The 56488-nt window shown below is 71.7% G+C and carries 49 protein-coding genes (1 of these 49 cut by a window edge); 33 read left to right on the top strand and 16 right to left on the bottom strand.

Going from position 1 to position 56488, the window contains the following annotated elements:
- Window positions 1-553: the 3' portion of a cysteine hydrolase family protein gene (locus HNR40_RS29975; protein WP_184967163.1), read on the top strand. The gene continues 59 nt to the left of window position 1, outside the view; only the last 553 of its 612 coding nucleotides appear in the window; its start codon lies beyond the left edge, outside the window; its stop codon occupies window positions 551-553.
- Window positions 554-558: 5 nt separating this feature from the next.
- The gene (locus tag HNR40_RS29970) at window positions 559-1353 is read left to right on the top strand and encodes an SDR family NAD(P)-dependent oxidoreductase (protein ID WP_184967161.1); all 795 of its coding nucleotides are present in this window, start codon (window positions 559-561) and stop codon (window positions 1351-1353) included.
- Window positions 1354-1358: 5 nt separating this feature from the next.
- Here HNR40_RS29970 and HNR40_RS29965 read toward each other — a convergent pair whose 3' ends face one another.
- Window positions 1359-2504 carry a serine hydrolase domain-containing protein gene (locus HNR40_RS29965; RefSeq protein WP_184967159.1) on the bottom strand — a complete coding sequence of 382 codons (1146 nt, stop codon included), beginning with the start codon at window positions 2502-2504 and terminating at the stop codon, window positions 1359-1361.
- 29 nt (window positions 2505-2533) lie between these two features.
- On the opposite strand from HNR40_RS29965, the gene HNR40_RS29960 reads away from it, so the two are divergent.
- Window positions 2534-3418 carry a cyclase family protein gene (locus tag HNR40_RS29960; protein WP_184967157.1) on the top strand — a complete coding sequence of 295 codons (885 nt, stop codon included), beginning with the start codon at window positions 2534-2536 and terminating at the stop codon, window positions 3416-3418.
- Here HNR40_RS29960 and HNR40_RS29955 read toward each other — a convergent pair.
- Window positions 3415-4545 (bottom strand): cytochrome P450, encoded by a 1131-nt coding sequence (locus tag HNR40_RS29955; RefSeq protein WP_184967155.1) that lies wholly within the window; start codon window positions 4543-4545, stop codon window positions 3415-3417. The two genes, HNR40_RS29960 and HNR40_RS29955, sit on opposite strands and share 4 nt — an antisense overlap.
- A gap of 77 nt (window positions 4546-4622) precedes the next feature.
- Between HNR40_RS29955 and HNR40_RS29950 the strand changes: the two genes are divergently transcribed.
- Window positions 4623-5213, top strand: coding sequence for a TetR/AcrR family transcriptional regulator (locus HNR40_RS29950; protein WP_246509584.1), 591 nt, complete (start codon window positions 4623-4625; stop codon window positions 5211-5213).
- Here the strand turns inward: HNR40_RS29950 and HNR40_RS29945 are convergent.
- A complete protein-coding gene (locus tag HNR40_RS29945) occupies window positions 5198-6760 on the bottom strand; it encodes an AMP-binding protein (protein ID WP_184967151.1) in 1563 nt (520 codons plus the stop codon). The genes HNR40_RS29950 and HNR40_RS29945 overlap by 16 nt on opposite strands.
- Before the next feature lie 36 nt (window positions 6761-6796).
- Window positions 6797-7852: an LLM class flavin-dependent oxidoreductase gene (locus HNR40_RS29940; protein ID WP_184967149.1), complete on the bottom strand. Its 1056-nt coding sequence runs from the start codon at window positions 7850-7852 to the stop codon at window positions 6797-6799.
- Window positions 7853-7919: 67 nt separating this feature from the next.
- On the opposite strand from HNR40_RS29940, the gene HNR40_RS29935 reads away from it, so the two are divergent.
- The 4 genes from HNR40_RS29935 (at window position 7920) to HNR40_RS29920 (ending at window position 12729) form a co-directional block, all read left to right on the top strand.
- Window positions 7920-8840 carry a carbon-nitrogen hydrolase family protein gene (locus tag HNR40_RS29935; RefSeq protein ID WP_184967147.1) on the top strand — a complete coding sequence of 307 codons (921 nt, stop codon included), beginning with the start codon at window positions 7920-7922 and terminating at the stop codon, window positions 8838-8840.
- 4 nt (window positions 8841-8844) lie between these two features.
- Window positions 8845-9801 carry a LysR family transcriptional regulator gene (locus HNR40_RS29930; RefSeq protein ID WP_184967145.1) on the top strand — a complete coding sequence of 319 codons (957 nt, stop codon included), beginning with the start codon at window positions 8845-8847 and terminating at the stop codon, window positions 9799-9801.
- The gene (locus HNR40_RS29925) at window positions 9761-10975 is read left to right on the top strand and encodes an alpha/beta fold hydrolase (protein WP_312896557.1); all 1215 of its coding nucleotides are present in this window, start codon (window positions 9761-9763) and stop codon (window positions 10973-10975) included. Before HNR40_RS29930 ends, HNR40_RS29925 begins: the two co-directional genes overlap by 41 nt.
- A gap of 62 nt (window positions 10976-11037) precedes the next feature.
- A complete protein-coding gene (locus HNR40_RS29920; RefSeq protein WP_184967143.1) occupies window positions 11038-12729 on the top strand; it encodes a glycosyltransferase family protein in 1692 nt (563 codons plus the stop codon).
- Here HNR40_RS29920 and HNR40_RS29915 read toward each other — a convergent pair.
- The 3 genes from HNR40_RS29915 to HNR40_RS29905 all read right to left on the bottom strand — a co-directional run bounded on the left by HNR40_RS29915 (window position 12726) and on the right by HNR40_RS29905 (window position 16551).
- Window positions 12726-14210: an ATP-binding protein gene (locus HNR40_RS29915; protein WP_184967141.1), complete on the bottom strand. Its 1485-nt coding sequence runs from the start codon at window positions 14208-14210 to the stop codon at window positions 12726-12728. The genes HNR40_RS29920 and HNR40_RS29915 overlap by 4 nt on opposite strands.
- Window positions 14207-15856, bottom strand: a complete 1650-nt coding sequence (locus HNR40_RS29910; protein ID WP_184967139.1) for an NAD(P)/FAD-dependent oxidoreductase — start codon at window positions 15854-15856, stop codon at window positions 14207-14209. Before HNR40_RS29910 ends, HNR40_RS29915 begins: the two co-directional genes overlap by 4 nt.
- A gap of 68 nt (window positions 15857-15924) precedes the next feature.
- Window positions 15925-16551, bottom strand: a complete 627-nt coding sequence (locus HNR40_RS29905) for an NAD(P)-dependent oxidoreductase (RefSeq protein ID WP_184967138.1) — start codon at window positions 16549-16551, stop codon at window positions 15925-15927.
- A 56-nt stretch (window positions 16552-16607) separates the two neighbouring features.
- Here HNR40_RS29905 and HNR40_RS29900 point away from each other — a divergent pair, with 56 nt between their 5' ends.
- Entirely contained in the window at window positions 16608-17210 is a 603-nt protein-coding gene (locus HNR40_RS29900) for a TetR/AcrR family transcriptional regulator (protein WP_184967136.1), read from the top strand.
- Here HNR40_RS29900 and HNR40_RS29895 read toward each other — a convergent pair.
- Window positions 17200-17874: a ThuA domain-containing protein gene (locus HNR40_RS29895; protein ID WP_184967134.1), complete on the bottom strand. Its 675-nt coding sequence runs from the start codon at window positions 17872-17874 to the stop codon at window positions 17200-17202. The genes HNR40_RS29900 and HNR40_RS29895 overlap by 11 nt on opposite strands.
- An 88-nt stretch (window positions 17875-17962) precedes the next feature.
- Here HNR40_RS29895 and HNR40_RS29890 point away from each other — a divergent pair, with 88 nt between their 5' ends.
- The 3 genes from HNR40_RS29890 to HNR40_RS29880 are packed head-to-tail and all read left to right on the top strand — an operon-like array spanning window position 17963 to window position 20461.
- A complete protein-coding gene (locus HNR40_RS29890) occupies window positions 17963-18826 on the top strand; it encodes an NAD-dependent epimerase/dehydratase family protein (RefSeq protein WP_184967132.1) in 864 nt (287 codons plus the stop codon).
- Window positions 18826-19680, top strand: a complete 855-nt coding sequence (locus tag HNR40_RS29885; protein WP_184967362.1) for an RNA polymerase sigma-70 factor — start codon at window positions 18826-18828, stop codon at window positions 19678-19680. The genes HNR40_RS29890 and HNR40_RS29885 overlap by 1 nt, the downstream gene beginning before the upstream one ends.
- A 19-nt stretch (window positions 19681-19699) precedes the next feature.
- Window positions 19700-20461: an SDR family NAD(P)-dependent oxidoreductase gene (locus tag HNR40_RS29880; protein WP_184967130.1), complete on the top strand. Its 762-nt coding sequence runs from the start codon at window positions 19700-19702 to the stop codon at window positions 20459-20461.
- 1 nt (window position 20462) lies between these two features.
- On the opposite strand, the gene HNR40_RS29875 is transcribed toward HNR40_RS29880, so the two are convergent.
- A complete protein-coding gene (locus HNR40_RS29875; protein WP_184967129.1) occupies window positions 20463-21086 on the bottom strand; it encodes a MerR family transcriptional regulator in 624 nt (207 codons plus the stop codon).
- A gap of 16 nt (window positions 21087-21102) precedes the next feature.
- Window positions 21103-21942, bottom strand: a complete 840-nt coding sequence (locus HNR40_RS29870; RefSeq protein WP_184967128.1) for a LysR family transcriptional regulator — start codon at window positions 21940-21942, stop codon at window positions 21103-21105.
- 255 nt (window positions 21943-22197) lie between these two features.
- On the opposite strand from HNR40_RS29870, the gene HNR40_RS29865 reads away from it, so the two are divergent.
- From HNR40_RS29865 to HNR40_RS29855, 3 genes are read left to right on the top strand one after another with little or no spacing between them, the layout of a single operon-like run.
- A complete protein-coding gene (locus HNR40_RS29865) occupies window positions 22198-23229 on the top strand; it encodes a beta-ketoacyl-[acyl-carrier-protein] synthase family protein (protein WP_184967360.1) in 1032 nt (343 codons plus the stop codon).
- Window positions 23230-23268: 39 nt separating this feature from the next.
- On the top strand, window positions 23269-23799 hold the full coding sequence (locus HNR40_RS29860) for an RNA polymerase sigma factor (RefSeq protein WP_184967127.1): 531 nt from the start codon (window positions 23269-23271) through the stop codon (window positions 23797-23799).
- Window positions 23796-24638, top strand: coding sequence for a hypothetical protein (locus HNR40_RS29855; RefSeq protein ID WP_184967126.1), 843 nt, complete (start codon window positions 23796-23798; stop codon window positions 24636-24638). Before HNR40_RS29860 ends, HNR40_RS29855 begins: the two co-directional genes overlap by 4 nt.
- Here the strand turns inward: HNR40_RS29855 and HNR40_RS29850 are convergent.
- Complete coding sequence (locus HNR40_RS29850; RefSeq protein ID WP_184967125.1) at window positions 24628-25569, bottom strand: N-acetylglucosamine kinase; 942 nt, start codon at window positions 25567-25569, stop codon at window positions 24628-24630. The two genes, HNR40_RS29855 and HNR40_RS29850, sit on opposite strands and share 11 nt — an antisense overlap.
- Before the next feature lie 79 nt (window positions 25570-25648).
- On the opposite strand from HNR40_RS29850, the gene HNR40_RS29845 reads away from it, so the two are divergent.
- The 13 genes from HNR40_RS29845 (at window position 25649) to HNR40_RS29785 (ending at window position 45298) form a co-directional block, all read left to right on the top strand.
- A complete protein-coding gene (locus HNR40_RS29845; protein WP_184967124.1) occupies window positions 25649-26518 on the top strand; it encodes a MurR/RpiR family transcriptional regulator in 870 nt (289 codons plus the stop codon).
- Window positions 26519-27253: a sugar isomerase domain-containing protein gene (locus tag HNR40_RS29840; protein WP_184967123.1), complete on the top strand. Its 735-nt coding sequence runs from the start codon at window positions 26519-26521 to the stop codon at window positions 27251-27253.
- 12 nt (window positions 27254-27265) lie between these two features.
- Entirely contained in the window at window positions 27266-28639 is a 1374-nt protein-coding gene (gene ngcE / locus HNR40_RS29835; protein ID WP_184967121.1) for an N-acetylglucosamine/diacetylchitobiose ABC transporter substrate-binding protein, read from the top strand.
- Window position 28640: 1 nt separating this feature from the next.
- Window positions 28641-29579 carry a carbohydrate ABC transporter permease gene (locus tag HNR40_RS29830; RefSeq protein ID WP_184967119.1) on the top strand — a complete coding sequence of 313 codons (939 nt, stop codon included), beginning with the start codon at window positions 28641-28643 and terminating at the stop codon, window positions 29577-29579.
- Window positions 29579-30496, top strand: coding sequence for a carbohydrate ABC transporter permease (locus tag HNR40_RS29825; protein WP_184967117.1), 918 nt, complete (start codon window positions 29579-29581; stop codon window positions 30494-30496). Before HNR40_RS29830 ends, HNR40_RS29825 begins: the two co-directional genes overlap by 1 nt.
- A 17-nt stretch (window positions 30497-30513) precedes the next feature.
- Window positions 30514-31071 (top strand): GNAT family N-acetyltransferase, encoded by a 558-nt coding sequence (locus HNR40_RS29820; protein WP_184967115.1) that lies wholly within the window; start codon window positions 30514-30516, stop codon window positions 31069-31071.
- Window positions 31068-31943 (top strand): SseB family protein, encoded by an 876-nt coding sequence (locus HNR40_RS29815; RefSeq protein WP_184967113.1) that lies wholly within the window; start codon window positions 31068-31070, stop codon window positions 31941-31943. The genes HNR40_RS29820 and HNR40_RS29815 overlap by 4 nt, the downstream gene beginning before the upstream one ends.
- Entirely contained in the window at window positions 31940-32323 is a 384-nt protein-coding gene (locus HNR40_RS29810) for a UCP033725 family protein (RefSeq protein ID WP_184967111.1), read from the top strand. Before HNR40_RS29815 ends, HNR40_RS29810 begins: the two co-directional genes overlap by 4 nt.
- An 88-nt stretch (window positions 32324-32411) precedes the next feature.
- Window positions 32412-32816 (top strand): YbaB/EbfC family nucleoid-associated protein, encoded by a 405-nt coding sequence (locus HNR40_RS29805; RefSeq protein ID WP_184967109.1) that lies wholly within the window; start codon window positions 32412-32414, stop codon window positions 32814-32816.
- Window positions 32813-33163 carry a hypothetical protein gene (locus tag HNR40_RS29800; protein WP_184967107.1) on the top strand — a complete coding sequence of 117 codons (351 nt, stop codon included), beginning with the start codon at window positions 32813-32815 and terminating at the stop codon, window positions 33161-33163. Before HNR40_RS29805 ends, HNR40_RS29800 begins: the two co-directional genes overlap by 4 nt.
- A gap of 27 nt (window positions 33164-33190) precedes the next feature.
- Window positions 33191-44218 carry a WXG100-like domain-containing protein gene (locus HNR40_RS29795; RefSeq protein ID WP_184967105.1) on the top strand — a complete coding sequence of 3676 codons (11028 nt, stop codon included), beginning with the start codon at window positions 33191-33193 and terminating at the stop codon, window positions 44216-44218.
- 23 nt (window positions 44219-44241) lie between these two features.
- Entirely contained in the window at window positions 44242-44769 is a 528-nt protein-coding gene (locus tag HNR40_RS29790; RefSeq protein WP_184967103.1) for a hypothetical protein, read from the top strand.
- The gene (locus tag HNR40_RS29785; RefSeq protein WP_184967101.1) at window positions 44762-45298 is read left to right on the top strand and encodes a hypothetical protein; all 537 of its coding nucleotides are present in this window, start codon (window positions 44762-44764) and stop codon (window positions 45296-45298) included. Before HNR40_RS29790 ends, HNR40_RS29785 begins: the two co-directional genes overlap by 8 nt.
- Window positions 45299-45306: 8 nt before the next feature.
- On the opposite strand, the gene metE is transcribed toward HNR40_RS29785, so the two are convergent.
- Window positions 45307-47451, bottom strand: a complete 2145-nt coding sequence (gene metE / locus HNR40_RS29780; protein ID WP_184967099.1) for a 5-methyltetrahydropteroyltriglutamate--homocysteine S-methyltransferase — start codon at window positions 47449-47451, stop codon at window positions 45307-45309.
- An 84-nt stretch (window positions 47452-47535) separates the two neighbouring features.
- On the opposite strand from metE, the gene HNR40_RS29775 reads away from it, so the two are divergent.
- A complete protein-coding gene (locus HNR40_RS29775; RefSeq protein ID WP_246509645.1) occupies window positions 47536-48366 on the top strand; it encodes a LysR family transcriptional regulator in 831 nt (276 codons plus the stop codon).
- Here the strand turns inward: HNR40_RS29775 and HNR40_RS29770 are convergent.
- Together HNR40_RS29770 and HNR40_RS29765 are read right to left on the bottom strand one after the other, a co-directional pair.
- The gene (locus HNR40_RS29770) at window positions 48308-49036 is read right to left on the bottom strand and encodes a DNA alkylation repair protein (RefSeq protein WP_184967095.1); all 729 of its coding nucleotides are present in this window, start codon (window positions 49034-49036) and stop codon (window positions 48308-48310) included. The genes HNR40_RS29775 and HNR40_RS29770 overlap by 59 nt on opposite strands.
- Entirely contained in the window at window positions 49033-49710 is a 678-nt protein-coding gene (locus HNR40_RS29765) for a TetR/AcrR family transcriptional regulator (protein ID WP_221340958.1), read from the bottom strand. The genes HNR40_RS29770 and HNR40_RS29765 overlap by 4 nt, the downstream gene beginning before the upstream one ends.
- A 346-nt stretch (window positions 49711-50056) precedes the next feature.
- On the opposite strand from HNR40_RS29765, the gene HNR40_RS29760 reads away from it, so the two are divergent.
- Genes HNR40_RS29760 through HNR40_RS29745 form a run of 4 tightly spaced genes read left to right on the top strand, consistent with a single transcriptional unit; the run spans window position 50057 to window position 54761 of the window.
- Window positions 50057-51208 (top strand): acetyl-CoA C-acetyltransferase, encoded by a 1152-nt coding sequence (locus HNR40_RS29760; RefSeq protein ID WP_184967091.1) that lies wholly within the window; start codon window positions 50057-50059, stop codon window positions 51206-51208.
- 15 nt (window positions 51209-51223) lie between these two features.
- Entirely contained in the window at window positions 51224-52522 is a 1299-nt protein-coding gene (locus tag HNR40_RS29755) for an alkaline phosphatase D family protein (RefSeq protein ID WP_184967088.1), read from the top strand.
- A 45-nt stretch (window positions 52523-52567) separates the two neighbouring features.
- Window positions 52568-54085, top strand: coding sequence for a glycoside hydrolase family 3 protein (locus HNR40_RS29750; RefSeq protein ID WP_184967085.1), 1518 nt, complete (start codon window positions 52568-52570; stop codon window positions 54083-54085).
- A gap of 4 nt (window positions 54086-54089) precedes the next feature.
- On the top strand, window positions 54090-54761 hold the full coding sequence (locus HNR40_RS29745; RefSeq protein WP_184967083.1) for a pentapeptide repeat-containing protein: 672 nt from the start codon (window positions 54090-54092) through the stop codon (window positions 54759-54761).
- On the opposite strand, the gene HNR40_RS29740 is transcribed toward HNR40_RS29745, so the two are convergent.
- Together HNR40_RS29740 and HNR40_RS29735 are read right to left on the bottom strand one after the other, a co-directional pair.
- Window positions 54748-55776: an NAD(P)H-dependent flavin oxidoreductase gene (locus tag HNR40_RS29740; RefSeq protein WP_184967081.1), complete on the bottom strand. Its 1029-nt coding sequence runs from the start codon at window positions 55774-55776 to the stop codon at window positions 54748-54750. The genes HNR40_RS29745 and HNR40_RS29740 overlap by 14 nt on opposite strands.
- Window positions 55773-56474 (bottom strand): CoA-transferase subunit beta, encoded by a 702-nt coding sequence (locus HNR40_RS29735; protein ID WP_376773527.1) that lies wholly within the window; start codon window positions 56472-56474, stop codon window positions 55773-55775. The genes HNR40_RS29740 and HNR40_RS29735 overlap by 4 nt, the downstream gene beginning before the upstream one ends.
- Window positions 56475-56488 lie beyond the last annotated feature (14 nt).

Below are 56488 nucleotides of genomic sequence, written 5' to 3'. Positions count from 1 at the left end.
GAAATTTCCGGAACTGGTCGCCGCCTGCGACAAACACGACGTCGTCGCGAACACCACGGCCGTCCTGGACGCCGCACGGGCCGCCGGGATACCCGTCATCCACTGCACCGCCGCCTTCCGCGCCGACCGGGCCGGCTCGCACACCGACAACTGCCCGTTCATCGCCGGACTGCTCCGCGACCCCGGGCACATGCTGGAGGGCACCGCGGCCGTGGAGGTGCTCGACGGGCTGATGGCCCCCGGCGACCTGGAGAACCGGCGCCACCACGGCTTCTCGCCGTTCACCGGCACCTCGCTGGACACGACGCTGCGCTCCCTCGGCGTCACCACCGTCGTGGCGACAGGGGTCTCGCTCAACCTCGGCATCCCCGGCCTGGCCCTGGAGGCGGTCAACCTCGGCTACCGGGTGAGCGTGGTCAGGGACGCGGTGGCGGGGGTGCCGGACGACTATGCGGCGGCCGTACTGAAGCACACACTGGGACTGCTGGCCACCCGCGTGAGCGCCGCGGACCTCGTCGCGGCGTGGGGCGGTGCTCCTGAGCGGAAGAGGTGAGGGAGATGGAAGGACTGCGGCTGGATGGGCGGCGGGCGGTGGTGACCGGCGGGGCCGGGGCCATCGGGGCCGCCATCTGCGCGGATCTCGTGTCGCTCGGCGCGCACGTGGTCGTGGCCGACGTCCAGCAGGAGACGGCGGACAAGGTGGCGGCCGAACTGGCGCACACGTTCCCGTGGGTCGTGGACTCCGGAGGGACCGCCTGGTCGGAGGGGCCAGGACGGGCGGAGGCGCGCCGGGTGGACCTGGCCGACGCCAACTCCGTCGCCGAGTTCTGCGAGGGCGTCGGGGCGGTGGACATCCTCGTGCACAACGCGGGGGTGTCGATCGTGGAGCCGTTCGTCGACAGCGACCCGGCCGCCTGGGACCTCATGTGGCTGGTCAACCTGCGCGCGCCCATGCTGCTCACCAAGCTGCTGCTGCCGGGGATGCTGGAGCGCGAGTGGGGTCGGCTGGTGTTCGTCTCCTCGGACGGCGCGCGGGCCGGCTCCGGCGGCGAGGGCGCTTACGCGGCCACCAAGGCGGGCCTGTTCGGCCTGGCCAAGACGCTGGCCAGGGAGGCGGCGCGGGGCAACGTCACCTCCAACGTGGTCTGCCCAGGGCCGACGGACACCCCGATGCTGCGCCGGGTGGCGGAGGAGAAGCCCGGCCTGGTCGAGAAGATCGCCAAGAGCATCCCGCTCCGCCGCCTCGGCGAACCGGCCGACGTGGCCGGGCTGGTCACCTACCTGTGCACCGATCGGGCCGCCTACATCACCGGGCAGACGCTGTCGGTGAGCGGCGGCATCACCATGCAGTGAGCCCGTCAGAGGGAGGCGTAGACGGCTTCGGTCAGGCGGTACGCGCGCAGGCTGCCCGTCATGCTGCCGGCCAGGCGGTTCATGACGTAGGCCAGGGCCAGGCCGCGCGCCGGGTCGCCGAGGCCCAGGGAGCCGCCCAGGCCGCCGTGGCCGAACGCCTCCACCGCCTTGGGCGGGGTGAGGAAGGTCGTCGAGGGGCGGGAGAAGCCGAGGCCGAACGAGCTGTCCATGAGCAGGACCCGGTCCGGCCCTTCCACGCGGCGGCGCAGCGCGTCCTTGAGGCGGTCCTGGGGGAGGAGGTCGCCGGCGATCAGGGTGCGGTAGAAGCCGGCCAATCCCTTCGCGGTGGTGACCACGCCAGCCCCGGGCCAGCCGGCGCGCAGGACGACGGGGTGGTTGGCGCCGCCTTTGAGCAGGTTCATGCCGGGGTTGCCGAGGGCGCGGTTCATGAGGCTGTCCGGGTCAAGGGCTGCCTGGGACGCGGGGGTGTCGGGGGGCATCGCGGGGGCGGGAGCCGTACCGGAGGCGGCGGGAGCCGTACCGGATGGGGGGCGGGTGGTGAGACGGGCGGCGCGGTCGATCACGTCGTCAGGGGCGCCCACCCAGAGGTCCAGGGCGTGCGGGCCGGCGATCTCCGAGGCCACCAGCGAGCCGATCGAACGGCCGGTGACCCGGCGCACCACCTCGCCGACCAGGAAACCGTAGGTCAGCGCGTGGTAGCCGTGGGCGGTGCCGGGCTGCCAGATGGGGCGCTGGCCCGCGAGGCGGGCGGCGATGGCGGGCAGATCCTCGAACGACTCGACGGGCACCGGATCCTCGATCACCGGCAGCCCCGCCTGGTGAGTGAGCAGATGCTCCACGGTCGTCTCCGGCGTGGCGAACTCCGGCCAGAAGCGGGTGACGGGCGCGGTGACGTCGTCGATCACGCTCAGCGCGACGGCGGCGGTCAGCGCTTTCGTGCAGGAGTAGGCGAAGACGGGCGTGTCCGCCTCCCACGCGCGGCCCGTGTGCCGGTCGGCGGCGCCGCCCCACAGGTCCACGACGAGTTCGCCGTCCAGGTAGACGGCGAAGGCCGCCCCAAGTTCCTCGCCGTCGGCGAACTGCCGCTCGAACACCTCGCGCACCCGCGAGAACCGGGGATCGCAGTGCATCAGACCTCCGCATGAAAGGAAGCGCTTACTTGGTTTCCGAGCCTAACAACTGGGGCCGCTTCGGCCCAGACGATCAGCGCGGCACTCTCAACCTCCTGAACGGCCCCGCCGTCCTGAGCGCGCTGCGCGCCGCCGTCACCGGCCAGGTGGTCAGCCTGGCCGCCCCGATCGGACGCCGCGGCCCCCACCTGCGCGGCAGGCCGCTGCCGCAGCACTACATGTCCATCGACGGCGCCGACTTCGCCGCCGGCGCCCGGCCGGTCGGCGCCGGCCTGCGGATGGCCGACGACGCGCTTATCGTCTCCGCGCACGGCACCACCACCCACATGGACGCGCTGTGCCACATGTGGTCGGGCGACGAACTGTACAACGGGCACCCGGCCGCCGAAGTCCGCTCCTACGGGGCCAAGAAGTGCGGGATCGACCAGGTGGGCGGGGTGGTGGCGAAGGGCGTGCTCTTCGACGTGCCGCGCCACCTGGGGGTGGAGCACCTGCTCGCCGGGCACCGGATCACGCCGGAGGAACTGGCCGCCGTCGCGGACGTCTCGCCCGGTGACGTGGCGGTGATCCGTACCGGGTGGCCGCTGGTGTGGGGGCGCTCGCCCGACGAGTACTGGTCGGGGCAGCCCGGCCTGTCCGCCGACGCGGGGCGGTGGCTGGCCGCGCGCGACGTGGCCGTCGTGGCCTGCGACAACGCGGCTATCGGCGGGCTGAACGAGCACCAGCGCGCCGACGAGGAGCTGGAGGACGATCTCCACCTGATCCTGCTGCACCGCCACGGCATCCACCTCGTCGAGATGCTCTGGCTGGAGGAGCTCGCGGCGGCCGGCCGTACCGACTTCGTGTTCGTCGCGGCGCCGCTGCGGCTGGAGGGGGGCACCGCGAGCCCGCTCAACCCGCTCGCGATCCTCTAGTCCCAGGTCACGGGGATGCTGACCGCGCCGAACACCACCGCGTCCGTCCGCAGCACGACCTGCTCAGACGGTACGGCCAGCCGCAGCGTGGGCCGGCGCGCGAACAGCTCCCGGTAGGCGACGGCCATCTCCATCCGGGCGAGGTTGTGGCCGAGGCACAGGTGGGCGCCGTGGCCGAAGCCGAGGTTCTCGCGCGCCTCGGGGCGGGCGAGGTCGAGGTGCTCCGGGCCGGTGAACACCTCGGGGTCGCGGTTGGCGGCGGGCAGGCTGACGGTCACCGTCTCGCCCGCCCGGACCACGACCCCGTCGAGCTCCACGTCCTCCAGCGCGACCCGGTTGGGCGCGCCCAGGTGCAGGATCGACAGGTAGCGCAGCAGTTCCTCGACGGCCGGGTCCATCAGGTCCGGATCGGCGGCCAGTGCGGCGAGCTGGTCAGGATGCTCCAGCAGCGCGAGCACGCCGAGCGAGATCATGTGCGCGGTCGTCTCGTGCCCGGCGGTCAGCAGGCCGAGGCCGATGTTGGCGAGCTCCTCGTGGGTGAGGCCGCTGCCGTTCTCGATCAGCTCGGCCAGCACGCCGTCCTCCGGCCCGCGCTCGACCAGCTCGCGCATGTAGGCGGCCAGCCGGATCATGGCGGCCCCGGCGGACTCCGGCTCGTAGGCGGCGACGATCGCGGTCTCGGCCTCGAAGAACTCGTGGTCGGCGTACGGCACGCCGAGGACCTCGCAGATCACCCGGGACGGCAGCGGAAGCGCGTAGTCGCGGACCAGGTCGGCCGGGTCGTCCATGGCGTCCAGGAGCTCGCGGGCGATCTCGGTGACCCGGGGCTCGAGCCTCCTGAGGTTGCGGGCGCTGAACCAGGTGTGCAGGTGGCGCCGGTAGCGGGTGTGCTCGGGCGCGTCCATGGCGGAGAACCAGCCGGGCGCGGCCGGCTCGCGGGGCCCGTTGACCCGCACCGGCCTGAACATCGGGCGCCGGAGCTCCTGCCGGGCGCTGAAACGCGGGTCGGCCAGCACCTGCCTGACCGTGGCGTGCCGGGTGACCAGCCAGCCGGGGTGGCCGTCGTAGGACGCCACGCGGGTGAGGGGCAGCTCGGGGCGGTTCGTGAACGTCTTCGGGAATTCCATAATTTTGAGAGTAGACTTCTATTTCAAAGTTGACCACCATTTTGTAGGAGACGTCGTGGAGCGGCAGAATGGGGATCATGAGCGGGCTGCGCGAGCGCAAGAAGGCCAGGACGAAGGCCCTGATCCAGAAGGAGGCCCTACGCCTGTTCCGCGAGCAGGGGTATGCGGCCACCACGATCGAGCAGGTCGCCGAGGCCGCCGAGGTCGCGCCCAGCACGGTCTTCCGCTACTTCGCCACCAAGGAAGACCTGGTGCTGCTCGACCAGTTCCCGCCGTTCGTGGAGGCGCTGGACGCGCTGCCCGGCGACCTGCACCCGGTCGAGGCCATGCGCCTGGCCATGCGGGCCATCTTCGCGGCGCAGAGCGAGGAGGAGGTCGCCGAAGGGCTCGAACGCGAGAAGCTCATGCTGACCGTGCCCGAGTTGTGGACGGCGAGCCTGGAGAACGTCAGCGGGGCGATCAGGACCATCCAGGAGATGCTGGCGCGCCGGTCCGGCCGTCCGGCGGACGATCCGGAGATGCGCAACATCACCGGTGCGATCGTCGGCGTCGTCGTGAGCGTCTGGTTCGACTGGGCCAAGGACCCGGACATGGACGGCCCTGCCGAGCTCGACCGGGCTCTGGCCCACCTCGCCGCCGGCCTCCCGCTGGACTACACGCCGGGGTAGTTGCCGCCGCCGTAGCGCTCGTCGAGGGCGTCGTAGTCGGGCGTGAACCCCTTCTTCGGGATCTCCTCGGCGAAGACCACCTCGCGCGGCTTCTTGTAGCTGGCCAGCGTGGACCTGACGTGTTCGATCAGCTCCTCCGCGGTGGCCGTCTTCCCGGGCCGGGTCACCACGACCGCCTTGACGGCCTGGTGCCAGCGCTCGTCGGGCGTCCCGATGACGGCGGCGTCGGCCACGGTGGGGTGCGCCTTGAGCGCCCGCTCGACCTCGGCGGGGTAGACGTTCTCGGCGCCCGACTTGATCATCCGGAGTTTGGGGCCGACGAAGGTGATGGTGCCGTCGGGTTCGCGGCGGCCGAGGTCGCCGGTGTGGTGCCACCCGTAGGCGGACTTAGCGGCATTTAGCTCGGGTCGGGCGAAATATCCGGAAAAGAGGCTCTTGCCGCGAGCGCAGATCTCGCCCACCTCGCCCGGCGGCAGCTCCGTACCATCAGGAGCCAGGATGCGGACCTGGACCAGCGGCGAGGGACGGCCCGCGAAACCCGCCGCGCCCGGCGCCAGGCCCAGGAAGGTGAGCATGCCGCCCACCTCCGTCTGCCCGTACCCGCCCATCTTGGAGCGGCACCACGGCGAGTCGTCCACGGTGGTCATCTCGTCCCACTCGGCCGAGTGAGAGATGAAGCGCAGCGAGGACAGGTCGTACTTGCCGCCCGCGTTGGCCGCCACCACGGCGTCGATCATCTGCCCGAACAGGAACGCCTGCGTCACCTTCTCCGCGTCGACCAGCCGGCACAGCTCCTCGGCGTCGAACGCGGGCATGATCACGTTCGTGCCGCCGATCTGCAACGTGGCCAGGCAGAACATCATCGTGCCCACGTGGAAGAGCGGCCCGTTGTCCAGGAAGGTGAAGCCGGGCTCCATCTGGCGGACCACGAGCAGGGACGTGCTGTGCGCCACCAGCGCGGCGCTGCTCAGCAACGCGGCGTTCGGCCGTCCGTCGAACGCGGCGGTGTACAGGGCCAGCACCGGCGCGGTGTCCTCGACCGGCGGGAAGTCGTGGAGTTCCCCCGAGGCCAGGAACTCCTCGTACTCCTCGCCCGCCCGCACCCAGGACACGGGCCGATCGACGGCCGCCAGCCCAGCATCCGGCGCGAGCCCGGCGCTGGTCTCGGAGCGCTCTCGCTGCCCGGTGCCCGGCGCCAGCGCGGCGGTGGTGTCGGAGTGCTCCCACACCACGACCTTCGGCGAGAGGTCGGACAGGACGAAGCGCAGCTCGTCGGCCGACTGCCGCCAGTTGGCCGGGCAGAAGACGGCACCCAGGCGGGAGCAGGCCAGCAGCAGTTCCAGGATGGCGTGCGAGTTCTGTCCCAGCCACAGCACCCGGTCCCCTGCCGCCACCCCGCGCCCGGCCAGGGCACTGGCCAGCCGGGACACCCGCGCGTCCAGGTGCGGGTAGGTGAGGCGCAGTTCGCCGTCGACCACCGCGGTGGTCTCGGGGCGGCTGCGCGCGTGCTCGGACAGGACGTCGGAGAGGGTCAGGTTGTGGATCATCGCGCCTCCTGGTGGGGGGTGAGGCTTCCTGAAATATCAGCGGAAGGCGGGCATGACCTCGGCGGCGAAGAACCGCATCACCTGCTTCATCTCCTCCAGCGGCAACGGCCGGGTGCTGCCGAAGTCGCACAGCAGGTTCGAGAAGCCGGCGTCGCGCAGCAGCGTGACCTGCTCGATCACCCGCGCCGGGTCGCCGATCACCTCCAGCTGCTCCCAGCGGAAGTCGTTGGAGACCTCGCCGCCCTTGAGGTAGCGGTCCTGGTAGTACTCGAAGCCCTGGGCGGCCTTGCCGGTCTTGGGGTCGATCGGCGCGCTCTTCTCGTTGAAGATGCGCGAGCGGTCGAAGGCGGCCTCGAAGCGCGCCTGGTCGGCGCGGGCCTGCTCGACCGTCGGCGCGACGTAGACGCTGCGCGCCACCACCAGGTCGGCGTCCCCGGCGTGACCCGCCTGGCGGGCGGTCTCGCGCCAGCGCTCGGCCGCGCTCGCGACCTTCCTGAACGTCGCCGCCGGGTCGGCCAGGATGGGCAGCCCGCGTTCGGCGTACATGGTGACGGTCTCGGGGGAGACGGCGGCCACGTGGATGGGCGGGTGCGGGGTCTGGAGCGGCCGGGGGGTGAGCGTGACCTCGGCCCCGGTCTTGTAGAACTTGCCCTCGTGCCGGAACTCGGGGGAGGTCCAGAGGCCGAGCACGACCTCCAGCGCCTCGTTGAAGCGGTCGCGCGCCTCGGCCAGGTCGATGCCGAAGCCCTCGAACTCGAAGCTCTGGTAGCCGCGCCCGATGCCCAGGTCGAGCCGGCCGCCGGACAGCACGTCCACGAGCGCGGCCTCCTCGGCCACGTGGATCGGGTTGTGCAGGGGCAGCACGACGATGCCGGTGCCGAGCCGGATCCGCGTGGTGCGGGCGGCGGCGTGGGCGAGCAGGGTGAACAGGTTCGGCACGACGCCGTAGTCGCGGAAGTGGTGCTCGGCCAGCCGTACCCCGTCGAAGCCCAGTTCTTCGGCCAGTTCGATGAGCTCCAGGTGATAGTCGTAGACGTCCTTGAAGCTCTGGCCGTCGAACCGGTGGAAAAGGTGGAAGGTCGAGAACTTCATGCGTCAGCCCCTCACGGTGAACCAAGCGCTCGCTTGGGTAGCGTATCAGGAGCTATAGGATCACGCCATGCGAATCGCCGCCGCCCAGGCCCGCTGCCCCTGGCTCGACCCCCAGGCCGGCACCGCCAAGGTCCTCGACGTTCTCAAGCAGGCACGGGCCGGTGAGGTCGAGCTGGTCGCCTTCCCCGAGACGTTCCTGTCCGGCTATCCGTTCTGGGTGGACAAGACCAACGGCTCGCAGTTCGGCAACGCCGACCAGAAGCGGGCCTACGCCTACTATCTGGACGCCGCCGTCGAACTGCGGGGACCCGAGCTGGCCACGATCACCGAGGCCGTGCGCGACCTCGGCGTCTTCACCTATCTCGGCATCACCGAGCGCTCCGTCGGCACCGTCTACTGCACGCTGGTCGCCATCTCGCCCGACCACGGCGTCGTCTCCGCCCATCGCAAGCTCATGCCCACGTTCGAGGAACGCCTCGTGTGGGGCATCGGCGACGGACACGGGCTGCGCGCCCACGCGTACAAGGACATCAGGGTCAGCGGCCTCAACTGCTGGGAGAACTGGATGCCCACCGCCCGGCAGGCCCTCTACGCCCAGGGCATCGACCTGCACGTCTCCGTCTGGCCCGGATCCACGAGCCTCACCAAGGACATCACCCGCTTCGTCGCCCGCGAGGGCCGCGTCTACTCGCTGGCCGCCGGCGCCCTGTTCTCCTATGCCGACGTGCCCGCCGACTTCCCGTTCTACGAGGCGCTCAAGGACCTCGGCTCGCGCGCCGACGGCGGCTCGGCCATCGCCGGACCCAACGGCGAGTGGATGGTCGAGCCGGTCTCCGGCGAGGAACGCCTAATCACCGCCGACATCGACCCCGCCGTCGTGCGCGGCGAACGCCAGGCCTTCGACCCGGCCGGCCACTACAACCGGCCGGACGTCCTGCGCCTGGAGGTGAACCGCCGCCGCCTCAGCGCCGCCGACTTCTCCGAGTGACGCCATGAGCCTGGAACTACGCCACCTGCGGACCGTCTGCGCCATCGCCGACGCGGGCAGCCTGACCAAGGCAGCCGCCGCGCTGGGCACCTCACAGCCCGCGCTCACCGCGCAGCTCCAGCGCATCGAACGCGCGCTCGGCGGCAAACTGTTCGTGCGCGGCAGGCAGGGCGTGGTGCCCACCGCGCTCGGCGAGTACGTGCTGGAGCGTTCGCGGCTCCTGCTCATGGGCATGGACGAGCTCGTCCGCGGCGCCGCCGCACACCCCCAAGGCGAGGTACGGCTGGGCGGCGTCGCCGGCCCGATCCTGCCCGGCCTCATCGAACGGCTGGGCGGCGACCAGGTCAGCTCCTTTACCGACGACTCGCCCCGGCTGCTGTGCGACCTGGTCGCCGCCGGACGCCTGGACGCCGCGGTCGTGGCCGACTACCGCGAGCACGAGCTGCGCCCGCCCACGCCGCTGCGCTGCGAGGTCATCGCCGAGGAGCCGGTCTTCATCGCGCTGCCGGAGCGGCATCCGCTGGCCGTACGCGCGGAGATCGGCCTCGCCGAGCTGGCGGGGGAGTCGTTCGTGCTGGCGCCGCCGGACGGCGGCGGCTGGCCCGAGTGTTTCCTGCTGGCCTGTGTACGCGCCGGTTTCGCCCCGCGCACCCCGCACAAGGCGTCGGACGGCTGGGTGATCAGGGAGATGGTCACCGCGGGCGGCGCGGTCGCGCCCTGCCGGGCCACGTTCGCGGAGAGTCCCGGGCTGGTGATCAGGCCGCTGGCCGGGACGCCGCTGACGATGCGCCACCTGCTGGTGTGGCATCCGGACGGCCCGCTGGCCGAGCGAGCCGGCGAGGTGCGGCGGCTGGCCGCGGAGATCTTCGCGGCACATGCCCGGGAACGGCCGAAGTACGTGGGCTGGCTAGGGTTGCGACGTGAGAGTGACGATGCCCGGCCTGACCGCCGTCGACCATGAGTTCACCGTTCCGCTCGACCACGACGACCCGGGCGGGCCGACCATCCAGGTCTTCGCCCGCGAGATCGTCGACCCGCCCAAGGCCGGCGACGACCTGCCGTGGGCGGTGTTCCTGCAGGGCGGCCCCGGCGGAAAGTCCCCCCGCCTGTACGGCAAGGCCCATTTCCGCTACATCCTGAAGACCCACCGGGTGCTCCTGCTCGACCAGCGCGGAACCGGCAGGAGCACCCCCGCCCAGCCCAACGGCGCCGGCTATTACCGCCACTTCCGCGCCGACTCGATCGTGCGCGACTGCGAGCACATCAGGAAGGCGCTCGGCGTCGATCAATGGGAGACCTGGGGCCAGAGCTACGGCGGCTTCCTCACCATGACGTACCTGTCGCTGGCCCCCGAGGGCCTCAAGGCCTGCCACATCACCGGCGGCCTGCCCGGCCTCACCGCCACCGCCGACGACGTCTACGCCCGCACCTACCCGAGGGTCGTGGAGAAGACCGCCGCGTACTACCGGCGCTACCCCGAGGACGCCGCCCTGGCCGAGCGTGTCGCGCACCACCTGCTGGCCAACGAGGTCGTGCTGCCCGACGGCGACGTGCTCACCCACCGCCGCTTCCAGATGCTCGGCATGCAGTTCGGCATGAGCGACGGCTTCGAGAGCGTGCACTGGCTGCTGGACGAGGCGTGGGCGGGCGACCGCCTGTCGGACACCTTCCTCTACGGCGTCATGGCCGCGACCGGCTTCATCGGCGCGCCCCTGTACGCCCTCATGCACGAGCCCACCTACGCCCAGGGCGCCGCCACCGACTGGTCGGCGGAACGGCTGCGCCCCAAGGAGCTCGACGAGCCCGGCACGTTCACCGGCGAGATGACCTACCCGTGGATGTTCGACGAGATCCGCGCCCTGCGCCCCTACCGGGAAGCCGCGTACGCGCTCGCCGCGGACGCCACCCTGGGCCCGCTCTACGACCCGGACCGCCTGGCGGACAACCAGGTGCCCGTGGCGGCCGTGGTCTACCACGACGACATGTACGTGGACGCGCAGCTTTCGCTGGAGACCGCGGCCCGCGTGGGCAACGTCCGCACCTGGGTGACCAACGAGTACGAGCACAACGGCTTCCGCGCCGACGGCGAGAAGATCTCCGCCCGGCTCATGGACATGATCTCGGGACAGGCATAACGCCCGCATAACCGGATGGGGTAACGGGCGGGTTAGGCGGTGATCGATGGAATCGCCGCACTATGCAGACGTCAGTCATCGATCGCCCGGTCGCCGGACCGGCGCCCGTATCCCGTTCGCGTCCCGCCCGCCTGCCGTGGTTGCTGGCCGGCGGCTGGCTCGCCCACCTGCTGCTGCGGCTGTGGTTGTACCGCTACCACGCGGGGCCCGTGGCCAACCCCGACGAGGTCGGCTACCTGCTGGCCGCCCGCTGGCTGGCGGGCGGGCCCGGTGGCGACTACTCGGGCAGCACCTTCTACCAGGGCGGCTACCCGCTGCTGCTGGCGCCCGTCTACTGGCTGAGCACCGACCCGGTCACCGTGTACCGGCTGGTGTCGGGGTTCGGGGCGGTGGCCTCGGCGTCGGCGTTCCCGCTGGCGTACCTGGTGTTGCGGCGGCTGGCGCTCGGGCGGCGGGCGGCGCTGGCGCTGGCGTTCGTGGCCGGGCTGGCGCCGTCGCTGCTGCTGTTCTCGGGGCTGGCGCTGGTGGACGCGGTGCTGCCGACGCTGGTGCTGGGCTGGCTGGTCGCCTTCCACGACCTGGTGAACCGCCGGGGTGTGGTGCCCGGGGTGGTGGCGGGGGCGTTGTCCGGGCTGGCCATGGCCATGCACATGCGCGGGGCGATCCTGTTCGGGGTCTTCGTGGTGGGTGTGCTCGGGGTGCTGGTCTTCCGGCGGGTGTCCCTGCGGGCCGGGCTCTGGGCGCTGGGGGCCGCCGCGCTCGCCGGGGGCGCGGGGATGCTGGTCAACGCCCGGCTCAAGGCCGCCCTGTACCCCAGTGGGATCAAGGACCTGTCCGGGCTGGCGCTGGAGCGGGTGACCGGCCTGGAGGGGCAGGCGCGGTCGCTGGCCGGGGCGGCCGGGCAGATCTGGTACCTGGTCACGGCCACCTGGGGCGTGGCCGGGATCGGCATCGTGGCCGCTCTGGTGGTGCTGGTGCGTAGGGGTGGCTCGCCGTACCGGGTGATGGCGGGGATATTGCTCGCGCTCACGCTGGGGATCGCGTACGCGTCGTCGGCGGCCCTGCCGGACGAGCATCGGGTCGGCAACTACGCCTACGGGCGCTACCTGGCCTGCGTGGCCGTGGCGTGGACACTCGTGGGGCTGGTGGCGCTGCTGCGTTCGCGGCGGCGGACCGCCCTGGCCCTCGCTTCGGCTTCGGCGGGGCTGCTGGCGCTGTCCGGCGGGCTGGCCGCCTGGTACGCCGGTGACCGGCTGACCCGCTACACCTACATCGCCTTCGACTTCCCCGAGGCCGCCTTCCTCAGCGGTGTGCGCGACCGGTTCGACCTGGTGGGCGCCTCGGTCGCCGCGCTCGTCCTGCTGGCCGCGATCACCGCGGCGTCACTGGTCCGCACAAAAACACCGATCGGCAGAAAGGTGGCGGGCGCACTGGTGCTGGCCTTCGCGCTGGCCGTGCCCAACGTGGCCTTCGCGGCCGACATCGCGCCCAAGTCGGCCCCGGCGCGCGGGAACGACGGCCTGCCCAGGCTGACGCACGGCCGCGTCGGCCTCGACACCCGGGTGAAGTGGAACATCTGGGTCCATCTGATCCACCGGGTGCACTGGACCGAGGTCGAACGCGTCAGGCCGTCCGACGGCCCCCTGCCCGAGGGCCTGTGCACGGTCGTGGCCGCGCCGGAGGCGGGCGCGCCCCCGGCGGGCTGGACGGTCAGCGGACGCGGCCAAGGCTGGGTGACCTGGACCGCCTGTTAAGGCTGGGTCTGGATGGTTTCCCTGAGCGGTAGCCGTACCTCGAACCAGGTGTCTCCCGGCACGGACCGGCACTTGAGCTCGCCCCCGTGCCGCCCCGCCACGATCCGGTAGGAGATGTCCAGCCCGAGGCCGGTGCCCTGACCGACGGTCTTCGTGGTGAAGAACGGCTCGAAGATGCGATCCTTTATGGCCTCGGCCACGCCGGGGCCGGTGTCGCCGATCTCGATGATCGCCTCGTCCTCGTCGTGGGCGGTCCTTATCGTGAGCGTGCCCTCCTCGCCCATGGAGTCCAGGGCGTTGTGGATCAGGTTGGTCCACACCTGGTTGAGCTCGCCGGCGTAGGCGGGGATGGTCGGGAGCGTGCGGTCGTAGTCGGTGACCACGGTGATCCCCGGTCCGATCTTGCCGCGGAAGATCGTGACCGTGCTGTCCAGCAGGTCGTGCACGTCGACCATCTGGAACGGCGCGCGGTCCATCTGCGAATACTGCTTGGCCGAGGCCAGCAGCTTGGTGATGCGCTCGGTGGCCTCGGTCACCTCGTTGAGCATCTGGGAGATCTCGACCGCCTCGGCCAGCCAGCGCAGCGCGCCCGGCACGTGCTCGCGGCCCACCTTCTTGGTGATCTTGTCCAGGTTCATCTGGTCGAAGCCCGCGTTGACCAGCGCGGGCGCCAGGTCCCACGCGTCGTGCACGCCGATGGCCTCCAGCGCCTCGCCCAGCTCGTCCTCGGCGTCGGAGATCTCCAGCGGGCTGCGGGGCGGAAGCTGGCCGACGGCGCTCGCGCACTCGTCCTGCATCTCGATCATGTGCCGGAGCTTGCTCGGCGGTATCCCGTCCTCGGCCAGCTGCGCGAGCTGCATGCGGGAGTCCTTGATCAGCTGGCGCAGCTCGCCCACCGCCCGGACCGCCGCAGCGGAGGGGTTGTTCAGCTCGTGGGTCAGGCCCGCGGTGATCGTGCCGAGCGCGGTCAGCCGCTGACGCCGGTCGATGACCTCCCGCTGCATCCGGCCGCCGGACAGCACTCCGTCGAGCAGGTGCATCGCCATCGGGAACCACTCGGTCACGATGTGCGCGAACTTCCTGCCCGGCAGGATGAACATCCGCGTCGGCGCCGTCGCGCGCAGCGTGTGCTGGTAGGTGTCCGGCGCCCGGTCGGCCAGGTACGCCGAGGTGGCGCCGCCGTAGACGCCGGGCTGGGAGGTGCGGGGCATGGCGACGGTGCCCGCGCTGAGCGTCTCCTGGATCATCTGGATCTCACCGGAGATCAGCACCGCGAAGCACTCGGCCGGCTCGCCCTGCGTGACGATGTTCTCCTCGGCCGCGAACTCCACCACCTTGCCGCTCTTGGCCAGCTTGGTGAGCTGATCGTCGGTGAGCTTCTCGAACAGGAAGAGCTTGCGCAGTTCGTCGATGTCGATGGGGCCTTGGCCGCTGTCGACGACCGCGCACGCGTCCAGTTGTTCACCGTGTAGGTCGGTCATTGCTTCTCCAGGTAACGGTGCACGAGCGAGACGGCCATCGCCCCCTCGCCGACGGCCGAGGCCACCCGCTTGATCGAATCGGCCCGCACGTCGCCGGCCGCGAACACCCCGGGCACATTGGTCTCCAGGAAGTACGGCTCCCGCCGCGCCGACCAGTTGCGCGGCCGCTTGCCGCCCTGCACCAGGTCGGGCCCGGTCAGCACGAATCCGCGCGCGTCGCGCTCCACGGCCTCGCCCATCCAGTCGGTATACGGCTCGGCCCCGATGAACACGAACATCCACTGGGTGTCGATGTCGCGTTCCTCGCCCTTGGTGGAGACGGTCACCCGCTCCAGATGTCCGTCACCGTGCCCGGCCGTCACGTGCGTCTGCACGTGGACCTCGATGTTCGGGATCGCCGCGATCTGCTCGATGAGGTAGTGCGACATGGAGGCCTCCAGTCCGTCACCTCTCACCAACAAATTGACCTTGCTGGCGAATCCCGCCAGGTAGACGGCGGCCTGACCGGCCGAGTTGGCCGCGCCCACGATGCAGACCTCGCTGTCCCTGCACGAGGGTGCCTCGGTGAGGGCGGCGCCGTAGTAGACGCCCTGGCCGACGAAGTCGTCCAGTCCCGGGGCGGTCAGCCTGCGGTAGCTGACGCCGGTCGCCAGGATGACGGCGTGCGCGGCGATCTCGCCGCCGTCGTGGAAGCCGATCACCCGGGCCTGGCCGCGCGGCTCCAGGCTGGCGACCTTGCGGGCGGTGAGGATCTCGGCCCCGAACTTCAGCGCCTGGCGGCGGGCCCGGTCGGCGAGCTGGGCGCCGGAGACGCCGTCGGGGAAGCCCAGGTAGTTCTCGATCCTGGAGCTCTGCCCGGCCTGGCCGCCGGTGGCCAGCGACTCGACCAGCACGGTGTTGAGGCCCTCGGAGGCCCCGTACACGGCCGCGCCCAGCCCGGCGGGGCCGCCGCCGATGACGATCAGGTCGTAGAAGTCGGTGGCCGGCGTGGTGGACAGGCCCACGGACATGGCGAGCGTGGCCTGGTCGGGCGCCTCCAGCGTCTCGCCGGCGACGGTGACGACCAGCGGCAGCCGGCAGTCCTCGCCGGCGGCGGCGATGAGCTGGGTCGCCTCCGGGTCGTCGGCCAGCATCCACTGGTAGGGCACCTGGTTGCGGGACAGGAAGTCACGCACCTTGTACGACCCCGACGACCACCGGTCACCGATCACCCGCAGCTCGGCCCGCTCCTTGCGGTCGGTGCGCTGCCAGGCGTCGAGCTGGTCGTCGATGACCGGGTAGAACTTCTCCTCCGGCGGGTCCCAGGGCTTGAGCAGATAATGGTCGAGGTCGACCACGTTGATCGCCTGGATCGCGGCGTCGGTGTCGGCGTAGGCGGTGAGCAGGACGCGGCGGGCGAAGGGGTACATGTCCATCGCGGCCTCTAGGAACTGCACGCCGTTCATCTGCGGCATCCGGTAGTCGGCGAGGATGGCCGCCACGTCGTCGCCGCGCAGCCGCATCTCCTTGACGGCGTCCATGCCCTGCTGCGCCGCCTCCGCGCGGACGATCCTGTACTGCTGGCCGTACCGGCGTCTGAGGTCGCGGGCGACTGCCCGCGACACGCCAGGGTCGTCGTCGACTGTCACGATGACCGGCTTGTCCATGCCCGTCCCTTCCCCAAGGTTCCTAAGGGAAGGATGTCATGGCTTTTCCAATGAAGAGGTAAGCCGCCTCAGTACGCGACGTCGACGGTGTGCCGGTGGGTGTCCGGATCGGGCAGCACGCGGAGCACGGAGTCGGCCAGGTCGGCCCGGCCGATGGACATCCCGCCGCGTACGCAGTCGTCGACGGCGGTGCGGTAGGAGCCGCGGGCGGGGGAGTCGAGCAGGCGGGGCGGGCGCACGACGGTCCAGTCGAGCGGGCTGTCGCGGATCCAGCTCACCAGGCGGACGTTGTCCTGGTAGGGCGTCTTCAGGAAGAGCCCGCGAATGACGATCTTGGTCAGCCTTTGGGATGTCGTGTCCGACGGGCCGTTCATCATGCCGTTGGTGACCACCACGAGGCGCTTGACCCCGGCGGCGTCCATGGCGGTGACCACGTTGGGCACGCCCTCGGAGTAGACCGTGGGCGGGCCGCTCCTGGCCGGGCCCGCGAGGAAGACGACGGCGTCGCAGTCGGGCTCGATCTTCAGTGTGCCGGCCTCCATGACGTCGCCGGCCACCACGCCGAGCCCCGGATGGTCCTCCGTGACCGCCTCGGGGCGGCGGGCGACCGCGGTGACCACGTGGCCCTCGCGCAGCGCCTGGGTGACGAAGAGGCGGCCGGTGCCGCCGGTCGCGCCGTAGACGGTGAGTTTCATCCGAACAGTCCTTTCGCCGTGGTGAGTAAATGCTCACTCACCCCTATGATGGGTGAGTGCCTACTCACCGTCAAGCCGAGCAGACCCGCGAGCGCATCATCGAGGCCACCTACCAGGCCATCCTCGAGCACGGCATCGCGGGCGCCACCACCAAGCGCATCGCCCGGCTGGCCGGATGCTCGGAGGCGCTGCTCTACAAGCACTTCAGCGGCAAGGAGGAGTTGTTCCTGGCGGTGATCCTGGAGCGCATGCCCGCGCTCGCCCCGCCGCTCAGACGGCTGCGCGCCGTGGCGGGGGAGGGCGACCTGCAGGCCCACCTGACGGAGTTCGCGCTCGCCGCCATCACCTTCTACACCAGCACCGCGCCCATCGCCTCCGGCATGATCGGCGACCCGCAGCTGCTCGGCACGTTCCGCGGGATGCTGGCCGACATGGACGCCGGGCCGCACCTGCCGATCCAGATCCTGGCCTCGATCCTGCGCGCCGAACAGGAGAGCGGGCGGATCGCCGCCGGGGCCGACTGCGACGCGCTCGCCTCCCTGCTGATGGGCGCCTGCTACCACCGGGCCCACCTGTCGTACTTCGTGGACCAGGCGGTCGGCGCCGAGGACTACGCGCGCGCCGTCGTCGCCGCGCTGCTCGGCGCCTCTACTCGCTGAACTCCACCGGCCGCTTCAGCAGCCACAGCGCCGCCCGGCGCAGCAGCGTGCGGTGGACCTCGTTGTCGTAGGAGCGGGTGTCGTGGCCCAGGGCGTCGTAGACGACGCGGCCGCGCCGTACCGGACGGGCCCAGACGAGGGGCTGGCCGTTCGCCGAGGCCAGCGGCCGCACGTCGGGCAGCACGTCGAGGTCGCTGTAGACCTCGTCCACGAGGTCGAAGTCGCGCAGCCCGGCCACGATCGGGTGGCCGCCGTGCACCCGCACGCCCGTCCAGCCCAGCGGCGGGTGATGGGACTTGGGCCAGGTCCAGCAGCCGCCGAGCACCCTCGGCCAGCCCTGCCAGTCGTCGAAGCAGATCGCGGCCGTGTGCATGCAGAGCAGCCCGCCGCCGCGGTCGAGGTGGTCGAGCAGCGTGGTGCGCGCCTGCGCGGGCAGCTCGAAGCGCCATCGCTCGCGCTGGTCGGCGAAGCGGTCGAGGTCCATCCGCCAGCGCAGCGCGTTGACGGTGATGAGCGGCACCTCCGTCGGCTCGCTCAGCGCGCCGGCGATGTCCTCGGTGATCTCGGACTCGACGCCCACCTCGGCCAGCACCTCGGCCAACGCCGCCGACGTGGCCTCGAAGTCGTGGAAGAGGCCTCCGGAAAGGATCAGATTTCTCGCCACCCACAAACCTCATCACGGAAGTTGTCACAACCCAAGGGGGTGTTCCGTCCAGTAGGCGACAGCGCAGGCCATGAGCATTGGAGTGATCATGAGAGTTCTCGTCGCCGGAGCAACCGGAGTGATCGGCCGCCAGCTGGTCCCGCTGCTGGGCGCGGTCGGCCACCAGGTGATCGCGGGCTCGCGGTCCACCGGCCTGGACGCGCTCGACCACGACGCCGCGGTGCGCTTCGTCCGCGCGGCCGCGCCCGATGTGATCGTCAACCTGCTGACCGCGATCCCGCACGCGATCGACCCGCTCACGTTCGAGCGGGACATGGAGCTGACCAACCGCCTGCGCACCGAGGGCACCCGCACGCTCGTCGAGGCCGCGCCGGGCGCGCGGCTCATCAGCCAGGGTCTCGCCTACGCCTACGAGCCCGGCGACGGCCCGGCCGACGAGGAGACCCCGCTCTGGCGGGATCCGCCCGCGGAGTTCACGGCGGTCCGCGACGCGCTGCTCGACCTGGAGTCGCGCACCGCGCGGGCGGGCGGCCTGGTGCTGCGCTTCGGCCACCTGACCGGCCCCGGCACCGCCTACGACACCGGCGGCTCCACCACACGGGCGATCCTGGCCGGACGGCTTCCCGTCGTCGGTGAGGGCGGCTCGGTCTTCTCCTTCACCAGCACCCACGACGCGGCCACCTCGATCGTCGCCGCGCTCGACCGCGACCTCACCGGCGCGCTCAACGTGGTCGACGACACCCCGGTCACGATGGCCGACTGGCTGCCCGCGCTGGCCGCCAGGATCGGCGCGCCGGAACCGATGCGGGTGCCCGTCGAGATGGCGAGATCGGCCGTGGGCGGCTGGGGCGTGGCGTTCATGACCGGCCTGCGCGGCGCCGACAACGCCCGCGCCCGGCTCCAGCTCAACTGGCGGCCCCGGCACGCGGCCTTCCTGCACGAGACGGCATGATGCTGGCCGTGGACGCATTCGAGGAACACCGGCCCATGCTGCTCGGGCTGGCCTACCGCCTGCTGGGCAGCATGTGGGACGCGGAGGACGTCGTCCAGGAAGCCTGGATCCGCTGGCAGGCCACCGACCAGGACGAGGTCAGGGAGCCGCGGGCGTTCCTGGTGACCGTGGTCTCGCGCCTGGCGCTGGACCAGCTGCGCTCGGCGCGGGTCAAGCGGGAGGCGTACACCGGGCCGTGGCTGCCGGAGCCGGTGCCCACCTCGCAGGTGGGCCCGCTCGACACCGTCGAACTGCGCGACACCGTGGCCTTCGCGACCCTCCATCTCATGGAACGGCTGACGCCGCCGGAGCGGGCGGTGTTCGTGCTGCGGGAGGCCTTCGAGCTTCCGTACCCGGAGATCGCCGAGATCGTCGGCGTGACGCAGGCCAACGCCCGGCAGATGCACCACCGCGCCTCGGTACGGCTGGCCGAGGGCCGCGACCGCTTCAGCCCCACCCCGCAGCAGCACACCGAGCTCCTGACCCGCTTCATGGAGGCGGCGGCCGGCGGCGACATGGCCGCGCTCACCGAGCTGTTGCACGAGGACGTGGTCATCTGGAACGACGGCGGCGGCAAGGTGCGCGCGGCGCTCAAGCCGATCTACGGCCGGGACAAGGTCATCGCCTTCCTCAACGGCCTCATGTCGCGCTACCTGTTCGGCGAGATGCGGCTCGCCGAGACCAACGGACATCCGGCGCTGCTCACCGAGGTGGGCGGCACCGACCAGCTCGTCAGCCTGGAGATCCGGGACGGGAAGATCGTCGGCATGCTCGGCGTCCTCAACCCCGACAAGCTCACGCGGATCCGCCGATGATCGGCTTATAGTCGCCCCTATGGATCTCGGCATCGCGGGCAAGGTAGCACTGGTCACCGGCGGCAGCGCGGGCATCGGCCTGGCCTCGGCCAAGTCTCTGGCCAGGGAGGGCGCCAACGTCTGCGTGAGCGCGCGCAACCCCGAGCGCCTCGCGGACGCGGTGGTCGAGCTTCAGGAGTTCGGCGGCGTGGTGCACGCCGTCCTCGCCGACGTGGAGGACCCGGCGGCGGCGGCGCGGGTGGTGGCCGAGACCCGCGACGTCCTCGGGCCCGTGGACATCCTGGTGGCCAACGCGGGCGGCCCGCCCGCCGGCCGCTTCGTGGACATGGGCCTGGCCGAGTGGGACGTGGCCATCCAGCGCAACCTCCTCGGCACCGTCCGCCTGATCCACGCCGTGCTGCCCGAGATGCGCACGCGCCGCTGGGGCCGGATCGTCACGATCACCAGCCGCTCGGTCCGCGAGGCGCTCGACGGCCTGGCCCTGTCGAACGCCACCCGGTCGGCGGTCGCGGGCGTCGTACGGACCCTGGCCAGGGAAGTGGCCGCGGAAGGCGTCCTGATCAACAACGTGCTGCCGGGCTCGGTCGACACCGACCGCCTGCGGGAGCTGTCCGGCAGCGCCGAGAACCTCGCCGCCCGTGCCGCCGCCACGCCGATGGGCCGCATCGGCCGCCCGGAGGAGATCGGCGACGTGGTGGCGTTCCTGGCGGGCGAACCGGCCTCCTTCGTCACCGGCGCCTCGCTCCTGGTGGACGGCGGCGAGACCCACGTGATCGCCTGAGTCAGCGGGCCAGGCGGCGGGCCGACTCCGACTCCTGGGCCAGGCGCCTCAGGGCGTCGAACGCCTTGCCGTACAGGACGGTGCCGAGCACCAGCGCCTCCACGGCGGCGTCGCGCGGCCCGTCGAACGGGATGGTCGCCATCTCGACCTCGCGCACGAGCCGGTCGGCCGCCTCGGCGTAGGGGGCGAGGTCGGGTGTCATGCCCAGGCTGCGCATCCTGAGGAGGATCTCGGCCAGCTCGGCCCTCGGCGGCGCGTCGGGGAGCACCTGCCAGCCGTGCCCGGCCACCACCCGGTCCACCTCCGCGCGGGCCGCCTCCAGCTCGTCGCCTGGCTCGGCGGGGGCGACCTCGGGCGCGAGGGCGTAGTGGGCGGTGCCGAGCATGGTGTGGACGGGCAGGCTCTCGTCGTCGACCGCCTCGATGATCTTCTTGATCGAGGCGACGGGGAGCTTGCCGACCTCCAGCAGAGCGCGGATCAGGCGGAGCCGGCGCAGGTGCGTGTCGTCGTAGTCGGCGCGCGTGGCCGAGCGCTGCTCACCCGGGTGGAGCAGGCCTTCACGCAGGTAGTACTTGACCGTCGGCAGGGCGACACCGGACTCGGCGCTCAGCTCTGAGATGCGCATCGGTAGACCATAACGTCTAACCGGAGCGTGCGAGCTGACGGGCCGCGGTGACGAGGTCGTGCACCTCTGCCTGGCGATTCCACAGGAAGACGACCTCGATGGGCGGCACCGGCTCGGCGATCGGCACGAACGCCAGCGCCTCCGGCACCGGCGTCCCCTTGCGTACGCAGAGGGTGTAGCCGGCGCCGGATTCGACCAGGTTCACCGCCAGGTCGTGGGTGGCGGCGGCCGGGCCGAGGCGGGGGTGGAGCCGGTGGCGGACGAAGCCGGACAGGAAGCGGCCGCCGTCCGACTCGGGCATGACGAGCGGCTCGGCGGCCAGGGCGGCCAGCGGCAGCGCGTCCTGGGCGGCCAGAGGGTGCTCGCGGGGGAGCAGGGCGTGAACGGCGGCGCGCTGGATGAGCGTGCGGGCCACGCCGCGCGGCAGCGTGCCGGGGGCGTAGCCGAGCCCGGCCTGCAGGCTGCCGTCGGTGATCGAGACGATCTGCTCCGCGGTGCTCATGGGCGCCACGCGCAGCCGGGGCCCGCCGGGCAGGTGCGACAGCAGCCGCGCCTGCACGTCGCCGAGCCCGTCGGCCACGCCGATGCGCAGCGCCTGTCCCTTGCCTCGGGCGGCGGCCACGGCGCGTTCGAAGGCGTCGACGGCGACGGTGGCCTGGGCCAGGAACACCTCGCCCGCCTCGGTGAGCCGCACGCCGCTGGACGAGCGGGTGAACAACTCCGCGCCGATCTCCCTCTCCAGCGCCTTGAGCTGCTCGGAGAGGGTGGGCTGGGCGATGTGCAGCACGCCGGCGGCGCGGCGCAGACTGCCCGCACGTGCGATCGCGATGGCGTAACGCACTTGGCGCAGATCCATCCAACACCCCTCTTATCGGCTTTCATCATCGGCCTTTCATCGGATCGAGTCCCGGTTTCGTGTCGGTGACTTTTCGCGAGCATCCGGTAACCGAGCAAGCGCTTGCCTAACAACGGGCTCCGGGCTAGCGTGACGACTGTCGTCGCCCGCCGGGACGGATCGCGCCCCGGCCCGGTGGGCGGCCAGCGAGAAGATCGAGAAGGGAGCCGGGACGTGCAGCCCTTCTCCGGCCGGGCGGCCGTCGCGGGCGTGGGGATGACCGCGCTCACCAGGGCCTCGGGCCGCAGCGAGCTGGATCTGGCCGTCGAGGCCGTCCGGGCCGCCTGTCGCGATGCCGGGATGGAGCCCGCCGAGGTCGACGCCCTGCTCAGCTACCACATGAACGACTCCGTCCCGGTGGTCCAGGTCGCCAGGGCTTTGGGGATCGAGCGGCTGGGCTGGCACAACGACATCGCGGGCGGCGGCACCCAGGCCGCCTCCATCCTGGGCGACGCCGCGATGCTGATCCACTGCGGTATGGCACGAAATATCGTGATCTATCGGGCGTTGAACGGCCGCTCGGGGAAGCGGCTCAACGTCGCCTCCACCGGCCCCCAGGAAGAGCTCACCCGCCGGTACGGCATGGCCGGCCCCATCCCCCTGTTCGCCCTTGCCGCCACCCGCTACCTCCACGACACCGGCCTGACCGAGGAGCATCTGCACGCCGTCGTCGCCCAGTCGCGCGACAACGCCGCCGGCAACCCGCGTGCCCTCCGCCGCGAACCCCTGACCTGGGATGACTACCAGGCCAAGCCGTACGTGTGCACGCCGTTGCGCACCGCCGACTGCTGCCAGGAGACCGACGGGGCCTGCGCCCTGGTCGTCAGCGGCGTGCTCACCGGCCCGCGGATCCACACGGTGGTGCGCGGCGGCGGCCCGGGATGCTCGGCCATGGACAGTGCCCCCGACGTCAGCGCGATCTTCTCCGGGCACGTCGCCCCGATGTTGTGGCGGGCCTCGGGGATGAAGCCGGCCGACGTGGACGCCGCGCTGCTCTACGACGCCTACTCGTGGCTGGTGCCGAGGCAACTGGCCGACTTCGGGCTGGCCGAGGATCTGGACGGCTACCTGCTGGAGCGCCGCCACGCCTGGGTGAACCGGCACGGCGGCCTGCTCTCGGAGGGGTACGTGCACGGGCTCAACAACGTGGCGCAAGCCGTACGGGAGCTGCGGGAGGACCGTGAGGTCGCGCTGGTGACGGGCTTCGGCGGCTCCTACGGCAGCGCCGCCCTCCTCACCGCGCCATAAATCCTGAAATGCTCGGGGCCTCCCCGACATGGACATGATGTGAGCACCCAAGCCGAAAGGTTCGCCGAGATCTACGCGGCGACCTACGAACAGATCCTCGGCTACGCCATGCGCCGCTGCGAGATCCCCGAGGACGCGGCGGACATCGTGGCCGAGACCTACGCGACCGCCTGGCGGCGCGCCGACCGGCTGCCGGACGGCGACGAGGCGCGCCTGTGGCTGTACGGCGTCGCCCGCAACACCCTCGCCAACCACCGCCGAGGCCAGCTCCGCAGGCAGCAGCGCAGCGCCGAGCTGAACGTCGACCTCGCCGACCTCTACTCCCGCACCCCGGACAGCTCGGTCGAGCTGGGCGCCATCGCCCGCACCTTCCGCGAGCTGAACGACGACGACCGCGAGCTGCTCTCGCTGGTCGCCTGGGAAGGGCTCGACCACGCCCAGATCGCCACGGTCCTGGGCGTCTCCCGCAACGCGGTCCGCATCCGGCTGCACCGCGCCCGCAAGCGGTTCTCCCGTGCCCTGTCCAAGGCCGGAGTGACCGCCCACAACCTCGCAATGGAGTCAGCATGAACGAGTTGCGGCAGCTCGCCAGGGTGGGCGACGAGGATCTGGCGGGTCAGGCGTCCGGCGCGGGGGCGCGGGCACTGCTGGCCTCGATCATCGCGGAGGAGCCGGTGAAGGAGCCGCGGCGCCGGCCGTGGAAGCGCCTGGCCACGGCGGGCGTGGTCACCGCCGCGCTGGCGGCCGCGGTCGTGCTCGGCCCGAGCATCCTCAACACCCCCGGCAGCGCCACCTCCTACGCCAACGCGGCCATGGACATCAAGCTCGAGAACGGCATGTGGGTCGCCAGGATCAAGGACCCGTTCGCCGACCCGGCCAAGTACGAGGAGGCCTTCCACGCCGTCGGCCTTGAGGTGAAGCTGCAGCTCGAACCCGCCTCGCCGCGCAAGGTGGGGGAGATCTTCCAGTTCGGCACGGGCGGCGACGTCGGCGAGCAGACCACCATCGGCTTCGACAGCGACCCCAAGGACTGCAAGATCACCGACCCGGAGTGCACGCTGGTGCTCACGCTCTCGCAGAACGCGTCCGGAGCGTGGATCAAGGCCGGCCGCCCGGCCAAGCCGGACGAGCCCTACTCCAACAGCAGCCAGGCCACGCAGAAGGACGGCTCGCTGGCGGGCTACGAGGTCGAGGACAAGCAGGTGAGCGAGGTCGTCGCAGAGGTCGAGCGGCGCGGGCTCAAGGTTGTCTACCAGATCGTCGAGCCCCAGCCCGACGGCGGGCACGGCATGAACCCGAATGCCCAGTCAGCGCCGGTGGGCCAGGACTGGTGGGTCTGGGACGCCGAGGAAGCCCAGCTCGGCGTGGTCCGCCTCCTCGTCAGCAAGGAGCACGTGATCAGGAAGTAGCCACGAACCTCTCGTGCAGCTCGACGGCCCGTGACCCGAGCAGGTCGCGGGCCGCCAGCCACGCCGCCGCCCCCGCCGCGTCCCGCGCCGTGCGCACGGGCGTGTCACCCAGCAGTTCCCGTACGGCCTGCCGCACCGGCCCCGGATTGGTGAGCACGCTGCCGGCCAGCACCACGGGCCCGGTCGTGTGCAGGCGGCGCACGGTGGCCACCAGCTGCCCGGCCGCCTCGCGGGCGATCTTCACGGCCATCGGATCGCCCGCCGAGGCGGCCTGGCTGACCAGGGCCGCCAGCGCGGCCAGGCACATGTGGTCGGCCTGCGCGAGCCGTACGATCCGGTCGGCCGTGGCGCGCGGGGTCGCGCCGCGCTCGGCGCCGAGGAAGTGGGTGAGGACCAGTTCCGACAGCTCTCCGGCGGGCTCGCCGCGGTCGAGGCCCTGCACGACGGCCTTCGCGGCGGCGCGGCCGATCCAGAAGCCCGAGCCCGCGTCGCCCAGCAGCCAGCCGAGCCCGTCGGCGATGACCGCCTGGCGATAGCCGGAGATCCGGGCGGCGATCGCCCCGGTTCCGGACAGCAGCAAGGAGCCGTCGGCGGCGGGTGATCCGGCCACGTAGGCGATGGCCACGTCGCCGAACATCTCGGGCGCCTTGGGGATGCCGTGCTCGGCCCAGAGCCGGGCGAGCTCGACGTCCATGATGTCCTGCTTGCCGGCGATGCCCGCCAGCGAGCCGGCCACCGCGCTGGCGTCCGCCGAGGCCAGCGCCTCGCGCAGGGCGGCGGCGATGTTGGCGACCGCCTTCTCGGCGCCGTGTGCGGTGGGGTTGCCCGCACCCGCCCGCGCGTAGCCGACACGCTCGCCGTCGAGCGTGTGGACGGCGACGCGGGTGGAGGTCGCGCCGGCGTCCACGCCGACGACCAACGAATGAGTCACGGTCCGATTTTGGGTCTTGACTCGACCGAGAAGCAAGAATAATTTTCGCCGGAAGACCGAGTATTCGGAAGGAATATTCGTGACTTCAGGGGCCCTTGGGCGTGTTGAGACAGAACTGCCGGGATTGCCGGAAGCGCTGCGCCGCGTCGGCGAGGTGATTCTGGGCGACCCGGCCGAAGCCGCGAGGTCCACCATCATCGCGCTGGCCGAACGGGCGGGCAGCTCGCCCGCGACCGTGACCAGGTTCTGCCGGGCCTTCGGCTTCTCCGGCTACGCCGAACTGCGCGTGGCCCTGGCCACCGAGACCGGCAGGGCCGCGCAGGCCGGCTGGGGCGCGGGCGTCGGCCACGAGATCGGGCCCGACGACCCGCTCGACACGGCCATCGAGGTCATGGCCGCCGCCGACACCCGGCTCATCCAGGACACCGCGGCCCAGCTCAACCTCGACACCGTCGCCCGGGTGGCCGACGCGATCGTCGCCGCCCGCCGTGTCCTCCTGGTCGGCGTCTCCACCAGCGGTAACGTGGCGACGATGTTCGAAGGCAGGTTACGCCGCATCGGGATACCGGGCTGGAGCGCGTGCGACGCGCACGTGGCGCTGTCGGACGCGGCCCTGCTCGCCCCGGGCGACGTCGCGGTCGGCATCAGCCACCGCGGGCGCACCCGCGAGGTGATGGAGGCGCTGGTCGAGGCATCCGGCCACGGCGCGCTGACGGTCGCGGTCACCTCCTTCGCCCGTTCGCCGCTGGCCGACCTGGCCGACCTGGTGCTCACCACGGCCAGCAGGGAGACCACGTTCAGGCTCGGCGGGCTGGCCGCCGTCCACTCGCAGCTCTTCGTCCTGGACGCCGTCTACGTCGCCGTCGCCCAGCGCACCTACGAACGCACCAACGAGGCCTTCGAGCGGACGATCAGCGCGGTCGAGAGCCACCGAGTCGAGAGAGGCTGAATGTCGTACGCAACACAAGTCCTGGACCTGGCCAAGTCCGTGATCTCCCGCCAGGAGCACCAGGTGCGCCAGGCGGCCAGGCTCATCGTCACTTCGCTGCGCGGCGGCGGCGTCGTCAACGCGTTCGGATCCGGCCACTCCGAGGCCATCGCGATGGAGATCGCCGGACGGGCCGGCGGCCTCGTGCCCAGCAACCGCCTCAGCCTCCGCGACCTCGTCCTGTACGGCGGGCAGCCCGTCAGCGTGCTCACCAGTGAACTGGAGCGCGACCCGAAGGCCGCCCAGCAGATCTACGACCTGGCCCCCGTCGAACCGCAGGACGTGTTCGTCCTGATCTCCAGCTCCGGCGTCAACGGCACCGTCGTCGAGCTGGCCAGGATCGTCAAGGAACGCGGGCACACGCTGATCGCCCTCACCTCGGTCGAGCACAGCGGCGCCATGCCCTCCAGGCACCCGTCCGGGCGCAAGCTGCTCGACCTGGCCGACGTCGTGCTCGACAACGGCTCGCCGTACGGCGACGCCATCCTCGAACTGCCCGGCGGCGGCACCTACGGCGCCGTCTCGACGGTCACCTCGGCGCTGCTCGCGCAGATGGTCGTCACCACCGCGGTCGAGGAACTGGTCGCGCTCGGCGAGACGCCCCCTGTCTACCTGTCGGTCAACGTGACCGGCGGGGACGAACACAACAAGGCACTGGAGAGCCGCTACGCAGGTCGCATCAGACGCGGAGCATAAGGAGTCATAGCAATGTCTGACACCCCCCATCTTTCCCGGCGCCAGCTCTTGCGCAGCGCCGCCCTCGTTCCCGTCGCCGGGGCCCTGGCCGCGTGCGCCACCCCGGCGCCCCAGACGCCCGCGAGCACCGCGCCGGGCGCCGCGAAGGCGCTGGAGGTCTGGATCTTCGACGGCGGCTTCGGGCACAAGTACGCCACCGACATCCACCAGCCGTTGTTCAAGACCAAATATCCCGATGTGGCGATCAAGCACAACTTCACCAAGGAGATCACGAAGGTTCTGCAGCCGCGCTTCGCCGGCGGCAACCCGCCCGACGTGATCGACAACTCCGGCGCCAACGCCATGGACTTCGGCGCCCTGGCCCAGGACGGGCAGCTGCAGGACCTGACCCCGCTGCTGGACATGGAGAGCTGGGACGACCCGGCGGTCAAGGTACGCGACACGCTCGACCCGGCCGTGATCGAGATCGGCACCTACGACGGCAAGTTCTCGGTCGTCGGCTACGTGAACTACATCTACGGCATCTGGTACTCGATGAAGGCGTTCAAGGACAACGGCTGGCAGCCGCCGAAGACCTGGGACGACTTCATCAAGCTGTGCGAGACGATCAAGAAGTCCGGCAAGATGGCGCCCTTCACCTACGCCGGAAAGCACCCCGGCTACGCCCTCGACCCCATCCTCGTCACGGCCGCGAAGATCGGCGGCAAGGAGATCCTGCTCAACCTCGACAACCTGGAGGACGGCGCCTGGAAGGCCGAGGCGCTCAAGGAGTCGGCCACCCGCTGGGCCGAGATCGGCGCCAAGTACCTCATGGAGGGCACCGCCGGACTCGACCACGTGCAGACCCAGACCGCGCAGAACAAGTACCAGGTCGCGATGCTGCCCTCCGGGTCCTGGCTGGAGAACGAGCAGCGCACCACCACCCCGCCCGGCTTCGACTACGCGATGTTCCCCGTCCCCGACGTCACCGGCTCCGACAAGCTCCCGCACGGCGCGCTGCACACGCAGCCGGGCGAGAACTTCATCGTCCCGGCGAAGGCGGCCAACGCCAAGGGCGGCATGGAGTACCTGCGGGCCATGCTGTCGAAGAAGGCCGCGGGTGAGTTCAGCCAGCTCGTCTCCACCGTGCCCACCGTCAAGGGCGCCGGAGAGGGCATGCAGCTGTCGACCGGCGTCAAGAGCGCCTCCGACGCCTATGCCGCCGCCGGGGAGAACACCGTCTACTTCCGGTGGAACGCCTGGTATCTGCAGCTCAAGGACGAGAGCGCCGCCGCCACCGGCGAGCTCATGAGCGGGCGGCTCACGCCGGACAAGTTCCTGGAGCGCATGCAGAAGAAGGCCGACGAGATCAAGGGCGACTCCTCCATCAAGAAATTCAAGCGCTGACATGGGAGTTCCGGCCGCAGCGGTGCCGTCGTGGTTTCAGCGGCACCGCCGTACCCTCTTCATCTGCTCTTTTCTCGTCGCGCCCGTGGTGCTCTACCTGGTCTATGTGATCTCGCCCTACATCCAGGCTTTCCAGATCTCGCTGACCGACTGGCGGGGCGTGTCCGGCACGCCGAACTTCATCGGGCTGGACAACTACCGGCGGCTCTTCGACGACAGCGTCTTCTGGAAGGCGGTCACGCACAACGCGGCGCTGCTGGTGCTGCTGCCGGTCGTGACGATCGTCATCGCGCTGTTCTTCGCCTTCCTGCTCAACGTGGGCGGCGCCAAGGGCACCAGCGGGATCGCCGGCTCCGGCTTCTACCGGGTGGTGTTCTTCTTCCCGCAGGTGCTCGCCGTGGCCGTGGTCGCGGTGCTGTTCCAGCAGGTGTTCAGGCCCGACGGCAGCGGCATGCTGAACGGCCCGCTGATGGCGCTCGGCGTCAAGCCGATCGGCTTCCTGTCCGATCCCGGGATCGCCTTCTGGTCGGTGCTCGGCGTCATGGTCTGGCAGGCGGTCGGCTTCTACGTCGTGCTGTTCTCGGCCGGGCTCGCCTCGATCCCGAACGACATGTTCGAGGCCGCGCAGATCGACGGCGCCGGGCGGATCAGCCTGTTCTTCCGCATCACGCTGCCGCTGCTGTGGGACACCGTCCAGGTGGCCTGGGTGTATCTGGGCGTCCTGGCGCTCGACGTGTTCGCCATCGTCTGGGTCATGACCGACCAGCACGGCGGCCCCGACTTCTCCACGACCGTGATGGCCGCAGAGATCTACCGCAACGCCTTCCAGTACTTCAGGTTCGGCTACGCCTCAGCGCTCGGCGTCATCATGTTCTTCTTCACCGTCGGCTTCGCGATCCTGTCGCTGCGGCTGTCCCGGCGTGAACGAATCGAGTACTAATGACAACGCTGATCTCGTGGACGGTCGCGAACTCCCGCAAGATCGCCCGGAGGGAGCGCAAGCGGCAGCTCGGCCCGCTGTCCGTGCTGACCCACCTGGCGCTGCTCATCTGGACCGTCCTCGTCGTGGTGCCGATCCTGTGGACCTTCCTCGCCTCGGTGAAGAGCGAGGACGAGATCTTCGGCGACGCCTGGTCCGTTCCGGCCTCCCTGCGCTGGGACAACTTCGCCCGCGCCTGGGAACAGGCCAACATCGGGCAGTACATGCTCAACAGCGTCGTCGTCGTCTCGTTCAGCACGTTCGGCACGATGCTGATCGGCTCGATGGGCGCGTACGTGCTGGCGCGCTACCCCTTCAAGGGCAACCGGGCCCTCTACCTGATGTTCGTGTCCGGCCTGGCCTTCCCGGTCTACCTCGCCCTGACGCCGCTGTTCTTCGTCGTGCAGAACATGGGCAACGTGCCGCTGGTCGGCCCATTCATCGGCCTCAACACCCATGCGGGGCTGGTGCTGGTCTACATCGCGTACTCGATGCCCTTCACGATCTTCTTCCTGGCCGCCTTCTTCCGCACGCTGCCGACCGCGGTGGCCGAAGCGGCCATGGTGGACGGCGCCTCGCACACGAGGGTCTTCTTCCAGATCATGATGCCGATGGCCAGACCCGGGCTCATCAGCATCACGATCTTCAACGTGCTGGGCCAGTGGAACCAGTACCAGCTGCCCCTGGTGCTGCTGCAGGAGCGCGACAAGTGGGTGCTCACCCAGGGCATCGCCGACATCTCCACCGCCGCGGGCTACGACCAGGACTGGGCCGCCCTCTTCGCCGCCCTGACCCTGGCCATCCTGCCCATGCTCGTCGTGTACACGATCTTCCAGCGCCAGATCCAGTCGGGGCTGACGACGGGCGCGCTCAAATAGCGGGGATCATGGGGTGCATGACTTCGGCATGGACGGGTGAGCGCGTACGGCTGCGCGCCATCGAGCCCGAGGATTGGGCGGCGTTCAAGGAGTTCGACGAGAACTCCGAGGACCAGAGCAACGGCGACCGGCTCTTCCCGCCGCGCTCGGCGGAACGGGCCAGGCAGTGGGCCAAGGAACTGGCCGAGAAGGACCAGGATCCCGACACCCTGCGCCTGGTGATCGCCGAGCGGGCCGGCGGGCAGCCGGTCGGCACCGTCAGCACCCACGCCGTGGACCCCCACCACGGCACCTTCGAGTACGGCGTCGCCGTCGGCCGCGCCCACCAGCGCCACGGCTACGCCGCCGAGGCCGTCGTCATCCTGCTCAGGTACATGTTCGGCGAGCGCCGCTACCAGAAGTGCGACGCCACCGTCTACGCCTCCAACGCGGGCTCGCTGGCGCTGCACCGGCATCTGGGCTTCACCGAGGAGGGCCGCCGCCGCAGGGGCCGCTTCCACCAGGGGCGCTACGACGACATCGTGCTGTTCGGGATCACCGCCGAGGAGTTCGGCGAGCGGCACGGGCTCGGATGACGGAGGGGGAGGAGTCTTTCGACGAACGGCTCGGGGCGGCGTTCGCCGAGGGGCGTACCGCGCTCTGCCTGAGCCTGCTGAAGGACGCCGACCTGGCGTTGCCGATGTCGCGGGCGGCCTTCGAAGGCACCGAGCCGATCGTGTGGCCGACCGCCGAGGCGGACGGGCGTACGTGGGTGCTGGCCTACACCTCTCCCGAGGCCATGGCCATCGGGTTCGGCCAGATCACCGAGCACTTCCGCGTCGTCTCCATGGTCGAACTGGCCGCGGGCTGGCCGGATCCGCACTGGGGGCTGGCGATCAACCCCGGCCTGCCGGTCGCCTTCAACCTGGAGTCGGGCACCGTCGCCAGGCTCGCCGTGCCCACGCTCGTCCAGGACCTGGCGCTCGCGCCGGAGTCCGGCGTGCCGGTGGTGCAGAAGCTCCTGCGCGCGAGCGAGATCCACGCCCTGCTGACCGGCGGCGAACCCAGGGTCTCCGGCTACTGTCACCACGCCCTCGACGTCTCGCACATCGCCACGCCCGCCGTGCTGGCCGACGCGCTCGCGCAGCCGGACTTCCTCACCTCTGACGGCTCGCTCAACCTGCTGCGCTGGCGGCCGGTCGGCCTGGAGATGTACCGCACGCCGTACGGGGGGACCGACGAGGCGCGGCGCGAGGCGGTGGCCGGGTGGGTCGTCGAGGAGCCGCCCTTCGTCGGGCTCGGCCTGGTGCCCAACCGCGACCAGGTGATCCGCGAATACAAGGTGTACGGCGTCGCACTCACCCACGGCGCCGAGATCTGGGAGCTGACCAGCGCCGGAACCGAGATCCGGCGCGCGGTCTACCACGGCGACGTGCGCCGCTGGTTCGCGGTCGGGCGGGCCACGTGAGCGGCTACCGGGCGCGCTGGCGCGGCGCCGACTATCCCGCCAGCCCCGACGCCACCGCCCTGGAGGTCTGGGTACGGCTGCGCCGCGACGAGCCCGCCGAGGGGTTCACCGAGGTCGAGCCGGGCTGCCACGTCAGGATCGTGCCCGTGGCCGAGTGCGAGGGCCTGTGGGCGGTGTTCACCGTGTGCGCGTGGGGCGGGCGGGAGTTCCTGGTCAGCGACGAGCGGGAGGACGCGTTGCTGCTGGAGTACCTGGGCGGCTCGACCCCGGAGGCCGTGGCCCTGGGGATGGAACGTGCCGAGCGCGGCGTCTACCGGCGCTGGGTCCCCCGTGCGGAAACCGGCGAGCCAACCGAACAGGCACTCGACATCCACCCGTGACAGTGTCGGAATTTTTCGCCCGATCTTGTCGAATGGTGTTCATGTGTCGGAAACTACCTCTTAACACGTGTGTGCCCAGGGAGGTGAGATGGACTCTTCCGAGGACAGGGACGCCGCGGGACTGCAGGCGTACGCCGACGAGCTCCGCACGACGTTCATGCGGCTCCAGAGCGAGGGAACCGAGCTCCACGCCAAGGCCAGGGCCCTGCAGGTCACGGAGAAGTCGCGCGACGGGCTCGTCAACGCCACCGTGGGCTCGCGCGGCGAGCTGATCAGGCTCGACCTCGACCCGCGCATCTACCGGCACCCCGACGCCAGGACCCTCGCCGACACCATCACCGAGACCGTCCAGCGGGCCGGGGAGAAGGTCCGCGAGCAGCTCCTGGAGCTCTTCTCGCCGCTGATCCCCGCCGAGCAGATGCAGGCGCATCTCGACGGCGACCTCGAAACCGTGATGGCCCAGTTGGCCGACCAGATGGGCGGGCGTCGATGAGCCGCGACGAATATGGCATCGAGATCTACAAGCCCGTCGCCTACGAGGGCATCGGCCAGTGGTCCACGATGGCCGGCGACATGGAGCGGGAGGTCGCCAAGCTGGCCGCCGAGGTGCGGGCCTGCCTCGCCACCTCGCCCTGGGGCGACGGCCTGGAGGGCAAGGCCTTCTGGCAGAAGCACTGCCGCGACGACGGTCCGTACAAGCTGGTCTACCGCTTCGTCGACCTGCCCAACCAGTTACGCGACGCGGGGGACCGGGCCCGGAAGGTCGTCGACAACGTACGCACGACCGACACCGGGATGGGCCAGGAGATGCTGGCCCGCGCACAGATCAAAGAAGTCTGACACTGAGGAGCGGATGACGGGGACGGCGTGACGACGACCAGCGGCGGGCAGCCCGGCACCGGTTCGGAGGTGCTGGGGGCGGGCGGCGGGCGGCCACAGGGCTGGGCGCTCATCGACAGAGACGTACGGCCCGCGTGGGAGAACTCCACGCTCCCCGAATGGGTCAACGTCTGGCTGATCCCCATGCTCTCGGGCGGCCAGAAGTGGCCCCAGGCCAGTGAACACGCGCTGTCCAAGCTCGCCCAGTCCTACGCCGCGCTAGGCGTCGGCGCCACGGCCCAGCTCGACGACGCCGGCCGGGCCGCCAGGAAGATCGTCTCCGGGTGCGCCACCCCCTCCATGTACGGATTTGTCGGGCGGGCCCGGGAGTTGTGCGGGCCGCAGGCCGGCATGGTCGGCGTCGCCCGCGACGCCGAGGCCCGCTCGCTGGAGGCCGGCAACTTCGCCGTCGAGACCCAGTACTCCAAGCTCTCCGTCAACGTCGCCTTCTGGGTCACGGTCGTCGCCATCGCCGTCGCCCTGTTCGTGGCGTTCTTCACCGCCGGCTCCTCCGCGCCGCTCGTCGGCCCCTTCGCCACCGCCGCGCGCGCCGCCATCACCCGCATCCTGTCCAGGCTCGCCGCCATGGCCGGGCGCGAGGTCGGCGCGGCCGGCCTGGCCCGCCTCACCGTGCTCAGCGGCGCCACCGGCCGCGCCGCGCTGCTGCGGCTGCTGTCCACGCCGCTCGGCAAGGAACTCATCGAGGAGATCGGCGAAGAGACCTTCATCGACGCCATGGCCCAGTGGCAGCAGATGAAGATGGGCACGCGCACCGAGTGGGACTGGAAGAAGACGTTCGCCTCCGCCGTCGGCGCGGGCGTGGGCGCCGGGGTAGGCATGTGGCTGACCAGGCCCATCTCCCGGGTCACCCGCCACGTGCCCGGCTTCGGCGGACGGGCGCTGACCACCGGCGTCACCAACGCCTTCGCCTCGCCGCTGGGCAGCCTGGCCGCCAACACGATCGTCTACCAGCAGCCGCCGGGCAACCCGTTCACCGCGGAGGCCATGCTGGGGGCGTTCATGGGCGGCGTGGGCCGTACCGGGACGATCAGCCCCTTCAACCCCGACGTCTTCACCGCGGTGACCCACCCGCTGTCCTCGCTGGCCTCGGCCAACGACCTGGCCAACGCCGCCGACCAGGCCCGCTCGGGCGACACGCCCCCGCCGTCCTCACCTCCGCCGAGCACCAGCGGCGGCCCCGGCGGCAACCAGCCCGGCGGCCCGGTGCCGACCGGCGGCCAGAACACCGCCCCCGGCACCGGCGGCCAGAACACCCCGAACACCCCCGGCGGGTCCGGCCGCACCGGCCAGAGCGGCCAGAACCCGCAACAGCCGGGCCCCGACCCCGCCACGCGCACCGGCCGCAACACCACCACCCAGCCCGCCCCGAACACCCCCCAGCCCGACCCCAACGCGGCACCCGCCCCCGACCCCAACGCGCCCCAGACCCCGAACGCGCCCCAACCCCAGCCCCCCAGCACGCCACAGCCCCCCAGCACGCCGCAAAACCCGACCGCGAACACGGGATCCGGCCAGAACCAGGCCCAGCCCCCCGCCCCCGACCCCAACGCCACCCCAGCGGCCCCGGACCCCAACGCCGCACCCGCCCCAGACCCGAACGCCGCCCCTGCGGCCCCGGATCCCAACGCCCCAGCGGCTCCGGATCCCAACGCCGCGCCCGCTCCGGCCTCCAACGCCCCTGCGGCTCCGGACCCCAACGCCGCCCCTGCCGCTCCGGATCCCAACGCCCCAGCGGCTCCAGACCCGAACGCCGCGCCCGCTCCGGCCTCCAACGCCCCTGCCGCTCCGGACCCCAACGCCGCCCCGGCTCCCGACCCCGGAGCGACCCAGACCGCCACCTCGGGCCCGGACCCCGCCGCCCAGCAGGCGCCCGGCACCACCCCGGACCCCGCCCTCGCCCCGCAGCCCGGCCAGCCGCAAACCCCGGTCCCCGCCCCGGTCCCAGGCCAGGGCACCACCCAGCAGACCGCCCAGAGCGGCGCCCAGACGGGCAACCAGACGGGCAACCAGACCGCGGCCGCCACCCCCACGGCCGCCCAGAAGCGGAACGCCAAGCTCGCCGCCAAGCAGGCGATCGACGAGGCCCTGCTCCACCTGGCTCCGGAAGGCCTCTGGCTCCAGGACGGCAGCGTGCTGCTGGCCGACGGCGGCCGGGCCGTACAACTGTCGGCTGACGTGCTCGCCGAGGCCGCGCAGTCGCTGGAGCAGAACGCCAAGGACGGCGCGCGCGAGGACCGCCTGCGCGCGCAGGCGGCGGCGTGGCTCGGCGCGGAGATGGCGCGGGCGACCGGGCGGCCGGAGGCGGAGGGCGCGCTCGACGCGCTGGCCCGCCTCGCCCAGCGCTCCCCGCAGAGCAGGCAGGCCGCGACCGAGGTGACCCACGCGGTGCTCGCCGCCAACCCCGGCTCTCGCACGAGCACCCTCGCCGAGGAGAACCCGGCGCGCGACCTCGGGCTGCGCCCCGAGTACCACCAGTCGGCCGCCGCCGAACTGACCAGGCGGGTCAAGGCGCTCGCCAACCCCCAGGCCACCACTCCCGCCCCGCGCACCACCCCGAGGACCCCGGCCGCCGCGCCGCGCGGCCGCCGCCGTCCCCGCACGTCGCGGGCGGTCCCGGGGACGCCGTTCGCCGCCGACACCCGCCCGACCCCGCTCAACGACCTCGCCGACCCCGAGGTCAAGACGCTGATCACGCGCAACGAGGTGAAGCCCGGCGACTTCGGCGGTGAGGTCCGCTCGGTCGTGTGGTCGGACTCCGGCCCGCAGATCCAGGTCACGACCGAGGGCCAGGGCACCCAGCACTTCGAGGTGCGCTACGAGCGGCCGGGCCTGGACACGCACGGCAACGTCACGGTCGGCGCCGGCACCGCCGCCGACCCCCACGTGGTACGGCTGTCGCCCCGCCTGGACCCCGGCCTGGTCTCCACGACGCTGGTCCACGAGATCACCCACGCGCTGCAGGACCTGGCCGCGCCCCCGAGGCAGGGCATGATCAGGAACGCGCTGGGCAGGCTGACCGGGCGTACCCAGGACGCGTGTGTCGCGGCCCGCTACAACGAGCACCGCCACCTGGCCAGGCGCTACCTGGAGACGAACGACCCGGCGAAGCAGCGCGACCTGCTCGACCTGCTCCAGGTGATCGCCGACGACCTGGAGCGGCGCGGCGCGAGCGCGCCGGTGTCCCCGACGGTCTCCGGCGACCAGGGCGTGCGCCCACCGCCGCCGCCGGCCCCTGAGACTCCAACGGCCGCCGCCGCCAAGCTCGCCCAGGACCAGGCCGACGCCCTGACGCACGCGGTCGCCGGGCTGGACGCGCGGATCGCCGAACACGCGGAAACCGCCAAGAAGGCGAAGGAAGCCGCCACCACGGCCAGGCTGGACGCCCAGAAGGCGAGGAAGCAGCGCGACAAGTTCGCCACCGAGCGCGCGCGCAAGGCAGAGGCGGAGGCGAAGAAGCAGCAGGAGATCCAGCGCCGCCACCAGCGCATCATCCGCGCCTACGCCGACGCGCGGCGGGCCGCCCAGGCGGCTCAGGAGGGCTACGCGAAGCTGGCCACCGACCTGGATTGGCTGAAGACCGCCACCCCCAGCGTCGTGGCCGCCCTCGCGGACGGGTTGGCCAACACGGAGGCGGAGGCCAAGACCCTGCTCGACGCCTACGACACGGCCCTGCGCAAGGCGGTGCCCGACCGGGAGATCCTGCCGAACGCGATGGCGACCGGCAGGCTGCCGCACATCACGAGGCTGACCGAGCGCCTCAACGCCGCGATGCGCGCCCAGGGGGTCGACCAGACGTTCACCCCCGACCAGCTCCAAAGGGTGCTGAAGGCGCACTTCCGGCGGCTGGTGACGGAGGAGGGCGCGGTCCTGCGGGTCGGCGTCCACCACCAGGGCGAGCTCCGGATCAGGCTGTCCACGAGCGAGCTGGTCGAGGTTCTCGGGCACGCGGCGAAGGCCTCCGAGATGATGATCGGCCGCCTGCCGCAGGGCGGGCTGGCGGTCGCGGCGGCGATGGCCCGCGTGCACGTGCTCAAGGCCGGGGCGAAGGCCAAGCGCCTGCTGCCGTTGGTCCAGCTCCTGGACGAGGGCAATTTCTTCAGGGGATTCCTCGAGGGAGTGATCAGGGACTTCGGGCCCGGCGCCGACGTCAGCCACGCCCGCACCCGGTCGGTGAACGGCAGCTCCAGCGACTACGTGGTCGGCGGCGCGGTCGAGGACAACCGGGGCGAGTCCACGCTGTTCGCCGCCGAGGCCGAGTGGCAGATCGACATCCGCACAACCCAGAAGGACGGCTGGCGGAGCGTCGAGGCGGTGAACACCGGGACCAGGAGTGACGCCAAGGACGTCCGCATGTGGGTGGGGATGGCGCACACCGACCGCTCCGACGGCACGTTCGAGCGGATGTCGGAGCTGGAGGCCAGGTTCCCCGGCGCGGTGTCCAACCTGACCGAGGACTTCCCCCCGCACCTGCTCCTCGCGATGAGCGGCACCCAGAAGATGTTCGAGGACGCGGTGTCGGCGCTGGGCAGCGACGCCGAGATCGGCACCGACGTACGCCACCAGCTGCGCACCTTCCTGTACGAGAAGTGGCACAGCCAGATGGCCAAGTCCATCAACTCCGGCGTGCTGGGGAAGATCACCAAGAACGGCCGGCCGTACGCCCGCCTCGAAGTGGTCACGACGCCCGTGTACGGCGACGCCCGCAGGGTCGGCGTCTCCACCGACGAGCGTTGGAAGGAGGACCTGGGCGTCGCGGTGACCAACGCGAACGGCGGCCAGTCGTTCGGGTTCTCCGTCAACGGCGACGTCAGCTCGGAGCACGCGTTCACCCAACTCGGCCAGGAGGTCGAGGAGCTCCTGGACACCGCCGCCGAGGGCAAGTGGAGCGCCGGAGCCGGCCACGGCCGGTCCAGGTCGGAAGGGGTGAGCGCGGGCGGCACCGCGTTCAAGCCCGTGGTGGACCGCAGTATGGAGCACCAGCAGAACGTCATCATCGGCTACAAGGCCGAGCTGCGGATCACGCTGGAGAGCGGCACGTCGCCGGACCCGATCGAGACCGAGGGCAAGCTCCACATGGTCGTGGCGGAGTCGGCCGCGGCCCGCGCGGACCTGCCCTTCGACCCCGCCGCCGTGCTGTACGGCCCGGACGGCACCCCGCGCCGCGACAGCAAGGGCCGCATCCTCCTGCGCGACGACCCCGAGGAACTGACCAATCCGAACGAGAGGAAGAAGAAGGAGGAGGCCCGGTCGATCTGGCAGGGAAACCAGCGGCACCAGCTTCCCGACGCGGTGTTCGCCCTGGTCACGGAGGTGGAGAACCTTCCGGCGGTGGTGCGGGACACGCTCAAGGGACTGCGCGAGGCCGGCCTGCTGCCCAAGATCGCCAACGGCCGGCCCGTGTTCCCGCTGGACGACCCGCTCAAGGCGGCCTCCCAGTTCGACAACCTGGTCGAGGTGGCGGACCAGCTGTCCGACCTTCGCATCAGGACCGGCCTCAACCAGGCGATCCAGCAGAACATCCACTTCGACCTGACGCTCAACAGCCGCTTCCACGCCACGGAGCACGTCACCGTGGAGGTGGACCTCAGCGCGGACCTCGACACCACCGAAGTCGTGGCCACCACCGACAAGAGGGCGGAAGCGCTCCTCAACATCGGCTCCAACACCGGCGTCGCCTCAGAGGGACACGGACGGTCCACCGGCGTCAACGGCGGAGTGAACGCGGGCCACAGCCCCGGAGAGAACACCGAGGGCGCCAAGTACGGCGCCAGGACCGGCGGCGGCGCCGGGGTCAGCAAGAACAGCGGCTCCAGCATGGGCGACACCGGCAACGACGTGACGCTCATCGAGACCACGACGGAGATGGCCGTCACCGAGACCAAGGGACGGGCCAAGGTCTTCCTGCATCGGGAGGGCAAGGAGCCGAAGGAGCTGTCCAACCGAGCCGTGGTCATCCACATGATGACGCCGATCGACCTCCTGCTCGACCGCGACCGCCCGCCGGGGGAGTGGCAGACGATCCCCGCGGACCTGCTCGACCAGGCCACGCTGCTCCACGTCGACACGCGCGGCTTCCTGGACGCGGCCAGGAGGCTCCTGCCCCGGCTGATGGGCCGGGGCTCGCCCGCCTTCCACCACATCGCCGCCTTCCTCGGGGTGCACAACGTCTCGGCGCACCCGTTCAGGAAGTCGCCCTACATGACGCGCTTCGCCGTACGGGGGCAGGGGCGGTTCGGTCCGGCGCACGGGCAGCTCAAGCTCGACTGGAACATGGGCCAGATGCAGTTCCTGACGTCGAGCCCGCTCGTGATCGGCGACATCTTCCTGCAACTGTTCAGCCAGGGCACCTCCCTGGGCACCTCCTCCAACGTCGGCGTCAACGGCGGCGGCAACTACGGCCACCAGGAGGAGGACAACGGCAACTTCGGCGGCAGCACCGGCACGAACGGCTCCTGGAACCAGGGCCACAACACCTCCCGGCTGCTGATCTGGGGACGCGAGCGGCTGACCATCGACATCGGCCAGCAGTACCTCTTCCGCGCATCGGTGGACTTCCCCATGTCCGCCTTCGACCCCGGCGACCTGTCCGGCATCAGGACCGTGACCGTGGACGACCGGACCGTGCTGTTCTCGGTGCCGGAGGAGGTCGTCCTGCGGATGTACGCGCAGGGCGACATGCAGGTGCCCCTGCACCAGGTGGCCGACGCCGTGGAGCGCTTCCTCGACGGAAACCTGGAACTCGACCGTACGGTCGCCGTCCCGCTGGCCAAGCGCTACCTCATGGCGCTGCGGGCGCACAAGGCCACGGGCGACCCGGAGATCCCGCTGTCCGACCGGCACACGCCGCAGGCCCTGCTCGACGCGCTGGCCAAACTGCCCGGCATGGCGCCGATGAAGGACGCGCCCGAGGGCTCGCGCATGACCAAGGCGAGTGAGCTGGCAGCGAAGGTGCGCAAGGTGATCCTGCCCGATCACATCGCCACCCGGATGGGCATGACCAAGTTCGACAGCACCACGTTCACGAACAACGGCGAGCGGACCGAGGTCTTCGACGCGGTCCTCGACGCCATCGAGGAGGTGGCGCCCGGTTCGCTGCTCGGCGACCCGGCCGTCCTGGACAAGCTGGACGGCTCGCTGTCCGGCAAGCGCTGGCGCGGGAAGATCGACAACATGCTCGGCCGCGGCCACAAGGACTCGTTCACGATGCGGGTCGGCTCGACGGGCAGGACCGAGCGGTTCACCGTCAAGATCAGGATGGAGCTGGACCCGGACTCCGCCGAGGACCTGGGCCCGACGAAGACCAAGGTGCCCCTCGACCAGGACTACACCTACGAGGAGGAGGGCGTCACCGAGTCGGTCGGCCGCAGTCTGGGCACGGAGCTCGGGGGCGCCGACGCGGAGACCTCGGGCGGCCAGGACGCCTCCGCCTCCACCGACAGGAACCGCTCCCGCTCGGGCTCCTACTCCCAGCAGGAGACGTCGGTGGAGCGCTACGGCGGCCCCGCCGACATGCACCGGGTCAGGCAGACGGGCACGCTGGTCATCGAGGTGGAGCGCAGGCCCGTGCGCAAGCGCTTCTGGAACTTCAGGTCGGGCACGCGCCGCCTGGTCGACCAGACACTCCATCCCGGACGGCCCGCCGAGACGAAGGTCGTGCTCGACGTGGAGATGGTCCGCCTCATCGAGTCCGACGAGATCATTCCGGCGGAGAACGCTCCGGCCGCCCCGGCCACACAGGCGCAGACCGACCCGCGGCAGATCATCAGGCTGCCGGTCACGACGAAGACCGAGACGGTGGTCACCGACGGCTCGATCACCCAGAACCTCGCGGCCGCGCTGCGCGCCGGTGGCCGCTTCAGCAAGCGCGCCATGCTCGAGCGAATGAACGAGCTTGAGGCGCTGGTCAACGACCTTGCGCTGACGACCCTGTTCGACCGCATGGCGGGCCAGGGCGGGCTGACCAACGGGCGCCTGAACGGGCCCACGGGCTCCGGCCTCGCCTTCGACATCGGCCTCAGCGCGCGGCCGCACGTGAACGCGGTCGTCGTCGGCCCCCTCGACGCGCGCGAACTCGGCCGCATCCACCGCGTTCAGCGGATGGCCAGCGCGTCCACGGGCCGCAGCAGGCTGCTGCCGGTCAGCAGGAGCGTCGGCGCCGCCGATGACAGCACGACGCTGAAGGGCGGCTACAACGTCGGCGACCAGGCCAGCGACCGCGTCACCACGTCCATGGGCAACCGCGACGAGGCCACCGACCACCAGCGCGGCACGATGCTCAAGGTCGAGTTCCACGTCGCCTACGACGGGACGCTGACCCAGATCACCCGGACCCCGCGCGGGCGCGAGACCCGCTCCACCCCCGACTTCCTCCCCAACGTGGGCACGGCCACCGTGGTCGTCGCCATGTTCGAGGGCGAGTTCGAGCAGATGATGGCCGACGTCGAGGCGGGCATTCCGCTCGGGGCGGGCTGGGCCTTCACCCCGCCCTCGCTGAACCACGGCACCCTGCTCCTGGAGGGGGCCGCCACGGCGGCCGACCCGCTCGCCCCGCTGGTCGAGGCCCGGCGCAAGGCGTTCGAGGAGCGGGTTCCGGTCCACCTCACGGTGACCGAGCACGACGGCACGGTGCGCGGCTACCTGTTCGGACCGGACGGCACCGTCCGCAGCGACGAGCGGGACCTCGGGTTCGCCGAGGCGTTCGGCACCGTGCCGGAACTCCTCGTCCAGCTCTCCCGCGACCACAACCTGGACCTGCGCCACCTCTTCCACACCTCGCCCGTGGAAGGCTCGCTGTCGGACAAGATCCGGGCCGAGCTGGACAACCGCAAGATCTCGTACGCGGCCCCCGCCCCGGCGTTCCCGCCCGCCTCCGCGACGCCGGCGGCCTCTCCCGGCACGCCCGCGGCGGGCAGCGCCAGCCAGGCCTCGCCCGGCTCGTCCGCCCCGACCCCGGGGCCGTCCGCCCCCGGCCCGTCCGCGCCGTCGCCCGCCCTGCCCGGCTCGCCGTTCGCCGTCGACGCGCGCCCGGCCTCCATGCCCGACCTGGACCATGACGAGCTGGCCGCCATCCAGCTCACGCCGGGCTCCTTCGGCGGCGCCGTCACCACCCTGAGCTGGATGGCCGACGGCACGACCATGGAGATCGTCACGCCGACGCACGGCCTCCTCTACGTGCGCTTCACCATCGGCGACCCCGGCGCCGCCGACAACGCCAGGATCTCCACCGGGACCAACCAGGACGATCCCCTCGTGGTCGTGCTCCGGCCGAGGCTGCACCCGTACGCCGTGGAGTCCACGCTGGTGCACGAGGTCAGCCACGCCCTGCAGGAGGAGGCGGCCAACCAGGAGGGCCGGAGCCAGGGCGTGGTCCGCACGTTCCTGCCCGGCCAGCAGGTGCGCGAGGGGCAGGACCACTGCCTGACCCCGCGGCTCAACGAGCACGCCCACCTGTCCGGCCTGTGGAACCGGGCCACCGACGCGGTGGCCCAGCTCAACCTGGCCCAGGCGATCGAGGCGATCGCCGCCGACATCGAGTCCAGGGGTCACCCGGCGCCGCCACCGCCGTGGGGCGACGGCCCGCGCGTGAAGACCGTGCCGCGCCAGGGCTCGATCGCCGACCTGCTCAACACGGGCGCCGGCCCGGTGGTCGACTCCGCGACCGCGATCGGCGCGCTCGACACCTCGCCGGCCGCGCTGGACCGCCTGGCCGACGCCGCCGGCGTCACCTCGATCACCCCGGCGGGGCCGGGCCGCTTCACCGTCGAGTGGCCGGGCGGCAGCCTGGAGCTGCTCGTCTCCAAGTCCGCCGCCCCGCCCGGCCAGGTGGACGTCTACCCCCAGCTCGGCCGGCCGGGCCAGCTCGTCCTGGAGGTCTCCGCGCTCAACGCCGCCGAGGTCCTGCTCAAGACGGCCACGCAGATCGCCCGGCAGAGCGCCGGACTGCCTCCGGGCGGCATCATGAACGACGGCACGCTCCCGGCTGGCCCGGCGATCGGCGCCGACGACGTCCCCGCGCTCGTGCGGGTCAGGACCGCGGTCCGGGCGCTCGCCGACGCCCCCAAGCCGATGCGCGCCCAGCGCGAGAACGAGCTGAGCGAGGCCGCCGCCCAGGCCGGGCTCAACGTCGGCGGTATCGAGGCGCGCACCCGCATGATCCTGGCCGCGCGGGCCGGACAGCTCGCGCCCGTCCACGTCAACGCGTTGTACTCGGTCTTCGGCCAGCGGGCCATCCCGCCCGTGCGGGCCGCCGCCGCTGCCGTCGCGCGCGCCGCCGAACAGGCCGGCGCCGAGATCAGGGTGTACGGCGACGCCCTCCTCGACCTCGTCGTCCCGGGGCAGCGGCCGGTCGCCGTCGAGCTGTCGTCACACCGGGCCACCCGCGGCGAACCGCTCACCGTGACCGTCCACCGGGGCGTCGCCCGCTACCAGGTGGCCGCGCTCGGCTCGTTCGGCGCCATCGAGCGGAACGCCGCCGGAGAGGCGGCCGCCATGATCAGCGCGCTGCAGGGCGTGCCCGCGGGCGCCGGCATGCTCAGGCGCAACCCGCCCGCCGACCCGGCCACCGCCCCCACCACGCTGACCGTGGAGGACCACAAGGCGATCGCCCGGCTGCGGGAGGCGGTGCGCCAGGTCGACGCGGCCACGCCGTACCAGAGACCGGCGCGGTTGCGTGTGCTGGTGGAGACGGCCGCCGCGTTCGGCGTGGGCGACAACCCGCACCTGCGCGGCCATCTGCCGTCCGACCTTGCTGACGCCCTGGCCAGGCTCGTGGACGGACGCGGGCGCGTCGACGAGCCCGTCGCCTTCCGCCAGTCGATCCGCGAGCTCCTGGACGGCCGCACGCCGCCGACCGACCGGGCCGAGCGGGCCCGCCAGCTCGCCAACACCACCGGCTACTTCCCCTACGAGTGCCTCTGCCCGGACGACGAGCCGTGCGTCTGCGGGCACCGCGCGATCAGGTTCCCGGTCCGGCGTGAGCCGGCGGATGCGTCATGATGGGGGCGGACGAAGGGACGGTCATGGGATTCGCGGTGGCGCGGACGAGGGACGAGGCGCACCTCTACCTCGACCTCAACCCGTGTGAGCAGTGCGGCTCCGTCGAGACGACCTGGAGCAGGGGACTGGTGGTCGCCGATGGCGAGCACGCCGACCGCTACGCCGGGCGCTGCCAGGGCTGCGGCGCCGAGCGCGAGTTCCTGTTCGGCCTGCCCGCGCGGCCCGTCGTCCCGGCCGGCTACCCGACCTTCGGCGGCCCCGAGCCGTCGGAGCTGCTCGACGCCGGTGAATGGCTCTGGGTGGCCGATCTGAGCGCGGGCAACGTGCCCGTCGACGACGCCGCCGAGGCCAGGAGGGCGCTGTCGATCGCCGCTGCCGCCGTCGAAGAGGTCGTCAAGTTCATCCGCCCCGGCGACGACGCGGTGCCGGAGACCGCCTTCTGGTCCGACCGGGGGCTGGAGTTGCTGGCCGTCGAACCCGGCCGGTTCGACCTCGACCGGCTGCTCATCGTCAGGGACACCTACCGCAGCCTGGTGGCCGAGTATGCCTGAGCGGGCCAGATCGCTGGCCGAGGGCTACGTCTACCTCGACCTGGCCGTCCCAGAAGGCGGCGAGACCTCCGAGCCCGTCGCGGGCGAGGACGCCTGGACGCTGCGCCTGGGCACGATCGAGGTCGAGGTGTCCTACGAGGGCGAGCGGGCGGCGCGCCGGCACGAGATGCGCTTCGGCCCCGGCATCTCCCGGCTCGTCGACGCCGGTCAGTGGGTGGTCGTCGCCGGCGTCTACGCGCACCGGGCCCTGGCCGAGGACCTCGAGTTCGCCGCCGACCCCACCGCCGGCGACGACGCCTACGAGAGCGTCGTCGCCGGATGGGAGCTGGCGGCCGACGCGGTCGCCGAAGCCCTGCGCTTCGTCCCGGCCGGCGCCGACCGCGTGCCGGCCGACGCCTTCTGGACCCACACGGGCCGGGCCGTCCACCGCGAGAACCCCGAACGCTTCACCAGGCAGGCGCTGGAAGCCGACCTGGCCCACTACCGCCAGAACCTCGACGACTTCCAGCGCCTCCACGACACCGGCTGAGCGCCCCGTCAGAGCGTGGCGCGCAGGCGGCGGGCCGCCTCGACCACATTGCCCAGCGACGCCTCCACCTGCGCGTACGTACGGGTCTTCAGGCCGCAGTCCGGGTTCACCCACACCCGGTCGCCGGGCAGGACCTTCAGGGTGGCGGCGAGCCGTTCCTCGACCTCGTCGGCCGACGGCACCCTCGGCGAGTGGATGTCGTAGACGCCCGGCCCGAGACCGCGCGAGTAGCCGCTCACCGCGTCCAGGATGCGCCGTCCCGAGCGGGCCGACTCGATGGTGGTGACGTCGGCGTCCAGGCCGTCGATCGCGGCCAGGATCTGGTCGGCGTCGGAGTAGCACAGGTGCGTGTGGATCTGCGTGCGGTCGGCGACCACCGACGTGGCCCTGCGGTAGGCGGCCACCGCCCACTCCAGGTACGCGGGCTGCTCGGCGGCGCGCAGCGGCAGCAGTTCCCGCAGGGCCGGCTCGTCCACCTGGATGACGGAGAGCCCGGCCGCCTCCAGGTCGCGCACCTCCTCGGCGATCGCGTCGGCCACCTGGAACACCACGTCCCGCTGTGGCAGGTCGTCGCGGTCGAACGACCAGGCCACGATCGTCACCGGCCCGGTCAGCATGCCCTTGACGGGGCGATCGGTGAGCGACTGCGCGTAGGTGGACCAGCGCACGGTGATGGGCGCCGGACGCCGTACGTCGCCGTGGATGATCGGCGGGCGGGTGCAGCGCGAGCCGTACGACTGCACCCAGCCGTTCTTGGTGACGGCGAAGCCGTCGAGGTGCTCGGCGAAGTACTGCACCATGTCGTTGCGCTCGGGCTCGCCGTGCACGAGCACGTCCAGGCCGAGGTCCTCCTGCACCTGGATGGCGTGCTCGATCTCGCGCTCGACGAGCTTCTCGTAGTCGTCCTCGGCCAGCGCGCCCGCCACGACGCCGGCGCGCGCCGCGCGCAGCTCGCCGGTCTGCGGGAACGAGCCGATCGTGGTGGTCGGCAGCGGGGGCAGGTTGAGGTGCCCGGCCTGCGCCGCGGCCCGCACGGGGTAGGGGCTGCGGGCCGGGCGTGCCTCCTGGGAGACGCTCGCCGCCGCGACGGGAGCCTCGTCAAAGGGTACGGCGGCGCCGTCCGCCAGCAGGCGGGCCAGCTCGACCACCTCGGCCACCTTCTGCTCGGCGAAGGCCAGGCGGGCGACGAGGGCGGGTTCGAGACCGTCCTCGGCGGCGACGTCGTAGGGGACGTGCTGCAGTGAGCAGGAGGTGCTCACCACGATCCGGTCCGCGCGCACGCCCCGGAGCTTTTCGAGGGCGCGGCCCGGGTCGGTGCGCCAGACGTCGCGGCCGGAGACGACGCCCGCGAAGACGGTCTTGCCGTCCAGCGCGAGCTCGGGCACCGACCCTCGCACCAGGTCGAGGCCGATGCCCTCGACCGGCGTGGCGGCCAGCGCGGGCAGGGCCGGGCCCAGGTCCCCGAAGTAGGAGGCGACGAGGATCTTGGGCCGGTCGGGCGCGGCGCCGAGCCTGGAGTAGGCGGCGCGGACCGCGTCGAGCTGGGCGGGCGTGAGGTCGGTGACCAGCGCGGGCTCGTCGAGCTGCACCCAGGCCACCTCTTCCCGCGCCAGGGCGGCCAGGAGCTCCTCGTAGGGGCCGAGCACGTCCTCCAGCCGCTCCAGCGCCCCGGACAGCGACAGGAACGTCACCGGGCCCACCACCACGGGCCGCGTCTCGTGGCCGAGCGCGCGCGCCTCGCGCACCTCCGCCAGCGGCTTGGCGGCGTCGAGCGTGAAGACGGTCTTGGGGCCGATCTCCGGCACGATGTAGTGGTAGTTGGTGTCGAACCACTTGGTCATCCGCAGCGGCGCCAGCCCGTCGGTGCCGCGCGCCATGGCGAAATAGGGGTCGTCGGCGGCGAGATAGCGCTCCGGCACCGCGCCGAGCAGCACGGCGGTGTCGAGCACCTGGTCATAGAACGAGAACGTGTTGGACGGCAGCTCCCCGAGCCCCAGCCCGGCCAGCCGGCCCCAGGTGGCGGCCCGCAGCCGGGCGCCCTCCTCCTCAAGGTCGCGGCGCGTGGTGCGCCCGTCCCAGTAGGACTCCAGGGCGCGCTTCAGCTCTCTGTTCGGGCCGATGCGGGGGTATCCGAGCACGGTGGACGATGACATCTCATTGCTCCCAAGCCGGTGAAGAAAGACCTCTGGATCGTGCCTTCGATCTCCGCGGTGATGCATCATCTATTCGTGCTGCTTATGCTCAAGGAGATCCACTGCTTCGCCCGCGTGGCCGGGCGGCTCAGCTTCTCGCGGGCCGCCGCCGACCTGGGCATGTCGCAGCCGGCCATGAGCCAGGCCATCACCCGGCTGGAGAACGCCCTCAACCTCCAGCTCTTCGAGCGCAACGCCCGCGAGGTGCGGCTGACTCCGGCCGGCGCGGCGCTGCTCGCGCAGGCCGAGCGGGTGCTGGCGGCGGTCGACGGCTTCAGTGAGGAAGCGGCTCGGCTGACCCAGACGATTATCCATTTGGCTTATCCACCGCTTGCCGGGGCGCTGGCGGCGCGGATCGTGCGGCGGCTGGCGGCCCGAGGCCCGTCCCTGGCCGTCGAGCTCCGCCCGGCCGGGCGCGCCGCCGCCGCCCAGGCTTTGGACGAGGGGCGGGTTTCGGCGGCGCTCGTCGCCTTTCCGGCTCCGGCCAGGTTCACCACGGGGGCGCGTTTTCACGTGACCGTGGATCGGCTGGCCGTACCGGCTGATCATCCGTGGCGTAACCGGGTGCTGGCCGAGCAGCTGAGCGGGCAGGACCTGCTCGTGCCCGGCGGGCGGCTGGAAGGACTGCCGGGACGGCATCGGCAGGTGGTCGAGGACGACTACGCCGCCGCCCTCGACCTGGTCGCCGCCGGGGCCGGGCTGCTGCCGATCCCGCAGCTCGTGGCCAGGACCGTCCGCAGGGAGGACATCAGGTTCGTCCCGCTCGAAGGGGCCGACCTGCGCCTGACCTACGGGCTGGCCTGGCGCGGCGAGGGCGTCACTCCTGGACTGATGGCGCTGGTGCAGGCGGTGCAGGAGGCGTTGTGGACTCGATAGCGATGTTCTTGAGCGCCTCGCGCCGGCTCAGGCCCGAGATGCCCTTGGCCTGGACGTAACGCACCACCTCGCGCGGGCTGACCTTCGCGTATTCGCGCAGCGCCCAGCCGATCGCCTTGCGGGCGAAGAAGTCGTTGTCCGACAGGCTCGGCTCGATGCACGCGAACAGCAGGGCGGTGTCGGTGCGCTGCTTGAACCGGTTCTGCGACAGGATCGCCGTCCGGCGCTTCCACAGATCGGACTGTCCCGCCCACTGCAGCATGAGCGGGCGCATCGAATCGGGGAAGGCCGCCAGCAGCCCGCCGACCCGGTGCGTGGCGATCTCGTCCACCAGGTCCCACCAGGCGCCGGTGACCACCATCTCCTCGTACATCGGCACCGTGTAGAGCGTCTGGTGCTCGCGGTAGAGGTGGTAGCCGGACAGCTCGATCGCCGCGTAGCGCTCCTCGCGGTATTCGGCCTCACGCCACAGCTCCAGCACCCCGCGCCGCCACTCGGGCGCGCCGTCCAGCGGGTGCGCGGCGAAAACCCTCTTCAGCGCGGTACGGCGCGGCCCCGCCGACACCCCGAGAAACGGCATCTCCGACTTCATGTAGCGCTGCATCTGCGGCGCCTTGTCGGCGTCGGCCACCTCCTGCAGCGCCAAGCGGACGGCTTTGCGGAGGCTCATGCCTTCTGCGTGGTGCGCTCGCCCGTGGCCAGGCCGTCGAAGAGCACGGTGATGTAGTGCTCGGCCAGGCCCGTCGTGTTGAGCCTGCCGCCGGGCCGGAACCAGCGCACCGCCACCCAGATCGTGTCGCGGATCATCCGGTAGGTGAGCTTGGGATCGACGTCGCCCCGGAACTGCCCGGCCGCCTGGCCCGCCTTGATCTGCGCGACCCACATCTGCTCGACCTCGTCCTCGGCCTTGACGAGGTAGTTGAAGCGCTCGAACTGGCGCAGGTAGTTCCAGTCGTTCTGCATGACGGTGATCGCGGCGCGGTGGGGCTCCAGCGTGCCGAAGCCGATGCGCACCATCTCGGAGAGCACCGCCCGCGGCTCGCCGCCGGACTCGAGCGCGGCGCGGTAGCGGGCGATGAGGTCGTCGAGGAAGGTGGAGAGCACCTCGTCGACGATCGTCTCCTTGGAGTCGAAGTGGTGGTAGAGGCTTCCGGAGAGGATCCCGGCCTCGTCGGCGATCTCGCGCACGGTCGTAGCCTGGAAACCCTTGCGCGCGAAGAGCTCCGCGGCGAGCTTCACGAGGTGGTCACGGCGCTCGGAGGCCGAGCCGGACGAGGTCGCACGCTGGCGCTTGGCCGGGGTGGCGGTCGCGCCGGAGTTCTTTCGCGTTGTCACGTCCTCCATTATGAGCCCTCGCACAATCGCTTGTTCACGTAACACGCCCAGCTCACCCGCCCACCCGCCCCCGCGGCGGTCGATCCGGGGGCGGGTGGGGCGGTTGAGGCGTGACCACCTCCCCGGACCTGACCACTTCCGGGCCCCACCGCCTCGGAGTGGCCGTCGCGTTGCCGCCCCTGTGTGGTCGCCCGGTAACTGGCCACGTGCCCTACCCGGGTTCCGGTTGGGTCGCCCGGATCGGGAGGTGCCTCGGAGGGGGTTCCCGAGGTGTGCCCCGTGGGGTGTCGGCCTGTGGGGGGTTGGGTCCGGGGTGTCCTGGGCTACTGACCAAGCGCTTGCTACGATAATGGGCATGAACGAGGCGTACATCGTCGGTGCGGTCAGGACCCCGGTCGGGCGCAGGAACGGCGGTCTGGCCGCCGCCCACCCCGCCGACCTGGGCGCGCACGTGCTCAAGGAGCTGGTCCAGCGCACCGGCATAGACCCGGCCGCCGTCGAGGACGTGGTGTTCGGGTGTGTGGACACGGTCGGGCCGCAGGCGGGTGACATCGCGCGTACCTGCTGGCTGGCCGCCGGGCTGCCCGAGGAGGTGCCGGGGGTGACCGTCGACCGGCAGTGCGGTTCGTCCCAGCAGGCCCTGCACTTCGCCGCCCAGGCCGTCATGTCGGGCACCAGTGACCTCGTGGTGGCCGGCGGCGTGCAGAACATGAGCATGGTCCCCATCTCCCAGGCGATGCTGGCCGGCCGCGAGCTGGGCCACGAGACGCCGTTCAGCGGCTCCAAAGGCTGGTCCCAGCGGTACGGCACGCAAGAGGTCTCCCAGTTCCACGGCGCCGAGCAAATCGCGAAAAAGTGGGATGTGGCGAGGGAAGACATGGAAGCCTTCGCCCTCACCTCCCACCACCGCGCGATCCACGCCATCGACGCCGGCCACTTCGCCCGCGAGATCGTCCCCTACGAGGGCGCAGCCGTGGACGAAGGGCCGCGCCGCGACACCACCGCGGCCAAGATGGCCGGGCTGAAGACGCTGCTCGACGGCGGACGGCTGACCGCCGCCCTGGCCTCCCAGATCTCCGACGGCGCCGCCGCGCTGCTGGTGGCGTCGGCGCGAGCCGTACAGGAGCATGGGCTGACCCCGCGCGCCCGCGTGCATCATCTGTCGGCGCGCGGCGGCGACCCGATCGAGATGTTGTCGGCGCCGATCCCCGCGACCGCGCACGCGCTCGGCAGGACGGGCATGTCCATCGGCGACTTCGACGTGATCGAGATCAACGAGGCGTTCGCGTCGGTGGCGCTGGCGTGGATCAAGGAGAGCGGTGCCGATCCGGCCGTCGTGAACCCCAACGGCGGCGCGATCGCCCTGGGCCACCCGCTCGGCGCGACCGGCGCGGTGCTGATGACGAAGCTGCTGCACGAGCTGGAGCGCACCGGCGGGCGCTGGGGGCTGCAGACGATGTGCGAAGGGGGAGGTCAGGCGAACGTCACCATCGTGGAGCGGTTGTGAGTCACCATTGAACATATGGCCAACCCCTTCACCTTGGGCGTGGCATCGGGGGAGCCACTGCCGGACGGCGTCATCCTGTGGACCCGGCTGACCGGAGTACCCGGCCGGGCGGTCGAGGTCCGATGGCAGCTCGCCGCGGACGAACGGTTCACCAAGATCGTGCAGCAGGGCACGGCGCGGGCGCTGCCCGAGTGGGCGCACAGCGTGCACGTGCGGGTCGCGGCCCTGCGGCCGGGCACGGAGTACTTCTACCGGTTCCGCGCGGGCGCCGACCTCAGCGCGGTGGGACGGACGAAGACGGCCGCCGACCCCGCCTCGGCCGATCTCGTACGCTTCGCCGTGGCCAACTGCCAACGCTACGAGCACGGCCGCTACACCGCCCTGAGACACCTGGCCGGCGAGCGTCCCGACGTCGTCTTCCACGTGGGCGACTACATCTACGAGAGCCCGCAGGCCGCCGACCCGGTACGCCGCCTGGACCGGACGGGTGAGGCGGTCACGCTGGCCGACTACCGCGCCCGCTACGCCCGCTACAAGTCCGACCCCGACCTGATGGCCGCCCACGCCGCCGCCCCCTGGGTCACGACCTGGGACGACCACGAGGTGCTCGACAACTACCGGGGCAGGGGCGACGGCTCGGCCGCCTTCCTGCGCCGCCGGGCCGCCGCCTACCAGGCGTACTACGAGCACCTGCCCTTACGCGTCCGTCCCGAGGCGGGCGCGCTGCAGATGTACCGGCGGCGCACCTACGGCCGGGTGGCCGACTTCATGCTGCTGGACGTGCGCCAGCACCGCGACGCGGCCACGATGCTCGGCGCCGCGCAGGAGCAGTGGCTGCTGTCGCGCCTGGCCACGACCCCGGTCCGCTGGAAGGTGCTGGTGCAGCCGCTCTTCTTCGCCCGCCGCTTCGTCCCCGGCCCCGCGCCGAACCTCCGCATGGACAGCTGGGACGGCCATCCGGCCGAGCGCGCCCGCATCCTGGCCGCGGCGGGCGGTCTGGTGGTGCTGAGCGGCGACGTTCACAACCACTGGGCGTGCGATCTCAAAGCCGACTTTCTTGATCCTTCTTCACCCTCCGTCGGCGCCGAGTTCGTCTGCTCGGCGGTCTCCAGCCGGCCGCCGGAGACCGACGCGGAAGCCGTTCTGGCCGCAAACCCGCACATCCGGCACTTCGATGGACACCGCGGATACCTCTCCGGTACGGCGAGCGCGACCGGATTTCGTGTGTCCCACAAGGGTCTGGAATCCTCAGGAGTCCGTACTGTCGCCGAATTCCTCACGGACGGTCTTCGGATCATCCGTGTTGACGTCTGAAAATGCCTCTAGCAAATAGGAAACTTTCCTATTAGATTTCGGGTCATGCCCTTGAGCCGTGACCTCCTGCGCCTGGCTGACGCCGTCCTCCTGCCCGGTTTCGAAGGCACGACGCCCCCCGACTGGCTGCTGCGCAGGCTCGGTGACGGACTGGCCGGCGTCGTGCTTTTCTCCCGGAACATCGCGAGCGTCCCCCAGGTGGCCGAACTGACCGCCGCCCTGCGCGCCGAGAACCCCGCCGTCCTCGTCGGCACCGACGAGGAATCGGGCGAGGTGACCCGGCTGGAGGTCGCCACCGGCAGCAGCCGGCCGGGCAACTACGCGGTCGGCGTGGTGGACGACCCCGAGCTCACCGAGGCGCTCGCCCGCGACCTCGGCTGCGACCTGGCCGCCGCCGGCGTGACCGTCGACTTCGCCCCCTCCTCCGACGTCAACTCCAACCCGGACAACCCGGTCATCGGCCTGCGCGCCTTCGGGGCCGACTCCGAGCTCGTCTCCCGCCACACCAGAGCGTTCGTACGCGGCCTGCAGTCGGCCGGCGTGGCCGCCTGCGCCAAGCACTTCCCCGGCCACGGCGACACCTCCGTCGACTCCCACCACGGCGTCCCCGTCGTGGGCGGTGAGATCGAGGAGGCGCTGGCCCCCTTCGCCGCGGCGATCGACGAGGGGGTGCGCGCGGTCATGACCGGCCACCTGCTCGTCCCCTCCCACGACCCCAACGCGCCCGCCACGCTGAGCCAGAAGGTGCTGACCGGGCTGCTCAGGAACGAGCTGGGCTTCGAAGGCATGATCGTGACCGACGGCATCGAGATGGCCGCGGTCTCCGGCGCGTACGGCATCGGCGGCGCCTCGGCCCGCGCCATCGCGGCCGGCGCCGACGCCATCTGCGTCGGCGGCGAGCACGCCGACGAGGCCACCGCGATCTCGGTGCGCGACGCCATCGCCGCGGCCGTGGCCGACGGGCTGCTGCCCGAGGAGCGCCTGGCCGACGCCGCCCGCCGGGTGACCGAACTGGCCGACTGGACCGTCGCCGCCCGCGCCAGGACCCTGTCAGGCGGCCCGGTCGCCGGGTTCGGCTTCGGCAGCAACGGCTCCGGCCAGGGCATCGGCCTGGACGCCGCGCGCCGGGCCCTGCGCATCACCCGCAGGTCTGCCGCGCCCACGCTGCCGATCACGCGGCCGGCCCAGGTCATCGAGCTGTCGCCGGAGATGAACCTGGCCATCGACAAGGGCACCCCATGGGGCGTCGGCGAGCCGCTGTCCAGGATGCTGCCCGGCACCGCGGTGACCCGCCTGGCCGCCGGCGAGGCCACCGGCGCCGCCCTGGAGAGCCTGCTGCAGGACGCCGAGGGCCGCCCGCTGGTGATCGTGGTGCGCGACGCGCACCGCTACGACTGGCAGGGCGAGGCGCTGCGCCACCTGCTCAGCGCGCGTCCCGACGCGGTGGTGGTCGAGATGGGCCTGCCCGCCCGCACCGACCTGGGTTCCGTCCACATCGCCACGTACGGCTCCGCCCGCGTCTGCGGCCAGGCCGCCGCCGAAGCGATCACCGGTACCCTATGACGTCGTGAACTTCGACGGCGAGGACCTTTCCCGGCAAGCCCTGACCGAACGCCTCGCCGCGGAGGAGACGCACGTCTTCCGCGAGTGCGACCTGACCGGCGCCGACTTCTGGGGCGCCTCGCTGGGCGGCGCCCGCTTCGAGTCCTGCGTCCTGGACGGCGCCGACTTCCGCAAGGCCGACCTCGACGGCGCCGTGTTCACCGGCGGCGGCGGACTGGGCGCGGTGTTCACCGACGCCGACCTGCTCGACGCGGTCTTCACGGACGTCGACCTGTCGTCGGCCAGGTTCGGCGGCGCGCTGATGACCGACGCGGAGTTCAGCGGCTGCCGCATGATCGGCACCTCGCTGACCGCCTCGCGCGGCACCGGCTTCAAGGTCAGCAGGTGCAACCTGATGATGGCCAACCTGGGCGGCTGCTCGCTGCGCGGCCAGTTCCTGGAGGGCGTGCGCTTCGACGAGGCCGACCTGTCGGGCTGCGACTTCACCGACGCGGTCTTCAGCGACTGCCGCCTGATCGGCACGAAGGTGCTCAGGGCCGTGTTCTCCGGCGCCGACCTGCGCGGCGCCGACCTCGGCGAGCCGGACGACGCCAAGCTGCGCGCGTTCGCCGGCGCCACGATCAACCAGACCCAGGCGGCCGCGCTCCTGCTGGCCCGCGGGCTCAGCGTGGTGTGAGCCCGCGCAGGGTCGTCTCGGCCTCGGCCATGACCCGCTCGATCAGCTCCGCGCACGTGGGCAGGTCGCCGATGACGCCGACGACCTGGCCGGAGGCCATCACGCCGAGGTCGGCCCGGCCGTCGACCATGGCGGCCTTCAGCAGCATCGGGGTGTTGGCCGCCTGGAGCACCTGGGCCCAGGTGAGCTCGCGCCCGTGCTTCATGCGCCGGCCTTCACGCAGCAGCGCGGCCCAGGACAGGCCGGAGATCTTCTTGAAGCGGGCGCCGTTCAGCACGGCCCTGAGCAGCCGGGTGCGCTGCAGCGAGTCCACGAACGGCGTGCGCAGCACCCGGTGCGGCACGCCGTCCACGTTCGTGGTGACGAGGGTCTCGGCGGCAGCCAGGTAGACCTGCTTGACCGCGTCGGGCACGGGGGAGTCCTTGGTCAGCAGGAACCTGGTTCCCATCGCGATGCCGCACGCGCCGTACGCGAGGGCCGCGACCAGGCCGCGCCCGTCGAAGAAGCCGCCCGCGGCGACCACCGGGACGTCCACCGCGTCGACCACCTGGGGCAGCAGCAGCGTGGTCGCCAGCGGTCCGGTGTGGCCGCCGCCCTCGCCACCCTGGACGATCATCGCGTCGGCGCCCCACGCGGCCACCTTCTCCGCGTGCCTGCGGGCGCCCACGGACGGCATCGTGACCACGCCCGCGTCCTTGAGCCGGGCGATCAGCTCCCGCTGGGGCGCCAGCGCGAACGAGGCGACCCGGACGCCCTCCCTGATCATCACCTCGGCCCGCTCGGCGGCGTCGTCGGCGTCGGCCCGGATGTTCACCCCGAACGGCGCGTCCGTACGCTCCTTGACGCTCCTGATCGCCTCGGTCATCTGCCCGACCGACATCGTGGCGGCGGCGATGATCCCGAGCCCACCGGCCGCCGACGTGGCCGCGGCCAGCCGGGCGCCGGCCACGTACCCCATTCCGGTCTGCACGATCGGGTGGCGGCACCCGACCAGTTCGGTCAGCGCCGTTCTCACGCGAGTTCCTTCTCCCGCAGCCCGCCCGGATCGAGGGCGGCCAGCACCGCGGACTCCTCCTCGGTCGGCAGCCGGGTCTGCGGCACCTCGCCGGGCACGTCCAGCGCGAACCCGGTGGCCGCGACCACCTCCGCCACGCTCACCCCGGGATGCGTGGAGACCAGCCGCATCGTCCCGTCCGGCCCGCCGAAGTCGAGGACGGCCAGGTTCGTCACCACGCGGCGCAGCTCGTACGCGCCCCGGTCCGTGCCCAGCCCGCTGACCACGTCCACCTTCTCCACGAAGACCCACGGCGTGTGCCGGGGGATCCAGTAGCTGGTCGGGTCGCAGCGCGTGTTGCCGGGCGCGCCGCGCACGCCCAGCAGCTGCGCCTTCGGCCGCGCCCAGTCGCCGATGGCCGAGATGTTCGTGTTGCCGTGCCGGTCGATCTGGGAGGCGCCGAGCATGACGTGCCGCCGGCCGTTCAGGACCAGCCACAGGTGGTCGCGGAACGGCAGCCACCCCTCCACCACCCGCGGTGCCACGCCCAGGGCCGGGATGTCGCCGGTCAGCAGGCAGACGCCGTCGTGCGTGATCAGGTCAGGCTCGAACACCGACCTGGCCAGCCGCGCCGCGAGCACGGTGACCGCCCCGCCGATCCCCGCCGCGAGAATCTCCCCGTCCCCCCTGAACGCCTCGGCACACGCCACCACGCACACATCAGCTGTGCTCA

Source organism: Nonomuraea endophytica (assembly GCF_014203235.1).
GTDB classification, from domain to species: domain Bacteria; phylum Actinomycetota; class Actinomycetes; order Streptosporangiales; family Streptosporangiaceae; genus Nonomuraea; species Nonomuraea endophytica.
The sequence above is the reverse complement of the archived record's forward strand: the minus strand, read 5'-3'. Positions and strand labels throughout refer to the sequence as shown.

What these genes read in the sequence shown, in the direction of transcription:
- HNR40_RS29805 (WP_184967109.1), top strand. Translation starts at nt 32,412, where the DNA reads ATGGACTCTTCCGAGGACAGGGACGCCGCGGGACTGCAGGCGTACGCC.
- HNR40_RS29970 (WP_184967161.1), top strand. Translation starts at nt 559, where the DNA reads ATGGAAGGACTGCGGCTGGATGGGCGGCGGGCGGTGGTGACCGGCGGG.
- HNR40_RS29785 (WP_184967101.1), top strand. Translation starts at nt 44,762, where the DNA reads ATGCCTGAGCGGGCCAGATCGCTGGCCGAGGGCTACGTCTACCTCGAC.
- HNR40_RS29820 (WP_184967115.1), top strand. Translation starts at nt 30,514, where the DNA reads ATGACTTCGGCATGGACGGGTGAGCGCGTACGGCTGCGCGCCATCGAG.
- HNR40_RS29760 (WP_184967091.1), top strand. Translation starts at nt 50,057, where the DNA reads ATGAACGAGGCGTACATCGTCGGTGCGGTCAGGACCCCGGTCGGGCGC.
- HNR40_RS29965 (WP_184967159.1), bottom strand. Translation starts at nt 2,504, where the DNA reads ATGCACTGCGATCCCCGGTTCTCGCGGGTGCGCGAGGTGTTCGAGCGG.
- HNR40_RS29890 (WP_184967132.1), top strand. Translation starts at nt 17,963, where the DNA reads ATGAGAGTTCTCGTCGCCGGAGCAACCGGAGTGATCGGCCGCCAGCTG.
- HNR40_RS29910 (WP_184967139.1), bottom strand. Translation starts at nt 15,856, where the DNA reads ATGGACAAGCCGGTCATCGTGACAGTCGACGACGACCCTGGCGTGTCG.
- HNR40_RS29950 (WP_246509584.1), top strand. Translation starts at nt 4,623, where the DNA reads ATGAGCGGGCTGCGCGAGCGCAAGAAGGCCAGGACGAAGGCCCTGATC.
- HNR40_RS29755 (WP_184967088.1), top strand. Translation starts at nt 51,224, where the DNA reads ATGGCCAACCCCTTCACCTTGGGCGTGGCATCGGGGGAGCCACTGCCG.
- HNR40_RS29945 (WP_184967151.1), bottom strand. Translation starts at nt 6,760, where the DNA reads ATGATCCACAACCTGACCCTCTCCGACGTCCTGTCCGAGCACGCGCGC.
- HNR40_RS29815 (WP_184967113.1), top strand. Translation starts at nt 31,068, where the DNA reads ATGACGGAGGGGGAGGAGTCTTTCGACGAACGGCTCGGGGCGGCGTTC.
- HNR40_RS29885 (WP_184967362.1), top strand. Translation starts at nt 18,826, where the DNA reads ATGCTGGCCGTGGACGCATTCGAGGAACACCGGCCCATGCTGCTCGGG.
- HNR40_RS29790 (WP_184967103.1), top strand. Translation starts at nt 44,242, where the DNA reads ATGGGATTCGCGGTGGCGCGGACGAGGGACGAGGCGCACCTCTACCTC.
- HNR40_RS29930 (WP_184967145.1), top strand. Translation starts at nt 8,845, where the DNA reads ATGAGCCTGGAACTACGCCACCTGCGGACCGTCTGCGCCATCGCCGAC.
- HNR40_RS29840 (WP_184967123.1), top strand. Translation starts at nt 26,519, where the DNA reads ATGTCGTACGCAACACAAGTCCTGGACCTGGCCAAGTCCGTGATCTCC.
- HNR40_RS29770 (WP_184967095.1), bottom strand. Translation starts at nt 49,036, where the DNA reads ATGAGCCTCCGCAAAGCCGTCCGCTTGGCGCTGCAGGAGGTGGCCGAC.
- HNR40_RS29855 (WP_184967126.1), top strand. Translation starts at nt 23,796, where the DNA reads ATGAACGAGTTGCGGCAGCTCGCCAGGGTGGGCGACGAGGATCTGGCG.
- HNR40_RS29800 (WP_184967107.1), top strand. Translation starts at nt 32,813, where the DNA reads ATGAGCCGCGACGAATATGGCATCGAGATCTACAAGCCCGTCGCCTAC.
- HNR40_RS29940 (WP_184967149.1), bottom strand. Translation starts at nt 7,852, where the DNA reads ATGAAGTTCTCGACCTTCCACCTTTTCCACCGGTTCGACGGCCAGAGC.
- HNR40_RS29905 (WP_184967138.1), bottom strand. Translation starts at nt 16,551, where the DNA reads ATGAAACTCACCGTCTACGGCGCGACCGGCGGCACCGGCCGCCTCTTC.
- HNR40_RS29935 (WP_184967147.1), top strand. Translation starts at nt 7,920, where the DNA reads ATGCGAATCGCCGCCGCCCAGGCCCGCTGCCCCTGGCTCGACCCCCAG.
- HNR40_RS29865 (WP_184967360.1), top strand. Translation starts at nt 22,198, where the DNA reads ATGACCGCGCTCACCAGGGCCTCGGGCCGCAGCGAGCTGGATCTGGCC.
- ngcE (WP_184967121.1), top strand. Translation starts at nt 27,266, where the DNA reads ATGTCTGACACCCCCCATCTTTCCCGGCGCCAGCTCTTGCGCAGCGCC.
- HNR40_RS29955 (WP_184967155.1), bottom strand. Translation starts at nt 4,545, where the DNA reads ATGGAATTCCCGAAGACGTTCACGAACCGCCCCGAGCTGCCCCTCACC.
- HNR40_RS29875 (WP_184967129.1), bottom strand. Translation starts at nt 21,086, where the DNA reads ATGCGCATCTCAGAGCTGAGCGCCGAGTCCGGTGTCGCCCTGCCGACG.
- HNR40_RS29920 (WP_184967143.1), top strand. Translation starts at nt 11,038, where the DNA reads ATGCAGACGTCAGTCATCGATCGCCCGGTCGCCGGACCGGCGCCCGTA.
- HNR40_RS29765 (WP_221340958.1), bottom strand. Translation starts at nt 49,710, where the DNA reads ATGGAGGACGTGACAACGCGAAAGAACTCCGGCGCGACCGCCACCCCG.
- metE (WP_184967099.1), bottom strand. Translation starts at nt 47,451, where the DNA reads ATGTCATCGTCCACCGTGCTCGGATACCCCCGCATCGGCCCGAACAGA.
- HNR40_RS29775 (WP_246509645.1), top strand. Translation starts at nt 47,536, where the DNA reads ATGCTCAAGGAGATCCACTGCTTCGCCCGCGTGGCCGGGCGGCTCAGC.
- HNR40_RS29915 (WP_184967141.1), bottom strand. Translation starts at nt 14,210, where the DNA reads ATGACCGACCTACACGGTGAACAACTGGACGCGTGCGCGGTCGTCGAC.
- HNR40_RS29830 (WP_184967119.1), top strand. Translation starts at nt 28,641, where the DNA reads ATGGGAGTTCCGGCCGCAGCGGTGCCGTCGTGGTTTCAGCGGCACCGC.
- HNR40_RS29825 (WP_184967117.1), top strand. Translation starts at nt 29,579, where the DNA reads ATGACAACGCTGATCTCGTGGACGGTCGCGAACTCCCGCAAGATCGCC.
- HNR40_RS29870 (WP_184967128.1), bottom strand. Translation starts at nt 21,942, where the DNA reads ATGGATCTGCGCCAAGTGCGTTACGCCATCGCGATCGCACGTGCGGGC.
- HNR40_RS29750 (WP_184967085.1), top strand. Translation starts at nt 52,568, where the DNA reads ATGCCCTTGAGCCGTGACCTCCTGCGCCTGGCTGACGCCGTCCTCCTG.
- HNR40_RS29880 (WP_184967130.1), top strand. Translation starts at nt 19,700, where the DNA reads ATGGATCTCGGCATCGCGGGCAAGGTAGCACTGGTCACCGGCGGCAGC.